Annotated in this window: 58 protein-coding genes (1 of these 58 running past the window's edge); 34 read left to right on the forward strand and 24 right to left on the reverse strand. The window is 62.6% G+C overall.

Annotation, left to right across the window (positions count from 1 at the left end):
* Positions 1-32: 32 nt before the first annotated feature.
* Positions 33-905: a mechanosensitive ion channel family protein gene (locus ACP15W_RS10315; protein ID WP_424932791.1), complete on the reverse strand. Its 873-nt coding sequence runs from the start codon at positions 903-905 to the stop codon at positions 33-35.
* Positions 906-1,061: 156 nt separating this feature from the next.
* Between ACP15W_RS10315 and chrA the strand changes: the two genes are divergently transcribed.
* The 4 genes from chrA (at position 1,062) to queG (ending at position 4,832) form a co-directional block, all read left to right on the forward strand.
* Entirely contained in the window at positions 1,062-2,270 is a 1,209-nt protein-coding gene (gene chrA, locus ACP15W_RS10320; RefSeq protein ID WP_424932792.1) for a chromate efflux transporter, read from the forward strand.
* Positions 2,271-2,325: 55 nt separating this feature from the next.
* Positions 2,326-3,003 carry a monofunctional biosynthetic peptidoglycan transglycosylase gene (gene mtgA, locus ACP15W_RS10325; RefSeq protein WP_424932793.1) on the forward strand — a complete coding sequence of 226 codons (678 nt, stop codon included), beginning with the start codon at positions 2,326-2,328 and terminating at the stop codon, positions 3,001-3,003.
* Between the two features lie 82 nt (positions 3,004-3,085).
* Complete coding sequence (locus ACP15W_RS10330) at positions 3,086-3,751, forward strand: glutathione S-transferase family protein (RefSeq protein WP_424932794.1); 666 nt, start codon at positions 3,086-3,088, stop codon at positions 3,749-3,751.
* Positions 3,741-4,832: a tRNA epoxyqueuosine(34) reductase QueG gene (queG, locus tag ACP15W_RS10335; protein ID WP_424932796.1), complete on the forward strand. Its 1,092-nt coding sequence runs from the start codon at positions 3,741-3,743 to the stop codon at positions 4,830-4,832. Before ACP15W_RS10330 ends, queG begins: the two co-directional genes overlap by 11 nt.
* Here queG and ACP15W_RS10340 read toward each other — a convergent pair.
* Positions 4,759-5,499 carry a tetratricopeptide repeat protein gene (locus ACP15W_RS10340; protein WP_424932797.1) on the reverse strand — a complete coding sequence of 247 codons (741 nt, stop codon included), beginning with the start codon at positions 5,497-5,499 and terminating at the stop codon, positions 4,759-4,761. The genes queG and ACP15W_RS10340 overlap by 74 nt on opposite strands.
* Before the next feature lie 49 nt (positions 5,500-5,548).
* Here ACP15W_RS10340 and ACP15W_RS10345 point away from each other — a divergent pair, with 49 nt between their 5' ends.
* From ACP15W_RS10345 to ACP15W_RS10355, 3 genes are all read left to right on the forward strand, one after another.
* Positions 5,549-6,412, forward strand: coding sequence for an SDR family oxidoreductase (locus ACP15W_RS10345; RefSeq protein WP_424932798.1), 864 nt, complete (start codon positions 5,549-5,551; stop codon positions 6,410-6,412).
* A 167-nt stretch (positions 6,413-6,579) separates the two neighbouring features.
* Positions 6,580-8,709, forward strand: coding sequence for a YjbH domain-containing protein (locus ACP15W_RS10350; protein WP_424932799.1), 2,130 nt, complete (start codon positions 6,580-6,582; stop codon positions 8,707-8,709).
* On the forward strand, positions 8,706-9,377 hold the full coding sequence (locus ACP15W_RS10355; RefSeq protein ID WP_424932800.1) for a YjbF family lipoprotein: 672 nt from the start codon (positions 8,706-8,708) through the stop codon (positions 9,375-9,377). Before ACP15W_RS10350 ends, ACP15W_RS10355 begins: the two co-directional genes overlap by 4 nt.
* A 488-nt stretch (positions 9,378-9,865) precedes the next feature.
* On the opposite strand, the gene ACP15W_RS10360 is transcribed toward ACP15W_RS10355, so the two are convergent.
* Both ACP15W_RS10360 and ACP15W_RS10365 read right to left on the reverse strand, forming a co-directional pair.
* Positions 9,866-10,081, reverse strand: a complete 216-nt coding sequence (locus ACP15W_RS10360) for a hypothetical protein (RefSeq protein WP_424932801.1) — start codon at positions 10,079-10,081, stop codon at positions 9,866-9,868.
* A gap of 144 nt (positions 10,082-10,225) precedes the next feature.
* Positions 10,226-10,858: a L,D-transpeptidase gene (locus ACP15W_RS10365; RefSeq protein ID WP_424932802.1), complete on the reverse strand. Its 633-nt coding sequence runs from the start codon at positions 10,856-10,858 to the stop codon at positions 10,226-10,228.
* Positions 10,859-11,005: 147 nt separating this feature from the next.
* On the opposite strand from ACP15W_RS10365, the gene ACP15W_RS10370 reads away from it, so the two are divergent.
* Positions 11,006-11,491, forward strand: a complete 486-nt coding sequence (locus ACP15W_RS10370) for a CAP domain-containing protein (protein ID WP_424932803.1) — start codon at positions 11,006-11,008, stop codon at positions 11,489-11,491.
* A 30-nt stretch (positions 11,492-11,521) separates the two neighbouring features.
* Here the strand turns inward: ACP15W_RS10370 and ACP15W_RS10375 are convergent, their stop codons facing one another.
* From ACP15W_RS10375 to ACP15W_RS10385, 3 genes are all read right to left on the reverse strand, one after another.
* Positions 11,522-12,103 (reverse strand): L,D-transpeptidase family protein, encoded by a 582-nt coding sequence (locus ACP15W_RS10375; protein WP_424932804.1) that lies wholly within the window; start codon positions 12,101-12,103, stop codon positions 11,522-11,524.
* Positions 12,104-12,288: 185 nt separating this feature from the next.
* On the reverse strand, positions 12,289-13,476 hold the full coding sequence (gene rlmN, locus ACP15W_RS10380) for a 23S rRNA (adenine(2503)-C(2))-methyltransferase RlmN (protein WP_424932805.1): 1,188 nt from the start codon (positions 13,474-13,476) through the stop codon (positions 12,289-12,291).
* A gap of 106 nt (positions 13,477-13,582) precedes the next feature.
* Positions 13,583-14,113, reverse strand: coding sequence for an invasion associated locus B family protein (locus ACP15W_RS10385; RefSeq protein WP_424932806.1), 531 nt, complete (start codon positions 14,111-14,113; stop codon positions 13,583-13,585).
* Between the two features lie 300 nt (positions 14,114-14,413).
* Here ACP15W_RS10385 and ACP15W_RS10390 point away from each other — a divergent pair, with 300 nt between their 5' ends.
* From ACP15W_RS10390 to leuC, 3 genes are all read left to right on the forward strand, one after another.
* Positions 14,414-15,421 (forward strand): asparaginase, encoded by a 1,008-nt coding sequence (locus ACP15W_RS10390; RefSeq protein WP_424932807.1) that lies wholly within the window; start codon positions 14,414-14,416, stop codon positions 15,419-15,421.
* 253 nt (positions 15,422-15,674) lie between these two features.
* Positions 15,675-15,881, forward strand: coding sequence for a hypothetical protein (locus ACP15W_RS10395; RefSeq protein ID WP_424932808.1), 207 nt, complete (start codon positions 15,675-15,677; stop codon positions 15,879-15,881).
* Between the two features lie 336 nt (positions 15,882-16,217).
* The gene (leuC, locus tag ACP15W_RS10400; protein WP_424932810.1) at positions 16,218-17,636 is read left to right on the forward strand and encodes a 3-isopropylmalate dehydratase large subunit; all 1,419 of its coding nucleotides are present in this window, start codon (positions 16,218-16,220) and stop codon (positions 17,634-17,636) included.
* 569 nt (positions 17,637-18,205) lie between these two features.
* Here the strand turns inward: leuC and ACP15W_RS10405 are convergent.
* Positions 18,206-19,132, reverse strand: coding sequence for a glutaminase (locus ACP15W_RS10405; RefSeq protein ID WP_424932811.1), 927 nt, complete (start codon positions 19,130-19,132; stop codon positions 18,206-18,208).
* Between the two features lie 87 nt (positions 19,133-19,219).
* On the reverse strand, positions 19,220-19,936 hold the full coding sequence (gene sfsA, locus ACP15W_RS10410; RefSeq protein WP_424932812.1) for a DNA/RNA nuclease SfsA: 717 nt from the start codon (positions 19,934-19,936) through the stop codon (positions 19,220-19,222).
* A 42-nt stretch (positions 19,937-19,978) separates the two neighbouring features.
* Between sfsA and ACP15W_RS10415 the strand changes: the two genes are divergently transcribed.
* Positions 19,979-20,719: a competence/damage-inducible protein A gene (locus ACP15W_RS10415; protein ID WP_424932813.1), complete on the forward strand. Its 741-nt coding sequence runs from the start codon at positions 19,979-19,981 to the stop codon at positions 20,717-20,719.
* Between the two features lie 6 nt (positions 20,720-20,725).
* On the opposite strand, the gene ACP15W_RS10420 is transcribed toward ACP15W_RS10415, so the two are convergent.
* From ACP15W_RS10420 to ACP15W_RS10430, 3 genes are all read right to left on the reverse strand, one after another.
* Positions 20,726-22,006, reverse strand: a complete 1,281-nt coding sequence (locus ACP15W_RS10420; protein ID WP_424932814.1) for a TRAP transporter large permease — start codon at positions 22,004-22,006, stop codon at positions 20,726-20,728.
* 10 nt (positions 22,007-22,016) lie between these two features.
* Positions 22,017-22,553 (reverse strand): TRAP transporter small permease, encoded by a 537-nt coding sequence (locus tag ACP15W_RS10425; RefSeq protein ID WP_424932815.1) that lies wholly within the window; start codon positions 22,551-22,553, stop codon positions 22,017-22,019.
* Positions 22,554-22,638: 85 nt separating this feature from the next.
* A complete protein-coding gene (locus ACP15W_RS10430) occupies positions 22,639-23,622 on the reverse strand; it encodes a TRAP transporter substrate-binding protein (protein ID WP_424932816.1) in 984 nt (327 codons plus the stop codon).
* A gap of 397 nt (positions 23,623-24,019) precedes the next feature.
* Here ACP15W_RS10430 and ACP15W_RS10435 point away from each other — a divergent pair, with 397 nt between their 5' ends.
* From ACP15W_RS10435 to ACP15W_RS10450, 4 genes are all read left to right on the forward strand, one after another.
* Complete coding sequence (locus tag ACP15W_RS10435; protein WP_424932817.1) at positions 24,020-25,849, forward strand: potassium/proton antiporter; 1,830 nt, start codon at positions 24,020-24,022, stop codon at positions 25,847-25,849.
* Positions 25,850-25,923: 74 nt separating this feature from the next.
* Positions 25,924-26,739, forward strand: coding sequence for an SDR family NAD(P)-dependent oxidoreductase (locus ACP15W_RS10440; protein WP_424932818.1), 816 nt, complete (start codon positions 25,924-25,926; stop codon positions 26,737-26,739).
* Between the two features lie 70 nt (positions 26,740-26,809).
* Positions 26,810-27,016 (forward strand): twin transmembrane helix small protein, encoded by a 207-nt coding sequence (locus ACP15W_RS10445; RefSeq protein WP_424932819.1) that lies wholly within the window; start codon positions 26,810-26,812, stop codon positions 27,014-27,016.
* Between the two features lie 4 nt (positions 27,017-27,020).
* Positions 27,021-27,593 carry a cob(I)yrinic acid a,c-diamide adenosyltransferase gene (locus tag ACP15W_RS10450; protein ID WP_424932820.1) on the forward strand — a complete coding sequence of 191 codons (573 nt, stop codon included), beginning with the start codon at positions 27,021-27,023 and terminating at the stop codon, positions 27,591-27,593.
* Between the two features lie 47 nt (positions 27,594-27,640).
* Here the strand turns inward: ACP15W_RS10450 and ACP15W_RS10455 are convergent, their stop codons facing one another.
* Both ACP15W_RS10455 and ACP15W_RS10460 read right to left on the reverse strand, forming a co-directional pair.
* Positions 27,641-28,309 (reverse strand): hypothetical protein, encoded by a 669-nt coding sequence (locus ACP15W_RS10455; RefSeq protein WP_424932821.1) that lies wholly within the window; start codon positions 28,307-28,309, stop codon positions 27,641-27,643.
* Between the two features lie 172 nt (positions 28,310-28,481).
* Positions 28,482-29,900: an alanine/glycine:cation symporter family protein gene (locus ACP15W_RS10460; protein ID WP_424932822.1), complete on the reverse strand. Its 1,419-nt coding sequence runs from the start codon at positions 29,898-29,900 to the stop codon at positions 28,482-28,484.
* Between the two features lie 156 nt (positions 29,901-30,056).
* On the opposite strand from ACP15W_RS10460, the gene ACP15W_RS10465 reads away from it, so the two are divergent.
* The 4 genes from ACP15W_RS10465 (at position 30,057) to ACP15W_RS10480 (ending at position 33,035) form a co-directional block, all read left to right on the forward strand.
* Positions 30,057-30,932 carry a 3-hydroxybutyryl-CoA dehydrogenase gene (locus ACP15W_RS10465; protein WP_424932823.1) on the forward strand — a complete coding sequence of 292 codons (876 nt, stop codon included), beginning with the start codon at positions 30,057-30,059 and terminating at the stop codon, positions 30,930-30,932.
* A gap of 237 nt (positions 30,933-31,169) precedes the next feature.
* A complete protein-coding gene (locus ACP15W_RS10470; protein WP_424932824.1) occupies positions 31,170-31,736 on the forward strand; it encodes a YceI family protein in 567 nt (188 codons plus the stop codon).
* Between the two features lie 122 nt (positions 31,737-31,858).
* On the forward strand, positions 31,859-32,437 hold the full coding sequence (locus ACP15W_RS10475) for a YceI family protein (protein ID WP_424932825.1): 579 nt from the start codon (positions 31,859-31,861) through the stop codon (positions 32,435-32,437).
* Between the two features lie 25 nt (positions 32,438-32,462).
* Positions 32,463-33,035: a cytochrome b gene (locus tag ACP15W_RS10480; RefSeq protein WP_424932826.1), complete on the forward strand. Its 573-nt coding sequence runs from the start codon at positions 32,463-32,465 to the stop codon at positions 33,033-33,035.
* Between the two features lie 58 nt (positions 33,036-33,093).
* Here ACP15W_RS10480 and ACP15W_RS10485 read toward each other — a convergent pair whose 3' ends face one another.
* The gene (locus tag ACP15W_RS10485; RefSeq protein ID WP_424932827.1) at positions 33,094-33,468 is read right to left on the reverse strand and encodes a DUF2852 domain-containing protein; all 375 of its coding nucleotides are present in this window, start codon (positions 33,466-33,468) and stop codon (positions 33,094-33,096) included.
* Between the two features lie 178 nt (positions 33,469-33,646).
* On the opposite strand from ACP15W_RS10485, the gene ACP15W_RS10490 reads away from it, so the two are divergent.
* Positions 33,647-34,678, forward strand: coding sequence for a YeiH family protein (locus ACP15W_RS10490; protein WP_424932828.1), 1,032 nt, complete (start codon positions 33,647-33,649; stop codon positions 34,676-34,678).
* Between the two features lie 25 nt (positions 34,679-34,703).
* On the opposite strand, the gene ACP15W_RS10495 is transcribed toward ACP15W_RS10490, so the two are convergent.
* The 5 genes from ACP15W_RS10495 to ACP15W_RS10515 are packed head-to-tail and all read right to left on the reverse strand — an operon-like array spanning position 34,704 to position 37,478.
* Positions 34,704-35,336 (reverse strand): TetR/AcrR family transcriptional regulator, encoded by a 633-nt coding sequence (locus ACP15W_RS10495; protein ID WP_424932829.1) that lies wholly within the window; start codon positions 35,334-35,336, stop codon positions 34,704-34,706.
* Positions 35,337-35,393: 57 nt separating this feature from the next.
* The gene (locus ACP15W_RS10500; protein ID WP_424932830.1) at positions 35,394-35,660 is read right to left on the reverse strand and encodes an HPr family phosphocarrier protein; all 267 of its coding nucleotides are present in this window, start codon (positions 35,658-35,660) and stop codon (positions 35,394-35,396) included.
* Between the two features lie 40 nt (positions 35,661-35,700).
* Positions 35,701-36,114: a PTS sugar transporter subunit IIA gene (locus tag ACP15W_RS10505; RefSeq protein WP_424932831.1), complete on the reverse strand. Its 414-nt coding sequence runs from the start codon at positions 36,112-36,114 to the stop codon at positions 35,701-35,703.
* Positions 36,111-37,025, reverse strand: a complete 915-nt coding sequence (gene rapZ, locus ACP15W_RS10510) for an RNase adapter RapZ (protein ID WP_424932832.1) — start codon at positions 37,023-37,025, stop codon at positions 36,111-36,113. Before rapZ ends, ACP15W_RS10505 begins: the two co-directional genes overlap by 4 nt.
* A 33-nt stretch (positions 37,026-37,058) precedes the next feature.
* Positions 37,059-37,478 (reverse strand): HPr kinase/phosphorylase, encoded by a 420-nt coding sequence (locus ACP15W_RS10515; protein ID WP_424932833.1) that lies wholly within the window; start codon positions 37,476-37,478, stop codon positions 37,059-37,061.
* Between the two features lie 291 nt (positions 37,479-37,769).
* Here ACP15W_RS10515 and ACP15W_RS10520 point away from each other — a divergent pair, with 291 nt between their 5' ends.
* On the forward strand, positions 37,770-39,374 hold the full coding sequence (locus ACP15W_RS10520) for a phosphoenolpyruvate carboxykinase (RefSeq protein ID WP_424932834.1): 1,605 nt from the start codon (positions 37,770-37,772) through the stop codon (positions 39,372-39,374).
* A gap of 62 nt (positions 39,375-39,436) precedes the next feature.
* Here ACP15W_RS10520 and ACP15W_RS10525 read toward each other — a convergent pair whose 3' ends face one another.
* The gene (locus ACP15W_RS10525; protein ID WP_424932835.1) at positions 39,437-40,216 is read right to left on the reverse strand and encodes a sulfite exporter TauE/SafE family protein; all 780 of its coding nucleotides are present in this window, start codon (positions 40,214-40,216) and stop codon (positions 39,437-39,439) included.
* A gap of 236 nt (positions 40,217-40,452) precedes the next feature.
* Here ACP15W_RS10525 and ACP15W_RS10530 point away from each other — a divergent pair, with 236 nt between their 5' ends.
* Positions 40,453-42,150 (forward strand): acyl-CoA dehydrogenase family protein, encoded by a 1,698-nt coding sequence (locus tag ACP15W_RS10530; protein WP_424932836.1) that lies wholly within the window; start codon positions 40,453-40,455, stop codon positions 42,148-42,150.
* Between the two features lie 9 nt (positions 42,151-42,159).
* Here ACP15W_RS10530 and ACP15W_RS10535 read toward each other — a convergent pair whose 3' ends face one another.
* Positions 42,160-43,143: a DUF808 domain-containing protein gene (locus ACP15W_RS10535; RefSeq protein ID WP_424932837.1), complete on the reverse strand. Its 984-nt coding sequence runs from the start codon at positions 43,141-43,143 to the stop codon at positions 42,160-42,162.
* 283 nt (positions 43,144-43,426) lie between these two features.
* Here ACP15W_RS10535 and ACP15W_RS10540 point away from each other — a divergent pair, with 283 nt between their 5' ends.
* Together ACP15W_RS10540 and ACP15W_RS10545 are read left to right on the forward strand one after the other, a co-directional pair.
* Positions 43,427-43,852, forward strand: coding sequence for an organic hydroperoxide resistance protein (locus tag ACP15W_RS10540; protein ID WP_424932838.1), 426 nt, complete (start codon positions 43,427-43,429; stop codon positions 43,850-43,852).
* A 532-nt stretch (positions 43,853-44,384) separates the two neighbouring features.
* Positions 44,385-46,361: a putative bifunctional diguanylate cyclase/phosphodiesterase gene (locus tag ACP15W_RS10545; protein WP_424932839.1), complete on the forward strand. Its 1,977-nt coding sequence runs from the start codon at positions 44,385-44,387 to the stop codon at positions 46,359-46,361.
* A 24-nt stretch (positions 46,362-46,385) separates the two neighbouring features.
* Here the strand turns inward: ACP15W_RS10545 and ahcY are convergent, their stop codons facing one another.
* A complete protein-coding gene (gene ahcY, locus ACP15W_RS10550) occupies positions 46,386-47,777 on the reverse strand; it encodes an adenosylhomocysteinase (RefSeq protein ID WP_424932840.1) in 1,392 nt (463 codons plus the stop codon).
* A 128-nt stretch (positions 47,778-47,905) separates the two neighbouring features.
* Between ahcY and ACP15W_RS10555 the strand changes: the two genes are divergently transcribed.
* From ACP15W_RS10555 to tsaA, 6 genes are all read left to right on the forward strand, one after another.
* A complete protein-coding gene (locus tag ACP15W_RS10555) occupies positions 47,906-48,868 on the forward strand; it encodes a glycosyltransferase family 8 protein (protein ID WP_424932841.1) in 963 nt (320 codons plus the stop codon).
* Positions 48,869-48,896: 28 nt separating this feature from the next.
* Positions 48,897-49,499: an HD domain-containing protein gene (locus ACP15W_RS10560; protein ID WP_424932842.1), complete on the forward strand. Its 603-nt coding sequence runs from the start codon at positions 48,897-48,899 to the stop codon at positions 49,497-49,499.
* Between the two features lie 178 nt (positions 49,500-49,677).
* A complete protein-coding gene (trxA, locus tag ACP15W_RS10565) occupies positions 49,678-50,583 on the forward strand; it encodes a thioredoxin (protein WP_424932843.1) in 906 nt (301 codons plus the stop codon).
* An 18-nt stretch (positions 50,584-50,601) separates the two neighbouring features.
* Positions 50,602-51,258: an LON peptidase substrate-binding domain-containing protein gene (locus ACP15W_RS10570; RefSeq protein WP_424932844.1), complete on the forward strand. Its 657-nt coding sequence runs from the start codon at positions 50,602-50,604 to the stop codon at positions 51,256-51,258.
* Positions 51,255-51,485 (forward strand): Trm112 family protein, encoded by a 231-nt coding sequence (locus ACP15W_RS10575; protein WP_424932845.1) that lies wholly within the window; start codon positions 51,255-51,257, stop codon positions 51,483-51,485. Before ACP15W_RS10570 ends, ACP15W_RS10575 begins: the two co-directional genes overlap by 4 nt.
* Positions 51,486-51,490: 5 nt before the next feature.
* Positions 51,491-51,949 carry a tRNA (N6-threonylcarbamoyladenosine(37)-N6)-methyltransferase TrmO gene (tsaA, locus tag ACP15W_RS10580; protein ID WP_424932846.1) on the forward strand — a complete coding sequence of 153 codons (459 nt, stop codon included), beginning with the start codon at positions 51,491-51,493 and terminating at the stop codon, positions 51,947-51,949.
* A 13-nt stretch (positions 51,950-51,962) separates the two neighbouring features.
* On the opposite strand, the gene ACP15W_RS10585 is transcribed toward tsaA, so the two are convergent.
* Positions 51,963-52,553, reverse strand: coding sequence for a TlpA family protein disulfide reductase (locus ACP15W_RS10585; protein ID WP_424932847.1), 591 nt, complete (start codon positions 52,551-52,553; stop codon positions 51,963-51,965).
* A gap of 32 nt (positions 52,554-52,585) precedes the next feature.
* Between ACP15W_RS10585 and argH the strand changes: the two genes are divergently transcribed.
* From argH to lysA, 3 genes are all read left to right on the forward strand, one after another.
* Entirely contained in the window at positions 52,586-53,980 is a 1,395-nt protein-coding gene (gene argH / locus ACP15W_RS10590) for an argininosuccinate lyase (protein WP_424932848.1), read from the forward strand.
* 160 nt (positions 53,981-54,140) lie between these two features.
* The gene (locus ACP15W_RS10595) at positions 54,141-54,692 is read left to right on the forward strand and encodes a molybdopterin-dependent oxidoreductase (RefSeq protein ID WP_424932849.1); all 552 of its coding nucleotides are present in this window, start codon (positions 54,141-54,143) and stop codon (positions 54,690-54,692) included.
* A gap of 252 nt (positions 54,693-54,944) precedes the next feature.
* On the forward strand, positions 54,945-55,008 hold the start of the coding sequence (gene lysA, locus ACP15W_RS10600; RefSeq protein WP_424932850.1) for a diaminopimelate decarboxylase. The gene runs 1,211 nt beyond the window's last position; only the first 64 of its 1,275 coding nucleotides appear in the window; the start codon lies at positions 54,945-54,947; the stop codon falls past the right edge of the window.

Here is a 55,008-nt window from a genome sequence, read left to right on the forward strand (position 1 = left end):
CCAATTGCCGGGTCTGCGAAAGACGGGCCTCGTCAGCCATCATGCTGCTGCATATGCAGCGGTTCCTTGAAGGTGAGCGTACGATACGGGAAGGGGATCTCTATTCCGGCCTCATCCAGCGCCGTCTTGATCGCGGACACGACAATGTCTCGCGAGCGATGCTCCTCGATAGGTGTGGAGCCGGTCCACCATCGCACCACAAAATCGATGGATGACGCGTTGAACTCGCGCGCGAACACCTCGACTGATTGGGATGCATCGACGCTTTCGAGGCCATTCACTGCACGAAGGATCACGTCTCGGGCGGCATCGACATCTTCGCCATAGGCAACCCCGACGACCAGATCTATTCTGCGCAGCGGCTGATCCGTGAGTATCCGGATCGGATTCCCGAAGAGGTAGGCATTCGGGACCAGAACCAGTTCTCCGGAGCGCTTTCTTATATGCGAGTCGCGGATCGTGATGCGCTCCACCTTGCCCGAAACATCCGCGCATTCGATATCGTCACCGATACGCATCGGCTCGCGCACAAGTATGAGAATGCCGGCCAGGAAGTTCTCGAATATGTCCTTGAATGCGAACCCGACAGCAATCGAGCCCAGACCGAGTCCTGCCAAGGCCTTGGTCGGCGTCAGGTTCGGGAACAGCACCGTGGCACATATCACGAGACCACCAACCCAGATCGCCGTCCGGACAAGCGATTGAATTGCGCTCTGAAGCGACTCGCGCATCTTGGTGCGTCGAAACGCCCGTGAAAGGCTCCAACCGGCGAGCATGGCCACGAGCATTGTCAGAATCAGCACAAACAGCGCTGCAATGATGTTCGGGAACACCGCGATCAGGGATCGCACGAAGCTTTCAACCTGCCCTATCAAGATCCGGACCGGTTCGATGTCTTCCAACACGTTCCACCGCCTTTGCCCGGCGCAACCCCGCACCGTTCAGCCAATCCAACGCATTGCGCGCTCAACTGGTTCCCAACACGTTTTGGGGTTCGGAGGTGCGCCCGGTTCCACTATTGCTCCCCTCATTCGTTGGCATGAAGGGGGCAATTGCCGGATATGACCGTCAGACATGTTGTTCAGAGCTCCACCGTCGAGACCCTGCTGATTTTCCTGCGGCTGGGCCTCACCTCGTTCGGCGGCCCGATCGCGCATCTGGGCTACTTTCGCACCGAGTTCGTCGAGCGCCGCCGCTGGATGACCGAGGCGGCCTATGCCGATCTCGTCGCACTCTGCCAGTTTCTTCCCGGCCCCGCCTCCAGCCAGACCGGTTTCGCCATTGGCCTCATGCGGGGCGGCTGGACCGGCGCCATGGCGGCCTGGATCGGCTTCACCCTGCCGTCCGCACTCGCAATGGTGCTCTTCGCCTATGGGGCCGCCGGGCTCGACAGCGGGATCGGCGCGGGCGTGATCGCAGGGCTGAAGGTGCTGGCCGTGGCAATCGTCGCGCATGCAGTTCTCGGAATGGGCCAAAGCCTTTGCAGGGGGCGCGCACGCATCTCCATCATGCTCGCGGCGATGGTCCTGCTGGCCCTCTGGCCCTCCGCCGTTGCGCAGATCCTTGTCATCGTGATGGGCGGCCTCCTGGGCCTTCTGATCCTCAGGGATACCAACGAGCCGTCGCACGCCACGAACCGCCCACAAACTCCGCGCGGTCACCCTGTTCTGATCTTTGTCGCCTTGGGACTCCTTGCCCTGACACCGGTGCTTGCGAGCCTCGGGATCGGCGGTCACGCGGTGGCCGTGTTCGATGCGTTCTACCGCGCCGGCGCGCTCGTCTTCGGCGGTGGCCATGTGGTTCTGCCACTGCTGGAAAGCGCGGTGGTGGACCCCGGGTGGGTCACGCCGGAGGATTTTCTCGCCGGTTACGGCGCGGCCCAGGCGGTTCCCGGCCCCCTTTTCACTTTCGCGGCCTACCTCGGTGCAGCGGACATGCAAGGCACTTCCGGCATCCTGACCGCGGCCATCGCCCTCGTGGCAATCTTCCTGCCCGGGTGCCTCCTGGTCGCCGGCACACTTCCGCTCTGGGATCGACTGAGGGCCTGGAAAGGGGCGCGCGCCGTGCTTGCCGGCGTCAACGCCGCCGTCGTCGGCATCCTGGCGCTGGCGCTCTACGACCCGGTCTTCACTGCCGGGATCCGCGACCCGCTCCATGTCACACTTGCCACCGCTGCCTTCCTCGCACTTCAGGTCTTTCGCAGCCCTGTCTGGGCCGTGGTGATCTCCATGGCACTCGCTGGCGGCTTGCGCGCGGCCCTGGGAATTTGACCACGCTTGCCCGGCCGCGCGTTTCACGGCAGAACGCGCTATGGTTGTGTCTGGCGTGAAACGGTTGCTGCGGCGAATCGGGCGATGGCTGCTCGGGGCCCTGCTCGTGCTTGCTGCGCTCGCGGTCTGCTCGGTGCTGCTCTACCGCTGGATCAATCCGCCCCTCACCTGGCTGATGGTCAGCGAATGGCGGCGCCTGGGCCAGATCGAACGCCAATGGGTTCCGCTCGAAACGATGTCGGCCCATGTGCCGCGCTCTGCAGCCGCCGCGGAGGATGCGAATTTCTGCCGCCACTGGGGCTTCGATCTCGACGGCATCCGTGCGGCGCTGGCCGACAGTTCTCGGCTCCGCGGCGGCTCCACGATCAGCCAGCAGACCGCGAAGAACGTTTTTCTCTGGCCGGACCGCACCTGGACCCGGAAAGGACTCGAGGCGGGCTTCACATTGCTCATCGAGACGCTGTGGTCGAAGGAACGGATCATGGAGGTCTATCTCAACGTGGCCGAATTCGACGAAGGCGTCTTCGGCGTGCAGGCCGCAGCGCAGGAATACTGGGGGCTCGACGCTGCCGAACTCGGCCCGCTCCGTTCGGGTAGGCTGATGGCCGTGCTTCCGAACCCCAAGGACCGCTCACCGGTTTCGGGCGACCCCTGGGTCAATGCCCGGGGCGCGCGGATCCAGAATGGCGCGGCCACAATTCGGGTCGATGGCCGCGCCGCATGCTTTTCCTGATCCAATCGCACCGCTGCGGGTTGAAAAGCGCGCAAGCAGATTTGATAACAAAGCACCGAGGGAAAAGAGAAAAGACAGTCACATGCGCCGCCTTTACCATCTGCCGCTCTCACCGTTCTGCCGCAAGGTCCGCTTGGTGCTGGCCGAAAAGAAGATCGAAGTGGAACTGGTGATGGAAAAGCCGTGGGAACAGCGGATGGATTTCCTCCGCATGAACCCCGCCGGCCAGGTGCCGGTGCTCAAGATGGACGGCCTGACACTCTGCGACTCGACCGCGATCGTGGAGTATCTCGAGGAGCGCTACCCCGAATCCGCGCTGCTGCCGCGCAACCCGGCCGAACGGGCCGAGGCGCGCCGCCTCGCCGCCTGGTTCGACTGCAAGTTCCACAACGAAGTCACCGCCAACCTGCTCTACGAACGGGTGAACAAGAAACTCGCCCGCACCGGATACCCCGAGGGCACAAAGATCCGGGCCGGGCGGCAGAACATCAACTTCCACCTCGACTATATCGGCTGGCTCATCGAACACCGCCGCTGGCTCGCCGGAGATAGCCTCACAATCGCCGATTTCGCCGCCGCGGCGCATCTCTCCTGCCTCGACTACACCAGCGACATCGACTGGACCCGCAACACGGGGCTCCACGAATGGTACTCCAAGATCAAATCGCGCCCGGCCTTCCGCTCCATCCTTGCCGACCTGGTGCCGGGCTTCACCCCGCCCGTGCACTACGCGGACCTTGACTTCTGAGGCCCTCGCCCGGCGCCTCAAGGCGCGCGCCCGCACGGAGGGCTTCACCGCCGCAGGGCTGTGCAGGCCCGACGCAATCCCGGATGCGCCCAGGCGCCTGAGCGAATTTCTTGCAGCCGACTTCCACGGACAGATGAACTGGCTCGCGGAACGCAGCCACTGGCGGGAAGACCCGCGCGCCCTCTGGCCCGAGGCCCGCTCGATCCTGATGCTGGCCGAAGCCTACACTCCGGGTGAGAACCCCCTCACATTGCTGGACCAGCGCGAGATCGGCGCGATCAGCGCCTATGCCCGCGGGCGGGACTACCACGATCTGGTCAAGAAGCGCCTCAAGCGTCTGGGCCGCTGGCTCGTGTCCGAAACCGGTTGCGAGATCAAGGTCTTCGTCGACACCGCCCCGGTGATGGAGAAACCACTGGGCCAGGCAGCAGGCCTCGGATGGCAGGGAAAACACACCAATCTGCTGGGCCGTCATCTGGGCAACTGGTTCTTCCTCGGCGCGATCTTCACCACGCTCGACCTGCCTCCCGATCCGCCCGAGCGCGAGCATTGCGGTTCCTGCCGCGCCTGCCTCGACATCTGCCCGACCAACGCCTTTCCCGCGCCATTCCGGCTCGATGCCCGGCGCTGCATCTCCTACCTCACCATCGAGCATCACGGGCCCGTCGACGAGGAGTTGCGCCCGCTCATGGGCAACCGGATCTACGGATGTGACGACTGCCTCGCAATCTGTCCCTGGAACAAGTTCGCGCAGGAGGCCCGCGAAACCGGCTATCTCGGCCGTGCCGAGCAGATGCGCCCTAGGCTCGCCGACCTCGTCGCGCTGAATGATGCCGGATTTCGAGAGGTCTTTTCAGGCTCCCCGATCAAGCGGATCGGCCGCAACCGCTTCGTGCGCAATGTGCTCTACGCCATCGGGAATTCCGGCGACCCGGCGCTGGAAGCCGCGGCCCGCCCCCTGCTCGACGATCCCGATCCGGTTGTGGCGGATGCCGCCCGTTGGGCGATCAGCTGCCTCGCTCAAGCGCAGCCAGATTGCGCCGCGCCGGTGTCGCCAGCGCATGGTCGGGATAGAGCTTGATGAGCTTCAGCCAATAGTCCCGCGCGCTGGAAAGATCATCGAGATCGACCGATGCCGCCCCGGCCTCGAACAGACCCTCGGGCAGTTCCGGCGAGATCCGCAAAGCAGCCTGTGCGCTCCAGAGCGCCTCCACATGCATCTCGTCATGTCGCAGGGTCGCCGCCCTGAGCGCATGGGCACCCGCATCACGCGGCCGCTCCGCGATGAGCTGATTGAGCGCGTCCGTCGCACCAGCCCAGTCACCGGCGGCGGCCATAACCCGTGCCTTGAGGCGCAGCCGCTGCGGGTCCGTCGGGGAAAGCTGGCTCGCCCTGTCGAGGGAGGCAAGCGCGAGCCCCGGCTGTCCCGCATCAAGCCAGAGACCGGCCGAATCCTCGAAGAGCACGACCCGCAGGTCCCGTGGCATGGCGCGGCTCGGGTTTTCCGCCACGCTCGACAGCAGACGGGCCGCGGTCGCCGTCGCGCCGAGAGCCTCCAGCGCAGCCGCCTCGCAGATCTTGGCCGGAACCCCGCCACCGGACCGCGCCCATTGCCCCGCCTCTTCGCGCGCAAGCTGCGGATCGGATGCGATGGCAGCCTCACATTCCGCGGTCGATCCTATATCCGCCAATGCAGGCGCCGGAGCCGGCAGCAGGAGCCAGAAAAGCGTCAGACCCTTTCGCAACACGTCGGACATCTCCTAAAAGGATAGCGGTCAGGCAACACGAGGATACCCCATGGAATCGCCCACCCTGCTGACCGTTGGACATGGCTACGCGGCAGCCGCCCTTGCTGCAAGCCTCGGTCCCGCGTGGCGCAGGATCGGCACCGTCCGAAGCGATCAAAAATCCGTGGTGCTGCGCGCAAGCGGTGTCGAACCCGTGATCTGGGATGATGCCGAAGCCGTGGACGCAGCAATCCACGCGGCGACACACATCCTCGTCTCCATCCCACCCGGCGAGGAGGGCGACCCGGCCCTGCTTCGCCACCACGCAGCTTTGAAGTCCGCCCCCCGGCTCGAATGGGTGGGCTACCTCTCCACTACCGGGGTCTACGGAGACCGGCAGGGCGGCTGGGTGGACGAAACCTCGGATCTCGCGCCGGTCAACGCCCGCAGCGCGCGCCGCGTCAATGCCGAGCGCGCCTGGATCGCGACCGGCCTGCCGGTTCATATCTTCCGCCTCGCCGGCATTTATGGCCCCGGCCGCAGCGCCCTCGAACGGCTCCGCGCCGGTCGCGCCCAGCGCATCATCAAGCCGGGCCAGTATTTCAGCCGGATCCACCGTGAAGACATCACGCAAGTGTTGCGCGCCTCGCTCGCGCATCCCGCACCGGGCCGCGCCTACAATCTCGCTGATGATGAACCCGCACCGCCACAGGATGTCATCGCCTATGCCGCCGACCTTCTCGGCCTGCCCTGCCCGCCGGACATTGCCTTCGAGGACGCGGATCTCTCCCCTATGGCACGTTCCTTCTATGCCGAGAGCAAGCGGGTCTCGAATGCCCGCATCAAGGAAGAACTCGGTGTTGCCCTGCATTTCCCCGATTATCGGGCCGGGCTGGCCGGGATCCTCGCTGCGGAGGAAAATGGCACGGGTTGAGGGCAGCAGCGCCACATGACCATTGAAATTGCCGCATTTCTGCAATGCACACTGGAAATCACCGCCAAACTTCGCCATGCATCGGCGAACTAGGATGAAAAGGCGCAGAATGCGCGCCGCGGGGTAGGCAGGAGATGGGCGAGAGGTTTCCTTGGGCGGCATATGCCATGGCCGGGTTTGCCACCACGGCAGGCATCGCGACGGCAGTTCCCACGCAAGCGCAGGCACCCGAGCCGCGCCCGAGCCTCAATCTCTATGGCGAAAGCGGCCTCATCGACATGCCGAGCGCGCAGTCGCAGCCTGACGGCCAGCTCAGCGCAAGCTATTCCCAGTTCGGCGACACCACCCGGCGCAACTTCACCTTCCAGATCCTGCCCCGCCTCTCGGGCACGTTGCGGTATTCCACCGTCCATGACTGGGGCCGCCCGGACGAACCCGACTACGACCTCTTTGACCGAAGCTTCGATATCCGGTTCCAACTCCTAAAGGAGCGCGACTGGCAACCGGCTCTTGCCGTGGGCTTGCGGGATTTCCTCGGAACCGGCGTCTACTCCGGCGAATATGTGGTCGCAACGAAGACCATCGCGCAGGATTTCACCCTCACCGCCGGGCTCGGCTGGGGGCGGCTCGCCGGCGACAACACGTTCAAGAACCCGTTCTGCTCCGCCATCGATTCCATGTGCGAGCGTGAGAACGATTTCGATCAGGGCGGAAAGCTCTCCACCGACACCTGGTTCCGTGGCGAAGACATGGGCTTCTTCGGCGGCATCGAATGGCGCACGCCCATCGAGAACTTCACCCTGAAAGCCGAGTATTCCTCCGACGCCTACGAGCGCGAAGAGGACCGTGTCGGCTTCGACCGGAAATCGCCGCTGAACTTCGGTGCCGAATACCGCATGTGGGATGCCGTGACCTTCGGCGGCTACTACATGTATGGCTCTACTGTCGGCTTCAATATCGCCATCTCCGGCAACCCCTACGACCCGCCAACCCCGCAGAACCTCGGCGCAGGCCCCGTGCCGATCGTCGAGCGCCCGATGGAAAACCGCAACAACACCGGCTGGGTCAACGATGCCGATGCCCGCAACCGCCTGACCGAAGGTGTGTCGAAGGCGCTCAACGGCGAAGGTCTCACCCTCGACCAGATCCGCTTCCACCCGCGTGAGGTCGATGTCGTCATCGTCAACCGCCGGATCAACGCGGCGCCCAAGGCCATCGGCCGGACGGCGGCAATCCTCGCCGCTGCCATGCCCTACTCGGTCGAGACCTTCCGCATCACGACGCTGGAAGAAGGTCTGCCCACCACCACCGTCTCGGTGAACCGGACCGATCTCGAGAATCAGGCCAACCGCCCCAATGCCGGTCTTCAGAGCTGGCAGACCACGGATCTCGCAGGCGCGCTGCCTTCGCTCGGCGGCCAGGTCTGGAGCCGGGATGTCTACCCGCTCTATGACTGGGCGCTGATACCGGTGCCGACGCTCCAGCTCTTCGCCGGGGAAGACGGCTTCCGGCCGCAGCTCACCGGCGAGTTCCGCGGCAGCGTCTCGGTCACGCCGCACCTGTCCTTCTCGACCCGGATCCGCCAGCCGATCCTCGGCGCCTTCGACGATCCCGGCCCGGAAGAGGAAGAGCGTTCGCTCCCGCCGGTGCGCCGCGAATCCGCCCGCTACTACGCCGGCTACAATCCCAAGCTGATGCGCCTGACCGGCGACTACATGTTCAAGCTCAATCGCAACACCTATGCGCGCGGCTCCGCCGGGTTCCTGGAACGGCAATATGCCGGCTTCAGCGGCGAGGTGCTCTGGAAACCGGTCGAGCAGGACTGGGGTCTCGGCCTCGAGCTGAACCACGTCTGGCAACGCGACTACGACGATTTCATCGGCTTCGACTATTACGACTATGATGTCACCACCGGTCATGCCTCGCTCTACTGGGACACCGGCTACAAGGGCATCGAGGCCCAGATCGACGCGGGCCGTTATCTCGCCAAGGACTGGGGCGCGACCTTCTCGCTCACCCGCTACTTCCCGAACGGCTGGTCGGTCGGCGCCTTCGCCACCTTCACCGATGTGACCGACGACGAGTTTGGCGAGGGCAGCTTCGACAAGGGCATCACCCTGACGATCCCGCTCCGGTGGGCCACGCCGTTCGAAACCCGCCAGACGATCGACGGCAGCCTGCGTTCCCTGTCGAGCGACGGCGGCGCGCGGCTCAATATCGCCAACCGCCTCTACCCGATCATCCGCGAACAGGATGCGGCGCGCCTGGAGCGCAACTGGGGAGCATTCTGGGAATGATGAAAGGCCTCGCGATCGCCTGCGTCTTCGCCCTTGCCGCCTGCGGCAGCGGACGCAACCTCGTCATGGAACGCGCGCTCGAAGACCTCACCGAGGACATCCTTGGTGGCGATGCCGCCGATGACGCACCCGCCCGTGCACTCGGCCGCGCCGAGATCGAGGCGGCGAACCGGCCGGCGATTCTGGCCCGCCTGGTGGGGGACAGTTCCGTCACCGTGCTCTACCAGGCCACGGCCAATGGCCCCTACGACAGCTATATCTCCGAACTCGGCCAGACCCTCGTCCTGCACGGCCATCTTGTCACCGGCACGCGCGGCCTGGGCTACGACCTCCTTTCGGTCGCCACGTCCCGCAACGACCCCGTGGTGCGCCCCACACCGCTCTCGAACTGGCCGCAGACGGTGAACCGGACCTACGAGTTTCCCGCCTTCTCCGCGCAGGGTCGGATGGAGACCTATCGCTGCATCTTCGAGCTGGGCGATGCGTCCGAGGCAGTCATCCTCGGGCGCAGGCATACGGGCATCGAAGTGAGCGAAACCTGCTCCGGCCCCGACGGCACGTTCGAGAACCTGCACCTGGTCGATCCCGGCTCCGGCCTGATCTGGCGCAGCCTGCAATGGACCGGGCCCGACGTGGCCCTCATCGACCTGCAGATCGTCGCCCGCTAGAGCAAAGGCGGCTCGGGCTCTCGCACACTCCCGAAAACGACCTGTCGCGCGGGACGACACCCTGCAGGCCCGGATCTGTCTTGGATGGTGATTCCGTTCGCAAAGCCCCCGTTCCGGCATTGGAGCACCTTTCCGGTCAGCCAAGACCGATATGCAGACCCGCGATTCGTTCTGAGCAACTGACGCGCAAATCCGGCGCGCCCTTTCTCGCCGGGCGCCCGTTGGCTTGGATTCGCCGCCTGGCAGAAAACCCGACCGTTTCCAAAATGCGAACAAGCCCGGACCGGTCCCGCTCTCAAGGGCCAAAGAGAAAGGGCAGCGCCGCCTGGCACTGCCCTTTCCGAAACTCGTGCAGTCAAGATTTGGAGTCTCATGAACTCCAGCTTGAACTCGCTATGTGCGTTTTGCGCTCCGCAGACCAGGCAAAACCCCGGAAATCACGATGCGCGAGACGTCCAACACCCGCGGCAAATGCCGCGGACCGGAAATTATTCCGTGTCGTCGTCGTCGTCGTCGTCGTCGGAGATGGCGTATGCGATTGCAGCCAGACCGATGACCGGAATGATCCAGGCAGCGTTGGAGCCACCCATCGGCTCGGGCTCAGCAACAACAACGGGCTCTTCCGGTGCTTCGAACACCAGGTTACCGGCAAATGCCTGGCCGGCAAGCAGGAGCGCCGTCGCAGTGGTCACGATGAACTTCATATTGTCCTCCAAAGAGTGCGGGTCTGCGAAACTCCTAACCCACCCGGACCAGCGATCGGGCGAGCTAATGTCCGGAGAGTAACCAAGATTCGAGAGGGTTTTCAATCACCGATGGAGGCCAAACCTATCAAAAGGCGCATGTTGTCAAATGAGCAACACCGGTGTCCCGACCTGTGCACGTTCGTAGACCACGACGATGTGTTCGTTGAAGAGTCCGATGCAACCATTCGACGACTGGCGACCGATCTTCCTGATATCGTTGGTTCCGTGGATACGATAGGCCGGCCAGCTCAGGTTGAGCGCGCGAATGCCGAGCGGGTTCTCCGGCCCGGGCCCGACATATTTCGGCAGATCGGGGTTGCGTTTGAGCATGTTCTGCGTCGGTCGCCATTCGGGTTCCGGCCGCTTGAGAGTGATTTCCGTCCGTCCACGACGGGTGAGCTGATCGGTGAGCGGAACCGACGTCGGGAAAACCCGGTAAAATCCATCCGCCCCCCAGTAGTGCAATACCCGATCATTGGTATCGCAGAGGATCGCGTCTTTGTTGAGATTATCGAAATAATCCTCCCAGTTTCGCATCCGCAGGCCGGAGATCCGGCGCAGCAGCCGCGGCTGGTCCTGCGAGTCCGGCACATAGGACGTCAGCGCGTCCTCTTCCGTTGCCGCAAGGGCAGGGCCGACCGCGCATCCGGCGGCAGCGCCCAGCGCGAGACGGGTGAAGTTGCGTCGTGAAATCGGAGTGTTCATGTCCTTGCCCATGGCTGTCCTGCCTCGCATAAATTGAGCCTCGCGATATTATGCAACCGTCATGCGTTTTTCAAATCACGGTTCCCGGCCCACTGCCACATGTGAACGGAATGTCTTTGAACCATTTGTCGGGAAACGTTAAATGGTCCCCGATCTTCAGTTTCAATTGGATGGGCCATGATCCACGCGCTTAAAGTTTTCGCCGCTCTGGTCTTGCTGCTCGCCGGCTGCGAGTCCACGGGCGGGTCCAGCGGGGCAGGCCAGATCAGCCCCGGCGACGCGAGCGCGATTCGCCTGCGCCACCTCGATGCCGTCAATGCCGTTCGCGCACAGGAAAACCTCGTGCCCCTGCAACTCTCCGCCGAACTGAATGCCGCGGCCGAGACCCAGGCGCGCGACATGGCCGTTCAGGGCCGGGCGTGGCATTTCGGCTCCGATCTCACGAGCCCGCGCGAACGCGCCTTCCGGGCCGGCTATCGCGGCGAGATCGTGGGCGAAAACATTTCCGAAGGCTCCGACACCGATCTCGAAGTGCTTCAGAGCTGGCTCGGTTTCGCGGATACGCGGGCGGTGATGGTGGCCCCGGATGCCCGGGGCCTCGGCCTTGGCTGGTATCGCGACCAGACCGGCAAGGACTGGTGGGTGCAGGTCGTCGGGGAATAGCCCCGGCGACAAGGCCCCCATCGGGGCGCGTCAGGCCAGGATCGTCACCGGGATACCGGTGGGGGTCATCGACCAGATTTCCTCGATTTCCTTGTCCGAAACCGCGATGCAGCCGGCGGTCCAGTCCTTGCGGCGCATGTCCTCGCGCCGCCGCGGGCCACCGTGGATGAAGATGTCGCCGCCCGGATCGACACCCATCGCGAGCGCACGTGCCACATCCTGCGCATTCGGGTAGCTGATCCCGAGGCTCAGATGGAAATCGCTGCGCGGGTTCCGGCGATTGATGAAATACCGCCCCTCCGGTGTGCGCCCGTCGCCCGACTGGCTCTTGTGCCCCTGCGGCGCGAAGCCGAGATGCACCTTGTAGCGCTTAAGCGTCCGCTCGCCGGACATCAGCGCCATCACCCGGTTGCGCTTGGAAATGACGATATGATTGACGCGCGGTTGCGGTGTCTGGGTGAAGACCCTCGCCTGCCCCGCAGTCGCCCCGCTTGCGAGAAATCCCGCCGTCAGCGCGAGCGCGCTCCGCCGTGTCCAAAGCGACCGTGCTTCGGAGGTCTCGTCCCTGGCCGGGCTCTTTGTGCCTTCGTTGAACCAAGTCTGATTGGTCATGTGCCTGCTCTGTTTTTTCGGTTCACCCCCGTTTCGAGGGTCGTCTTTTTTCGCGTTACTATGGTTGATATACGCCTAATTTTTCCGGTGACCGAGCAAATTTATCACACTTCACTGCAATCCCGACCAGGCGTTGGCAGTGTCGCAACAATCAACCGTAAGATGCATCCCGCCCAAAAAGAGAATCAGAGCGGTGCCGCAGCCCTCGTGCTCGCGACGGTGCCGGTCTTCTGGCGCCGGGCGCGTTCGGTCGCGGATTTGAGCTGGCCGCAGGCAGCCATGATGTCCTCGCCGCGCGGTGTGCGCACCGGTGAGGCATAGCCTGCGCGGTTGACGATATCGGCAAAGGCGGTGATCCGCTCCGGGTCCGAACGCTCGTAGGGTGCTCCCGGCCAGGGATTGAAGGGGATCAGGTTGATCTTCGCCGGAATGCCCGCGATCAGCTTCACCAGCCGCCGGGCATCGGCATCGGAATCGTTCACATCCTTCAGCATGACGTATTCAAATGTGATTCGTTCCGAGTTCGACAGCCGGGGATAGTCCCGGCAGGCCTCGAGCAGTTCCGCGATCTTGTGCTTGCGGTTGATCGGCACCAGCTTGTCGCGCACCTCGTCGGTGGTCGCGTGGAAGGAAATCGCCAGCAGGCAGCCGATTTCCGCGCCCACCCGCGCGATCTCGGGCACCACGCCGGAGGTCGAGAGTGTTACCCGCCGCCGCGAAATGGCCAGCCCGTTGCCGTCCATGGCGATCAGCATTGCATCGCGCACATTGTCCGTATTGTAGAGCGGCTCGCCCATGCCCATCAGCACGATGTTGGTGATCGACCGCTTCTCGTCCGGGCCGCGGCCCCATTCCCCGAGATCGTCGCGTGCCGCCATGATCTGCCCGACGATCTCGCTCGCGGTCAGGTTGCGTACGAGCTTCTGGGTGCCGGTGTGGCAGAAGGAACAGGTCAGCGTGCAGCCAACCTGGCTGGAAATGCACAGCGTCCCCCGGTCGTTGTCGGGAATGTAGACCATCTCGATCTCATGGCCGCCGGCGATGCGGAGCAGATACTTGCGGGTGCCGTCGGTCGAGATCTGCCGCGTCACGACCTCCGGCCGGCCAATGGTGAAGCTCTCCGCGAGTTGCGCGCGATAGCCCTTGGCCAGATTTGTCATCTCGCCGAAATCGCGCACGCCCCAGAAATAGAGCCAGCTCCAGATCTGCCCCACCCGCATCTTCGCCTGCTTTTCCGGCGTGCCCATGGCGATGAGCGCATCCCGAAGCTGATCGCGGCTCATGCCGACGATATCGGGAAGTCCCTCCTGATCCGCCTTTCGCGGCAAGGTCAGGACATCCTGGGTGATCGGAGCGGAAGCAGGCAGGGTCATATCGGCCAAAGAGTCTGAGAAACGCAAAAAGGGGCGGTCATGCCGCCCTTCCCTGCTCTACATAGCAGCTTTCGCTGATTCTGCCAGAGGGGCCGATGCCCCCGGCTCAGTTGCAGCGCGACTGCGCGTCCGAAATCGCCGCCGTGAAGCCCATCAGCGAGAATTCGTCAATCGTGGTCGTGCCCCGCGTCGAAACACCGGTCAGCACCGCCGTCGCACCGCCGCGCATCGCCTCGACCGCATTCGCATCGTCCGACGCATCGGTCCAGGCCCATTCGCCGGCCTCGCCCGTTCCCGGCGTCATGTTATACTCCGTCGACCCCACCCGAAGCTTCACGGGCTTGCTCGGATCGAAGGGGTATCCGCCGGTGAAGCTCACCTCATTGGACACGCTGTCGGACGGCCGATAGGAAACGTAGAGTTGAATCGCCCCACGCCGGACCTCGACGCTCTGCCCATTGCGACGCGCATCCGAATTGGAGGGCTGAGACGCGATGTAGCATTCCTTCGGGTTCTCGGCGACGAAAACGTTCCAGTCGGTATGGCTCGCCACGTGTTCCGGTCCCTGCGCCATGGCAGTCCCGGCGCTCGCGAACGCGATCAGCAATGCTGTCGGAATCCACGGCTTTTGCATCATCTGCAAGGTACTCCTGCTCGTTCACCTTCGCTCGTTCAGCCGGGCCGCGTATTGTGTCGATATGGACCCGGGTCAAGCTTTTTCGGCCTATTCGCGCGCACTTTAGCCCACGTAGCCACCCTTTTGCCAGTCCCAAGGCGCCTATGGAACGCCACCGTGAACTCTTCTCGCAGAGGGAAGCGGGCATCAGTCGCCACATCCTCAACCCACCAACCCGTTGCCTGTGTTTCCGGTCATGGTGTGGGCTTCGTATGCCCGCCGTTTCTGCTACGAGAATGCTAACAACTGGTGGAGAACACGATGAGCAATGCCGCTATTCTGGTGCAGGTCTGGCGTGGCAGCCATCTCGAAAGCGCCCATCGCGGTCATGGCGTGGTCTGCGACGCCCGTGGCACGATCCGCGCAGCCTGGGGCGATCCGGCCGCGATCATCTATCCGCGCTCCTCATGCAAGATGCTCCAGGCCCTGCCGCTGCTCGAAAGCGGTGCGGGCCGCGAGCTCTCCTCCGAACGTCTCGCGCTTGCTTGCGCCTCGCATCAGGGCGCGCAGATCCATGTGGAGCGGGTCGCGCGGTGGCTCGCCGACCTCGACCTCTCGGAAAGCGATCTGCGCTGTGGCGCCCAGGTGCCCGACGACAAGACGGAACGGCACCGCCTCCGCGACAGCAACGATGCACCCACCCAGCTCCACAACAATTGCTCCGGCAAGCACACCGGCTTCCTGATGCTGGCCCGGCATCTTCGCGCCAGCCCGGACTATGTCGACCCCGCACACAAGGTTCAGCGGGATGTCCGCACCGCCTTCGAGGAAATGACCGGCCTCGAAAGCCCCGGCTACGGCATCGATGGCTGCGCCGCGCCCAATTTTCTCACCACCGTGCACGGGCTCGCCCATGCCATGGCGCGGATGGCAGACCCGAGCGGGCTCGGAGCCGTGCGCGAAGCCGCCGTTCGCCGTCTCAACGCGGCAATGCTGGGCCACCCCCTGCTCGTTGCCGGTGAACGACGGGCCTGCACCGAACTGATGGAGGCCTCCGGCCGCACGGCAATCGCCAAGACCGGTGCCGAAGGCGTCTTCACCGCGATTCTGCCCCGGCAGGGCCTCGGGGTCGCTCTCAAGGTCGAGGACGGCCACAGGCGGGCGTCGGAATGCGCGATCGCCGCCATACTGGCCCGTTTGGGCGTCCTCTCCCCCCAGGACCCCGCCGTCGCACGCCGGCTTACCCCTCCCGTCACGAACCGAATCGGCAGCACCGTGGGCCGGATCGCCCCCGAACCCGCCTTCTGGTCGGACGGGACGCCCCTCTGACCGCATCTATGTCGCAACTGCGAAGAAACTGCCCTACCGGCGGCGTCTTGCCTGCGTTCTGCCAATAAAACATGCAAACGCCCGATTCGGAGCGAATTGGTGTGGTTTCGCACTGCGTGACGCCGCGGGCTTAAAGTATCCTCAAACTGTCAAGGCATTTTAGTCGAACGCGACACCGACTTCCGTCGCAGTTTTTCTTGCGTAACCGGTCACAGCGCAATTTCGGCGCCTTCAGAGAGTAAGGGCACTAGGAATGATTGAACTTGTCTTCATTGCCTGCCTCGCCGCCAACAGCGGGGCTTGTGGCGAAAAGCAGATCCTCCAACTTCCGGACATTGGCCTGATGGGCTGCATGACCACGGCGCAGGCGCGGCTCGCGCAATGGACCGAAAGTCATCCCGGCTACCGCATCGAGCGCTGGAGCTGCGGCTGGTCCAACCCGAACGAACGCGAAGCCTGAACTTAAGGCTCCGCACCGCGCCCCACCGAAGCGGTCGACCGGCCCCGGCTGGCCCCGCCATCTTCTGCCGCCAGACCGGCGCGGGGTCCTGCGCGATCCGGCCTGCGGCCCCACCTAACTTCCCTCCCGGAAAACATCGCGAACGCTTGAATCAGAGCCCGCCTTGCTCGGCGCGGCCTTTGGGGATAGATACGCTCCGATGAAACGGATGTTCGACATGGATGACCACGCGCGCCTGCCCTGGCGGTTCCACGGGCGGTATCTGCGCCTAACATCCTGGGGTTGAACACCCCCGCCATCGTTCATCCGTTAACTAGCGACATGCGGGAGGAAGACATGTCCGCAGCCAACAACACCGCCAGAACACTCTACGACAAGATCTGGGATGCCCACCTGGTCCACGAGGCCGAGGATGGCACCAGTCTTCTCTATATCGACCGCCACCTCGTTCACGAGGTCACCAGCCCCCAGGCTTTCGAGGGGCTGCGCATGGCTGGCCGCAAGGTGCGCGCACCGGGCAAGACCGTGGCCGTGCCCGACCACAACGTGCCGACCGATCCGAGCCGCCTCAACGGCATCAAGAACGAGGAAAGCCGCATCCAGGTCGAGGCGCTTCAGAGGAACGCCGAGGAAGCGGGCATCACCTATTACGGCGTCGATGACGTCCGCCAGGGCATCGTCCACATCATCGGCCCCGAGCAGGGCTGGACCCAGCCTGGCATGACCATCGTGTGCGGCGACAGCCACACCGCGACCCACGGCGCCTTCGGGGCGCTCGCGCATGGCATCGGCACCTCCGAGGTCGAGCATGTGCTCGCCACCCAGACGCTGATCCAGAAGAAGTCCAAGAACATGCTGGTGAAGGTCAACGGCTCCCTGCCGCCGGGCGTCACCGCGAAGGACATCACCCTCTCGATCATCGGCAAGACCGGCACCGCGGGCGGCACCGGCTACGTGATCGAATACGCCGGCGAGGCGATTCGCGAGCTGTCCATGGAGGGCCGCATGACGGTCTGCAACATGGCCATCGAAGGCGGTGCGCGCGCAGGGCTCATCGCCCCCGACGAGAAGACCTTCGAATACGTGCGCGGCCGGGCCCATGCGCCGAAGGGCGGCAACTGGGAAATGGCCGTCGCCTACTGGAAGACGCTCTTCTCCGATGAAGGCGCGCATTACGACAAGATCGTCGAGCTCGAAGCTTCCGAGATCGCACCTGTCGTCACCTGGGGCACCAGCCCCGAGGACGTGCTGCCGATCACCGGCACCGTGCCCGCGCCGGAAGACTTCCAGGGCGGCAAGGTCGACGCCGCGCGCCGGTCGCTGGAATACATGGGTCTCACGCCCGGCACGAAGCTCTCGGACATTGAGATCAACACCGTCTTCATCGGCTCCTGCACCAATGGCCGCATCGAGGATCTCCGCGAAGTCGCGAAGGTCATGGAAGGCCGCAAGGTCAAGGAAGGCCTGCGCGCGATGATCGTTCCCGGATCGGGCCTCGTGCGCGCCCAGGCTGAGGAAGAGGGCATCGCCGACAAGCTGATCGAGGCGGGCTTCGAATGGCGCATGGCAGGCTGTTCCATGTGCCTTGCCATGAACCCTGACCAGCTCGCGCCCGGCGAGCGCTGCGCCTCCACCTCGAACCGCAATTTCGAGGGCCGTCAGGGCCGCGGCGGACGCACCCACTTGCTCTCGCCTGCGATGGCCGCCGCCGCTGCCGTCACCGGCAGGCTCACGGACGTGCGCGAGCTCGTGTAAATCCCAATGGTCCGGCAACACTGCCGGGCTGCGCCTGCCTGCCCCCCGGCAGGCGCATTTGCGCCCGCCCAGGCAGGCTTCGCCCTCATTTCTCGATGCCCCGCGCCGCCGCCAATCTTCCACCCGCATCTTCAAGCATCCACGCACCCGCGCAACCACATCGCGAAACAGCAGATCCTTCCCGGCGCGGATCTTGCGGATGCGCACGGCATAGGGCGCCTTTACCGCCTCTGGCAGGGCTTCGCTGGCCGCCTCCAGCACCTGCGCGTGCCGCTTCACCTCCCCATTCTGCTCGATATCGGGGTTGGCAGGGTCGGCCTTGATCGCCAGTTCCAGTGCGGCGTTGGTCGCGGCATGTTCGATGAGGTCGAGGGTCCACCCTCCATGCTTTCCCCTCATCAGCACGTAGAACATGCTGCCGAAACCCATGAGCTCCCCGGTCAATCAGCATCAACAATCGTCAAGAGACTACCGAAGGAATCGTTAACCGGGGAAACGGTCGATATGGCAAAATAGCCATACGGTTTCCATATCGAATCCATACGGATTCCATACGCCGGAATCCGGGCTCAGCCGAACACCGACCAGCCGGTGAACCGGGCGATCCGCTCGGCCGCATAGGTCCCCATCTGCGAGTTGCCGTAGCCGTTAAGTCCCGGAGACCAAAGGGCAATCGAGGCCCGTTTCGGCGCAATGAGGAGAATTCCGCCCCCCACCCCGCTCTTGCCCGGAAGCCCGACCCGGAAGGCGAAATCGCCCGATCCGTCATAATGACCGCAGGTCATCATCAGCGAACAGATCCGCCGCGCCCGCTCGGGCAGCAACATCCGTGCAGAAACAGGGAGTTGCGCGATCGAACGACCCGCGCGAGCCAGTTGCAGCGTGGTCATTTCGATGGCGCATTGGTGGAAATAGGTGCCCAGGGTCATCTCGGGCGGATTCTTCAGATTTCCGAACGATGCCAGGTAGTTGGCCAATGCCGCATTGCGAAAGCCCGTGCGCTTCTCCGATGCAGCAACCTTCTCGTCGATCTGAATATCCTCGTCCTCCGCCGCATCGCGCAGAAAGATCAGGATCTCCGAAAGCGCCTCTCGCGGCGTCCGCCCCGCGAGCAGTTCGTCGGTCGTCACGATGGCGCCTGCATTGATGAACGGGTTACGTGGCCGCCCCTTTTCCTGCTCCAGAAGCAGGATCGAGTCGAAGCGATCTCCCGAGGGCTCCCGCCCGACCCGCACCCAGACGGATTCTCCCTGCCGACCCAATACGCTGGCGAGGGTGAAGACCTTGGAAACGCTCTGAATCGAGAAACGTTGGTCGGTCGCGCCCGCGTTGAGCTCCGTCCCATCCGCCAGCACCATCGACACCGCAAACTGCGCCGGATCGACCTTGGCAAGCTCGGGAATATAGTCCGCGACCTTGCCCCAATCCTCGCGCGCGACGATCTCCGCCGCCAGCTTCTCGAGGAATGCCCCAAGCCTAACCTTGTCGATGACCATGTTCCGCGGTCCCGCGCCAATCCTGCCCCGATTTGGCTATAGCGGAGAACAAGCCGCTAAAGAAACCTAGAAAGATCCCGGAACCGGCTAACCCCCGATCGGGTCCTGAACCGGAACCGGCCCGGCGAGCCGAATTTCGGCCGTCGTTATCGCGCATTGATAGGCGATTGCCTCGACACCGGCCGCCCGCGCCTCCGCGAAGGCGCGGGCGTACGCCGGATCCAGATCCTCGGCGAGGCGGAACCGGCCGCAATCCGTGCGCTGAACAACGAACAACATCACCGCACGCCGACCGGACTGCGCCACGAGGGCCAACTCGCGAAGATGCTTTGCCCCACGCGTCGTCACGCAATCTGGAAATTCCGCCCAGTCACCCTCGCGGCGAAGATGGACATTCTTGACCTCGATATAAGTGTCCGCCTGCCCCTCGCCAGTCGCCAGAAAATCGACACGGCTGCCTGTGCCGTATTTCACCTCGGGCCGGTAATTCTCGTATCCCGCAATCTCGGCAATACGCCCCTCAGCCAGGGCTTCGCCCACCAGCCGGTTCGGCAGACTCGTGTCGATCCCCGCAAGGTGCCCTTCCTCGAGCTCCACCAGGCGCCAACTGAAAGGAAGTTTGCGCTTGGGATTGTTCGACGGCTCCAGCCAGACCTTCATTCCGGGGGAATTGAGCCCGAGCATGGCGCCAGGATTTGCACAGTGGGCCGTGACTTCGCGCCCGTCTTCCAGCAGGATATCCGCGAGAAAGCGTTTGTAACGACGCAAGAGCGTGCCTTGGATCAGGGGTGTCTCGAATTTCATCGGGCGCGACCCTGACCGATGAAGATGAGGAGGACAAGCCCGATGCCGAACCCGACCGCAGCAATGCTGGTAATCGGAGACGAAATACTGTCCGGCCGCACCCGGGACAGCAACATGCCCTATCTCGCGGGTGAACTGGCGAAGAAGGGGATCGATCTGCGCGAGGCACGCGTCGTGCCCGATATTGCCGGCGAGATCATTGCGGCCGTGAAGCAGCTCCGCGCCCGCTATACCCATGTCTTCACGTCGGGCGGCATCGGGCCGACCCATGATGACATTACCGCCGATTGCGTTGCTGCGGCATTCAACGTGGGGATTGGCGTTCGCGATGATGCCCGCGCAATACTTGCAACGAACTATGCCAATCCGGAGGTCGATCTGAACCCGCAGCGGCTCAGAATGGCCCGCATCCCCGATGGCGCACGGCTGATCGACAATCCCGTCTCGAAGGCGCCGGGCTTCACGCTCGGCAACGTGCATGTGATGGCGGGTGTGCCAGCAGTGTTCCAAGCGATGGTCGATGGGCTTTTGCCCAGACTCGTCGGAGGAAAGCCACTCATCAGCCGGAGCGTGCAGATCAACATGGCCGAGGGCCTTCTTGCAGGACCGCTGGGTGAAATCGCCGGGGCGCATCCGTCCGTGACGATCGGTTGCTACCCGTTCAACCGAAATGGTGTCTACGGCGCCAATGTCGTGCTGCGTGCGGAAGAGTCTGGGGCGCTGGATGCTGCCGAGAGCGCCTTGAAGGAACTGGTCGGAGGCAGTGTCGCTCCGACCAGCTAGGCGGCGTCAGCCAAGCAAGTTCGGCAGGGTAAGCGAGATCGCGGGCACGAAGGTGATCAGCATCAGTGCCACGAAGATCGCAATGTAGAAGGGCCAGATCGTTCGAACGGCCTTTTCCATCGGGAGCTTGCCCACCGCGCAACCCACGAAGAGACAGGATCCGACGGGCGGGGTGCAGAGCCCCAGCCCGAGATTGACCAGCATGATGATGCCGAACTGAAGCGGATCCATGCCGAGGCTGCTGGCAACCGGCAGGAAGATCGGCGTGCAGATCAGGATCAGCGCTGCCATGTCCATGATCATGCCCAGCACAAGCAGAGCCGCGTTGATCATCAGCAGGATCATGATGGGATTGTCGGTAATCCCGGTAAGCAAGGTTACCGTCTTGTCGGGCACGCGGTAGAAGGTGAGCATGTAGGCGAAGGCGCCCGCGCAGGCGATCAGGATCATCACCATCGAGGTGGTGCGAACCGACTGTCGCACAGCGATCTTGAAGTTCTCCCAGGTGATGCTGCGATAGACGATCAGCGTTACCAGGAAGGCATAGATCGTGCCGAAAGCACCCGATTCCGTTACGGTAAAGACGCCCGACAGCACTCCGCCGACGATGATCACGGCAGTGAAGAGACCGGGCAGAGCGCCGATGAATGCGATGCCCAAGGCCTTGAAGCCGGGGAAACGTTCCGATCTGTAGCCGCGACGAACGGCCACGATATATGCTGCCGCCGCCAGGCAGAGACACATCAGGATACCGGGCAGGACGCCGGCTAGGAAAAGCTTGGAGATGGAAATGCCACCCCCTGCCGCGATGGCAAAGATGATCATGTTGTGGCTTGGCGGTATCACGATACCGGCGATCGAAGAGGTCACCGTGACGTTCACCGCGTAGTCAGCATCATAGCCCTTCTCCTTCATCACCGGCACGAGGATCGAACCAAGCGCCGAGATATCCGCAACGGCAGATCCGGAAATGCCGCCGAACAGCATGGAGGAGAAGACATTGACGATACCGAGCCCGCCTCGCACGGCACCCACCGCAGCCGAGGCGAACCGCACAAGCCTCATGGCGATGCCGCCATGGAACATCAGTTCGCCCGCGAAGATGAAGAACGGGATTGCCATCAACGAGAAGACATTGATGCCGGAAATGATCCGCTGAAAGCCGATCATCAGCGGCAGGCCTTCGTAAAAGAAGGCCGCGATGGCGGCGATGCCGAGCGCAAAGGCGACAGGCAGGCCGATGACCACGCAAAACGCGAACAGGCCGAGCAGTACGAAGAGACCCATGAAGTGCGCCCTATTCTATCGAATCGCTGCGGAGATCGTATCCGAGCGCGAGCCGCACCAGGTGGCCCAGAGTGAAAAGCATGATGAGACCGCCGCTGATCGTGAGCGGTAGGGATCTGAGACCTTCGGGAAGGTCGATAAGCGGGATCATGGATCCCCATTTGAACATCGTGAGCTGGGCACCGTACCAGAGCATGAGCGCTCCGAAACCGGCCATCATCACATCGGTGATGACAACGAGGATCAATCTGACCCGCACGGATGCGGTGGTGCGCATCATCGTCACCGAAAGATGCCAGTGTTCATGGGTGCCGACCGCTGCGCCGAGGAAGGCGATGGTCATGACCAGCAACAGCGCAACCTGTTCGACCCAGGTGGGTGTTGCATTGAGGACGTAGCGGCCAAAGACCAGCCATCCGAAGATCACGGTCAGGACGACGAGCGATATGCCCGTCACGACCCGGCAGATCGCCGCGATGGCATCCAGAACCGTATCCATCCGCCGGACGATTTCCGGGTAGGCCCGGTGTGACTCGCGCTCTGTCATGGAATTCTCCCGAAAGAGGCGCGCCGGGCGTGAAGCCAGGCGCGCCAAGGGTCAGGCCGGGGGGATGGGCCTGATACCCGATGTCTTATTCGGTCGCCTGGATCGCTTCGACGAGCGGGCGGATGTCGGGGTTGGCCTCGAGATAGGCCTCGTAGACCGGCGTCATCGCTTCTTGGAACGGCGCCTTGTCGGCGATCTCGTTCGTGGTCGCGCCAGCGGATTCGACCTTTTCGCGGCTGGCTGCTTCGCGCTCGGCCCAGAGGTCGCGCTGAAGTTCGGCCGCTTCCTGCGCCGCTTCAGAAACCGCAACCTTCATCTCGTCCGACAGCCCGTTATAGGCATCGGTGTTGACGCAGATGCACTCCGGAATGATCAGGTGCTGGCTCAGCGAATAGTAGCCCGCCACCTCGTAATGGCCGGTGGATTCGTAGGACGGCCAGTTGTTCTCTGCCCCGTCCACGACGCCGGTCTTGAGCGCCTGATAGACTTCCGCGAAGGCCATGGGCGAAGGGTTCCCGCCGAGTTCGGCGATCATGCCAGAATAGAGGTCATTGTTCATGACCCGCACCTTCATGCCCTCGACATCGGCCGGGGTCTCGATCGGCTTCTCGGTGTTGTAGAAGGAACGCGCGCCTGCATCGAACCAGGCCAGGGGCGTGATGCCCTTGGCGGCCATGCCATCCGCAATCATCTGCCCCGGCTCGCCATCGAGAACCCGGAACATGTGCGAGACGTCCTTGAAGAGGAACGGCAGCGAAACGACGTTGGCCTCAGGTGCAATCGGGCCGATCGGGCCGAGGTTGAATTGGCCGACCTCGATACCGCCCAGACGCACCTGCTCGATGGCATCCGGCTGGCTGCCCAGCGTGCCGCCGTGGAACATCTGCAGGGTAACTTCACCGTCGGTCTTTTCCTCAAGCAGCCGGGCGAAAGCGTCCATACCGGCAGTGTTGGGATAGCCTTCGGGGTGGATGTTCCAGCCCCGCCAGTCCGCGGCCAGCGCCGCGCCACCGATCACGGATGACAGCGCTACAGCTCCAATCACCCTGGCAGCAAAATTCGTGTTCATGTTTTCCTCCCGTTGGAAATGAGTAAGTCCTTGCCAACCCATCGCGCGAAAAGCAGGCGACCTTCCGGGCACGCCCGCTCGCAATCGACAGCAGCATTCTATGGGGTGCCATTCAACCCTGTTTCTCGGGCCTTCATTCACCTTCACATTCGTTCCGCGCAATAGATTACTAGTATCCCAGTCTTGTCAAGTACCTTGTCCTGACAACGGTTAAGAAACCCTCTCGGCCGGAATCCGCGTATCCGGGGCCGAGAAGATGCGGATTTTTCCAGACTTTTTCGTGATCCGCCGCCGTCAGACTTGCCCTGCGAGGACGGGGCCACCATGATCCACGAGAACAAAATGAAATCTGCCGGACGGGCGCCCATGCCCCGGCTGGTCCCAGCTGGTCGCTCGAATGACAGGAATCGTACTGGTCAACACCGCGCTGTTCATCGGAGCGGCGCTCGTCCTTATCGGAATCTTTTCCAGCCTGATAGCGACGCGTTTCGGTGTTCCCCTGTTGCTGGTCTTCCTCGTGGTCGGCATGCTGGCCGGGCAGGACGGCCCCGGTGGCATCGTCTACAACGACTATCAGTCCACATATCTCATCGGCTCGCTGGCGCTATCCGTGATCCTCTTCGACGGAGGTTTGCGCACCCGATTGTCGGTCTTTCGGGGTGTGCTCGCCCCGTCCCTGATACTCGCAACGGTCGGTGTGGTGATCACGGCCTCGGTGGCGGGCCTCGCGGCGTGGAGTGTGCTTGACCTGACCCCGCTCGAGGGGCTGCTCCTGGGATCGATCGTCGCCTCGACAGACGCCGCCGCGGTTTTCTTCCTTCTGCGAACGGGCGGGTTGCGGCTTCAGAGTCGCGTGGGATCGACGCTCGAGATCGAAAGCGGAACCAACGATCCGATTGCGGTCTTCCTCGTCTTCATAATTACCGAGATCGCGCTTTCGCCCAGCGGCGCTCCGAGCTTCGAAATGTTGCTGCGGCTGGCTGAACAGGCGAGCCTCGGGGCTTTGATGGGGCTTGCCTTCGGTTTTTCGGCCGTCTGGATCCTGAACAACCTGTCCATGGCGGGCGGGTTGCACCCTCTCTTCGTCGTCGCCAGCGCGATCCTGATCTCCGCCTTCACCGGGCTCCTCGGCGGGAGCGGGCTGCTCGCGGTTTACCTGGCGGGGCTCGTGATGGGCAACAAGCCGACGCGCGCCTATCCGTCGATCGTTGGGTTCCACGAAGCGATGACATGGCTCTGCCAGATCGTGATGTTCCTTGTCCTCGGTCTTCTCGTGACCCCTTCAACACTCTGGAACTACGCACTTCCGGGCATGTTCGTGGCCTTGGTGCTGACCTTCGTGGCCCGACCGCTGAGCGTCTGGCTCTGCCTCTCGCCGTTCGGATACGAGCGGAAGGACAAGCTTTTCATCTCTTGGGTTGGTCTGCGCGGAGCGGTATCCATCTTCCTGGCAGCCATCCCGACGCTTGCGGGCATCGAACAGGCCGAAGCGTTCTTCAATGTCGCCTTCTTCGTCGTTCTTTTCTCTCTGCTGTTGCAAGGTTCCACACTGACGACGGCGGCGCGCAAGCTCGGGCTCGCGCTCAAGTCCACGATGCCGAACCTCAGCCGGGTGGAACTGGATATTCCGGGCCAGGTCGAACAGGAACTTGCCGGATACCCAGTGACACCGGACACGATCATTCTCGGCCTGTCGCGGGTACCGCCGTGGGCCCGTCCACTCATGGTGGTGCGCGACGGACAAATCCTCGATTTGACGGAGGCCGGGCGCCTTCGGGCGGGAGACTACGCGTATTTCCTGGTGGAACGGAAGCGGCTGACACGGCTCGACAGTCTCTTCCGGGCAAGCCCGGACGTATCCCGTCGCCTCACCCAACTCACCGGGGAACTTCCGATCGTGCCCGATGCCAAGATTGCTGATGTCGCGGCATTCTACGATCTTGAGTTCGACAGCGCCCGATCAGACACGCGCGTCGGTGACTGGATGCGCGAGCACCTGAAAGAAACTGTCGAACTCGATTCTTCCATACGCATCGAAGGAGCCACCCTTTCCGTGAGACGCATGGAAAGCGGTCAAATATCCCGCATCGGCCTGCAACTGGACGCTCTTACCGGAGTGGAACCCGACGAAAAACTGCTTCAACGCATCGAGGAAGAGGTCGATGAATTGTCTCAGATCCGGCGTTGGCTGAAACGGCTGCGACCCTGGCGAAAGGCTGCACGTTGAGTGTATCCCCCCGTAACGACAGGAGATCGGCGCCCGGCGCTAGCGCGCATGCGCCGGGAAACGGGCGTAGCGTCTTGCTGACCGGTTGTTCCTCCGGCATCGGTCGGGATGCGGCAATCAAACTTTCGGAACGCGGCTGGCGGGTCTTCGCGACTTGTCGGAAGGCTGCGGATTGCACCTCGTTCGAAGCGAATGGGATCGAGAGTTTCCCGCTCGACCACGCCGACACCGAAAGTATTGCCACCGGCGTGCGAGAAGCGCTCGGTCGCACGGACGGAAATCTGGATGCACTGGTCGTGAACGGGGCTCATGCCCTGCCCTGCGCGACCGAAGACGTGCCGCGAGATGCACTCCGTGAGATATTCGAAGTCAACCTCTTCGGCCCCTTCGACCTCATCAACCGTGTAATTCCAGCCATGCGTGCCCAGGGTCATGGCAGGATCGTCAATGTATCGAGTGTGCTCGGCATTGTCGCGGCGACCTTCCGCGGTCCCTATTCCGGGACAAAATTCGCAATGGAAGGTATGACCGACAGCCTCCGGCGCGAACTGACCGGCACAGGCATCCACCTGAGCCTCCTGCAACCCGGGCCGATTACCACCCGCATCCGACAGAACGCAGTGCCGCATTTCGAGCGCTGGATCGACTGGGAAACATCGGCCTTGCGCGATGACTACGAGACCAAGCTCATTCCCCGCCTCTACGCGCAGAAGGAGAAACCGGACCGGTTCGAATTGCCGCCGAGTTCCTGCACGTCGAAGATCATTCACGCTCTGGAATCGCCCAGGCCCCGGGCGCGCTACCGCGTGACCACCCCGACCTATCTCGCCGAGGCACTGCGCCGCCTCCTCCCCACGCGGATCGCCGACCGTATCGTGGCCGGCTGGTAGAGCGGCCGGCCCTTGCATCACCGCCGAATTCCGCTACTTCAATCCGGGCAGAAGCCGCAGGAACGATGTCATGGCAAACGATCCCCTCTTCATTATGGCTGCAATCGCCTGCCTCGCGGTGCTTGCCGTGCTGGTATTCGGGGTCGCGACATTCGGGCGCGGTGGCGATTTCAACCGCCGCAACGCGAACAAGATCATGCGCCTGAGACTCCTGCTCCAGTTCATTGCGGTGGTGCTGATCGTGCTCTTCGTCTATCTCTCCGGCCGGGGAGGATAGACGCATGGTAGTCCTGAACAAGATCTACACCCGCACGGGCGACAAGGGCGAAACCGCGCTTGGCGATGGCAGCCGGGTGCCGAAATTCTCCTTGCGGGTCGCTGCCTACGGCACGACAGATGAGTTGAATGCCGCACTCGGCCTTGCCCGGCTCCATGCGGAGGGCGACGAGGACGCGGCTCTTGCCCGAATTCAGAACGATCTATTCGACATCGGCGCTGATCTCTGCACGCCCGATATCGAGAACGACGACAAGGCGGAGTATCCCCGCCTTCGCATGGTGCCAGCGCAAACCGATCGTCTCGAGGCAGAAATCGACGCCATGAATGCGCATCTCAAGCCGCTTCGCAGCTTCATCCTTCCCGGGGGCAGCCCGCTGGCCGCTCATCTCCATGCATGCCGTACGATCTGCCGCCGCGCCGAGCGGATGGTGGTTGAGCTTTCAGGGGTGGAGGCGGTCAATCCAGACGCGGTGCGCTACCTGAACCGTCTCTCGGACTGGTTCTTTGTCGCAGCGCGGATGGCCAATGATGGCGGCGAGGCCGATGTGCTATGGGTGCCAGGCGCAAATCGCTGATTGCAAGCCATCGCATCGCGGTCTTGTTCCCGCGACGTAACCACGGATCAGGGCTGTCCGGTATCGGGCTTCTGCAACCGGGCATCAAAGATAATGGTGTAGGCGTCCGCGGCACTCTCCTTCATACAGCTGAGCTGTAGATAGAAACTCGCGTTGTCGTTGACGTCTAGATCGAACTGGTTCCGCCCGGGTATGAGCGAAACCAGACCAAGATAGGCCTGCTGCCCGTCGTAGAAATGCGCGTAGCAATCCTCGATCTTCTCAGAGATCTCGACCGCGATCCGTCGATTGACAAGCTCGCCGGTATCGAGCTGGAACCAGTCCGAATTCTGTCCGTCATGAAATCCACCTGCCAGATCCCCGACCCGAACGAGCGTCGCCCCCTCGATCGTGTCGTTCGCAGGCTCGGGATCTGCTGGCATCACGCCGTCGGGCAGGCCGGTCGCGGTGTCGCGGCGCGTGGGCCCGAGGTCGGCGAGACCGCCGCGGGTGGCAACGGCTGCACGCTCGAACAGCTCTTCGGTGGCTTCAGGTGCGACAAGCGGAGCCGTGAAACTGGTGGCCCCGGCCAGAAAGACCGTGAAACCAACCGATGCACTCTGCATTTCGACGGGACCAATGGCGATTTTCGCGGCACCACCGGCTGCGCTCTCGCGCAGTATGAGCCAGATTCCCGCGGCTGCCAGGGCACCGCCCGCAGCCATGAACGCCAACATTCCGAAGCCTCCGCCGAGGCGACCTCCCAGATCGCAATGCGATCAACATGGAGTGCGGGGGGTAAACAGGCGGTTATGGAATCCCAGTATCTGCGATCTGACTGTCAAATCAGGCAAATAATATCATCTTGAGCCCGGCCCCGACCGAATTGCCAGGGCCGGTGCCGTTCTCTTAGTCGCGACTCCAGATCGTATGATCGATCCCGTCGCCAAGTTCGGGGTAGTCGGCCGCATGGAACATGGGTTCTTTGCCCTCGGCCCGCTGGGAAAGGTAGTCCTTGGTGAGCTTCGCGATCGTCCCCGACATGGTGACGATGGCTATCAGGTTGATCGTGGCCATCATGCCCATGGAGGCATCAGCCGTGTTGAACACCGTTGCGACCGCCTGCATGGCGCCCCAGACCACCATGATCAGCACAAGCACGCGCAGCGCGGTAAAACCCTGCGTGTTGCCCATCCCGAGAAACACCATCGCGTTCTCGGAATAGGAATAATTGCCGATGATTGAGGTAAAGGCGAAGAAGAAGATCGCGATCGCAATGAAGTACCGTCCTGCAGTACCGATATGCTCCGCGAGCGCCGCTTGGGTTAGGTCCGTTCCCTGCACGCCTGCGGTCGGGTCGAGCGCACCGGACAGGATGATCATCAGCGCCGTTGCGGTACAGATCAGAAGTGTGTCGATGAACACGCCCAAGGCTTGCACGAAACCCTGGCTCGAAGGATGATGCGGAACCGGAACTGCGACCGCAGCGATATTGGGCGCAGAGCCCATCCCGGCTTCGTTGGAGAAGAGACCGCGCTTCACACCATTGAGCAGCGCTGCCATCACACCCCCGGTAACGCCACCGACAGCCTCGGTCAGACCGAATGCCGATCCGACAATCTGCCAGAGCGCACCCGGAACCGCCGTGATGTTGATGACGATGATGACGATCGCGAGCAGCAGATAGGCCGCAGCCATGAAGGGCACAACGATCTCGGCAACCTGTGCAATCTTCTTGATACCGCCGAAGATCACCACGCCCGTCAGGGCTGCAAGCGCGAGACCGACGACGAGGGGCGGAATGCCGAAAGCGCCTTCCACGGCCGTCGCGATCGAGTTCGCCTGCACCGCATTGAAGACAAGGCCGAACGAAATGATAAGGCACACGGAGAACACCGCGCCCAGCCACGGCATGTTCATCCCCTTGGAGATATAGAACGCCGGACCGCCTCGATAATGACCATGCGCGCCACGGGTCTTGTAGAGCTGCGCAAGTGAACTTTCTGCGTAGGCCGTCGCCATCCCCACAAGGGCGACCATCCACATCCAGAAGATTGCACCCGGCCCCCCGAGCGAAAGCGCGACCGCAACTCCCGCGAGATTGCCGGTACCCACGCGCGAGGCCAGCGAGACCGTCAGTGCCTGGAAAGGCGAGATACCGGCCTCGTCGGTCTCCGGCGACTTCATCACGGTTCGGATCATTTCACCGAAATGCCTGAACTGGATGAAACCCAGCGATACGGTGAAGTAGACCCCCACCGCGAGCAATCCGTAGATCAGGATATAGCCCCAGAAAATCGTGTTGAGAAACCCAACTATTGCATCCATTCGACACTCCCTCGAAACAACACACCCACGCTAGGGATGGTTAACGTGCCTGTCTATGCCGGGGGTGGATTTCGCAGGTGCAAATGCAATGCGGTTGCTTTGGACGGGGACGGGCCATATGTTTCGCATAGAGCGGCGGAGTAGGGGCGAGTTTCCATGGAAATCAAAGAGGTTGGCATCATCGGTGCTGGGCAGATGGGCAACGGAATCGCCCACGTTTTCGCAGTTGCGGGATACGACGTTCGACTGACCGATATTTCCGAAGAGGCGCTGGAACGTGCCCGCGGAGTGATCGAAAAGAACCTCGATCGCCAGGTTTCGCGCGGAAAGGTCTCGGCAGAGGATCGTGATGCGGCACTTGGCCGGCTGACGATGGGCACTGATCTCGCGCCTATCGGAGCCTGCGATCTCGTCATCGAGTCCGCAACGGAGAACGAGGCGATCAAGAGGAAGATCTTCGAGAGTCTCGCGCCGCATCTCGCGGACAAGACCATTCTCACCTCGAACACATCTTCGATCTCCATCACCCGCCTCGCCGCCGGAACCGACCGACCCGAACGCTTCATGGGATTCCACTTCATGAATCCTGTGCCGGTCATGAAACTGGTCGAGCTCATCCGCGGGATCGCCACCGACGCTGAGACCTACGAAACCCTCCATGGCGTTGTCGGCAAACTCGGCAAATCCGCCGCCAGTTCGGAGGACTACCCGGCCTTCATCGTGAACCGAATTCTGGTCCCGATGATCAACGAGGCGGTCTACGCGCTCTATGAAGGTGTGGGATCGGTCTCCTCGATCGATGTCTCGATGAAGCTCGGCGCGAACCATCCCATGGGACCGCTGGAACTGGCTGATTTCATCGGTCTCGACACCTGCCTCGCGATCATGAACGTGTTGCACGAGGGACTGGCGGATACGAAATACCGCCCCTGCCCGCTTCTGGTGAAATACGTCGAGGCCGGTTGGCACGGTCGGAAATCCAAGCGCGGATTCTACGACTATCGCGGCGACGAGCCCGTCCCCACCCGCTGAGCCACATCCACTCCGGCATGAGAACCATGCTGGAGATTTATCCAAATTGATGAATTGCACCTCAGCCGTCCGGACCGCGAGTTTCGGGCGGTCCTGACCGGTTTTGCCCCTTCGCCTGTCGAGGCGTAGCCTTGGCCGGACGGCCCCGACCTCGAATTTCCTGCAACTGATTTTGAACCGCACCAGACAGCACGGCGACTATGATAACAGTTGAAGCCGTGATGGAAGGTCCGACCCATGCGTTGGTGCAGCCTGTTTCTCGCCCTTTTCCTGCCAGCGACGGCGCTGGCCGAACAGTGGCAGATCGACCCCGAAACCCGTGTCTCGGTCGATGTTGCCTGGCGCAACACCGTGGTAACGGTCGATTTTCCGGCCATAAGCGGTGAAGTCATTTTTGATGAGCGCCACCCCGAACGCGCACGCGCCGTCATACATGTCGCCACTGGCAGCGCCTCGACGGGGCTTGGGCCGGTCGATGCACTGGTCAGGAGCCGGGATTACCTTGCCGCGGCCAGACATCCCACGATCACCTTTCACCTCGAGACGCTGAAACCCATTTCCCGAAGTGCTGCCGAAATTTCGGGTCGTATCACCATGCGGGGGCATACGCGCCCCGCAGAGTTCGATGCGCGGGTGATCCGTTATGGCCCCGCTGCCGACAATCCCGATCGCTTCGTGGCGGGCTTCGACGTGACGGGTGAGATCGATCGCACGGCCTTCGGCTCGACCGGCGGACTGCCTGACGTGCCGGCCATGCTTCCGGTCCGGGTCCGATTGGTGATGTCATCGCGCGGGCCAGCTTGAGCACCGGCCTTCCAAATCAATAAATCGGAAACAATATGTTCCCAATACACTATCTGGTTTTCGAAAGGGAAACATAGGATATGGGGCACAGACAATCCGATCAACCTTGTCAGGAGATCAAAATGACCCTTCGCTCGGCGCTCCTTGGCGCAGCAATCGTCCTCACGCCGCTCCCTGCCCTCGCACAGGAATGGGAAGTAGACCCCTCCCACTCGAACATCCTGTTCTCGGTCGAACATTTCGGCTTCGCAGACATCAAGGGTGTCTTCCGCGAATTCGAGGCGGATGTCACTTTCGACCCCGAGGACCTCGGAGCGACCGAAGCCTCCGTCACCATCGACGCCGCCAGTATCGACACGTTCTGGGAAGCGCGCGACGAGCACATCAAGAGCGGCGACATGTTTGACGTCGAAAACTTCCCGGAAATCACCTTTGTCTCCACCGACGTCACCGTGACCGGCGACGCAACGGCTGAGCTGACCGGTGACCTGACGCTCCACGGAGAAACGCACCCGGTCACATTCGAGGCCGTCCTCAACAAGATCGACGCAAACCCGTTCGATTCGGAAAAACGCAACGCCGGCTTCACGATCACCGGAGTGGTGGACCGCAGCCTGTTCGGCGTTGACTATGCAGCACCGATGGTCGCGACGGAAATTCCCGTGACGATCAATGTCGAGCTGATCGGCCCGGCAGAATAAGCGCCGCGAAACAGGAGGGCGGGCCATGCAGACCATGAACACACATGAAAGCTGGGGCTGGATCGCCCGCCTTTTGCACTGGGCGATCGCAGGCGTGATCCTGTTCCAGTTGGGCTGGGGCATCTATATGAGCGAGTTCGTCTCGGATGTGTTCCGGCAGTTCGAGCTTGTCCAAGTCCACAAGAGCTGGGGGTTCATCGCCTTCGCACTGGCCTCGGTGCGCCTTGTCTGGCGCATCGCGAACCGCAAAACGCCCGAAATGCCTGCGGGAACGCCGGCCTGGCAGGAATGGGTGTCATCGATCACCCACAAGCTGCTCTATCTGCTGATGTTTGCCTTGCCGCTCTCGGGCTGGATCATGTCATCCGCTTCACCGAACCAGGAAATGCTGAAGATCGAGAACATGGTCTTCGACTGGTTCGCCATGCCCGACCCGTTCGTGCCCGGCGTCAAGAGCGTGGCGGAGGCAGCTGCGGAGTTTCACCAGATCGCGGCCTACACCCTGATCGGCCTTCTGCTCCTTCATGTGGGCGCAGCGCTGAAGCACCTCGTGATCGAGCGCGACACTATCTTCCAGCGCATGACCTGGGGTCGCTGAAAGAGATCGCCGCCCGCGCAAGATGCGGGCGGTCGTCCTTCCGGGAAGAGCCTGGAATTCAGGCAACCACTTCCCCGTCCTTTGCCTTTCGGCTCGCCATGAACTGGTCGAATTCGGCGCGATCCTTGGCGGAGCGCAACTCTTCGAGAAACTGCACGAAGGCGTCACGCTCTTCCTCAAGCCGTTTCAGCGTTTCCTCGCGATAAGCATCGAAGGCGCTGTTGCCGGTTCCGGAATAGGCCCGGCTGTGGTGGCGGCGATTTTTCCAGGAATGGCATCCCATGCGTTTGCTCCCGATCATGTAGAAGAGAAGTGCGAGGCCGACCGGCCAGAAGAAAATAAAGCCGATCACCATTGCGGCGATCCAGGCGGCCTTGCCTCTTTCGTCGAGCCAGTCGCGCCCTTGAGCAAGCCAGCGGGCGATCGTTTCCATCAGTCTGTCCTTTCCATGTAAATGTTATTTACATTAACATAGATTGGCGGGCGCTTGCCAGCTTTCAATAGGCTCCGGCAGATTTTTTGCAGCAACGGAGAACCCGGCGACTTGCGATGTCACCGCCTCCATGACAAACCTTCCCGCCTGCCCGAAGTCCCCGAAGCGGAGACGCACCATGTCCGAAGCGCCCGCCGATCTTCTCTCCCGCCTGCGGATTCAATGCGCCGATCTTGCTCCGGGCATCTTGGTATCCGCAGTCATTGCCCTCGCTGCACGGTTCCTCTCGGAACACTATGGCGCACCGACGATGCTCATGGCCTTGCTGCTTGGTATCGCTTTTCATTTTTTGGCCGAGGAAGGACGCTGCGTGCAGGGGATCGATTTCACGGCCCGTTGGGTTCTGCGCTTCGGTGTCGCGCTTCTCGGTGCGCGGATCAGCCTCGACCTGCTTCTGGGCCTTGGAATTGAACTGATCGCCCTGATCATTTCCGGCGTCGTCGCCACGATCCTCATCGGCCTGGGCGGCGCCCGCCTTCTCGGCCTGCGCCTGGGGTTCGGGATGTTGACCGGCGGCTCGGTGGCAATCTGCGGCGCGTCGGCGGCCCTCGCGATTTCCGCCGCCCTGCCAGACCGGGCAAAGAGCGAACAGACCCTGATCTTCACCGTGCTGTCCGTCACCGTGCTCGGCACGTTCGCGATGATCTTCTACCCGATTCTCGCCGAGGTATTCGGCCTCGATTCCCTCGCCACCGGCCTGTTCCTCGGCGGCACCATCCATGATGTCGCCCAGGTTGTCGGTGCAGGTTTCAGCGTCTCGGAGGACACCGGCGAAGTCGCGACTCTCGTCAAGCTCATCCGCGTCGCGATGCTTGCACCCGTGGTTCTCGCCCTTTCCATCGTCGCTCGCGGCCGTTTCACCGACGAAGGAGATAGCAGCGCGAAACGCCCGCCTCTGATACCGGGCTTCGTCGCGGCATTCATCATCCTTGCGGGTCTGAACTCCGCCGGGCTCATACCCCAGGCACTTTCGACCGGAATGACCGACCTCTCCGGTTGGGCGCTCGTCATGGCGATAGCAGCGGTCGGAATGAAAACCTCGCTCAAGAGCATCGGTGGTGTCGGCGGAACTGCAATGGCTCTGATTGCCGGGGAAAGCCTCTTTCTCGCTACGTGGGTTCTGACGGGGATCTGGCTTCTCGACGCCTGAAACTCCGTTCGGCCCCATGATCGGCTCAGGGAATGAGACCAAGCCCCCGGAGATAGATTGCCGTACCGCTTTCGAGCATCTCGTCGGCCGAATAGGGCGCGCGTGCGCCCGGTGCCCCACGGGTGAATAGCTCGACGACCCCGTGACTCATGGCCCAGATGTGATTGGCGATCATACCCGCAGGAGGCCGTTTCTCCGGCGGCAGATGCTCGGAGAGGCGCGCCGCGGCGTCACGTAGGATCCCCAGCGCACGGTCGCACTCGCGCGCCAGATCCGGATTGCCCGCGATCGACACGCCGCTTTCGAACATCGCCATGTAGTAACCGGGATTCTCGCGGGCAAAATCGAGATAGGATTGCCCCATTGTGCCGAAAGCCGAAAGAAGCGAGGGTCGCCCATCGTTGAACGAGGCCTCCAGCCGGTCCGCGAACATGCCGAACCCCTGTAGCGCAATCGCCTCGATCAACTCATCACGTCCACGAAAATGCCGATAGGGCGCCGCCGCGCTCACACCCGCCTGCCGCGCCGCTTCCGCCAGCGTGAAACCGAGTGGCCCCTTTGCCTCGATCAGTCCGAGGGCCGCCTCAATCAGCGCCGCGCGCAGATTGCCGTGGTGGTAGGATTTTCGCCGTCCCTTGGGGCTCTGGCTGTCAGTCATGCCTCGACCTATCCGCGCAAGGGAGAGCTCACAACCCGCGCCTGTTGCCCGCTGCGATCAGGACTTCTCTCCGAACCGGTTCGCGACCAGCGACTTCAGCGCGTCGGCAACCTCTTCGGCCTCCGCGCCGGATGTCTCTACCTCGACATGCGTGCCGTAGGATGCCGCAAGCATCATGAGGCCCATGATCGAATCGCCGGAAACCTCCATTCCGTCCCGGCGAACCATCACGCGCGCGTCGAATCTCTCCACCGTCTCGACGAATTTCGCAGATGCCCGCGCGTGCAACCCTTTGTCATTGACGATATCGAGTCTGAACTGCATTCGGTCACCTCGCGGGCAGCTTTCACCCGCAAGCAGCGCGTCAGAGCACCAGGGGCGAATTGTCCGTTCCAAATCCGTCAAGGCTGTTGATGTATTTTCGCCCCGCGGTCAAGGCACAAGCCACCGCATCGTCGAGTTCGAGGTTCCGCGCCTTCGCCAGTTTGATGAGAAGCGGCATGTTCACACCATAAAGCACACGATGGCTCTTTCGTTTGCAGGCCGACACCGCGAGGTTCGATGGCGTACCCCCGAACATGTCGGTCACCACCACCACCCCGTCACCGGTATCGACGGCACTTACCGCTTCGTCGATCTCACTCTGCTTGGTGCGTGCGGTATCATCGGGTCCGATCGCGACAGCGACGGTTCCCGGATGCCTGCCAACCACATGTTCCATCGCCGCCAGGTATTCCTTGGCAAGCCCACCATGAGCGACGATAACGATCCCAATCACGCCGGATTCACTCCAATCCCTGGCGCCGCGGGCGTCACACGCTCCAGGTCTCTATGTCTTGTAGACACTTGCCACCCCTCGCGCGCAAGCGTTTTCGCAAGTGTCTCGACCAATGTAACCGAGCGATGTCGACCGCCCGTACAGCCGAGGCCGAGACTGAAGTAACTTTTGCCTTCCATACGGTAGGCTGGCAAGAGAAACCGAAGAAGGTCCAGCAGCTTCTCGTAGAAAGGGTTAAAACTCGGGTCCGCCTTGACGAAGTTCTGCACCGCCTCGCAGCGCCCATCCTGAGGTCGAAGCTCGGGATCCCAATGCGGATTTCGCAGAAAGCGAACGTCGATCACCATGTCGATCCCGCGGGGGGTTCCCCTCTTGTAGGAAAAGGATTCGAGCCCCACCACCAGCTCCCCGGTCTTGGCACCGGAACCGAAAAGACGCCCCATTTCGGCCCGGAGATCATGCGGAGTGAGGCCACTCGTATCGATCAGGACATCCGCCCGTGACTTCAGCGGGGCGAGTAACCCTATCTCACGTTCGATTCCCACACGGGGCGACTCGCTTGGGCTCAGCGGATGTCTTCTGCGTGTTTCGTTGTAGCGTCTGATGAGGGTGCTGGCATCGCACTCGAGATAGGTCAGGACGGATTTCACGTCCGCCTCACGCTCCACCCGTTCGATCGTGTCCATCAGCCGGTCGACGGCGAAGTCCCGGTTGCGCGGATCAATTCCCACGACAACGGGCCGACCCAGCGGCGGACCCGCGAAGAGCCGGGGCATGAGAGAGATCGGCATGTTGTCGATCGCCTCAAACCCGAGATCCTCAAGCGCACCGATAGCCGTCGAACGGCCGGAACCTGCCGGTCCCGTAACCACCACGATTTCATTCTTCCGACCGGGATCGCTTCCGGACAAATTACACCTGCCCTTTGCGCAGTACTTCTGACGTCAAGTAGCCACCTTTCTGCCCTCTTGGAGCAAGATTGCCAGAATTGCATCCATATTTGGAACGTCCCGTCCGGAAATCAACTCAAGTTCACATCCCATGATGGTGATGCAGCGGTCCTGTGGCAGTCGTGCCTCAGGCCGCGTATCGAGATCGACCGCCAGGACGATCCGCGCCGAGGACACCGGGTCCACCTGGAGCAACCCGACGCCACGCGCTTCGATCAGACCGGCGATCTGGCCAGGCGCGGTTGCCATGAGCACGCCGTCCGCACGAGCCTCCAGAATGACACGGTCATCCGAGACAAGCCGCGCACCGAGCGCCATGAGACGCAGCGCAAGGCCGGACTTTCCCGCCCCGGACTTCCCCAGAACGAGCAGACCGCGCCCCTCCATGGACACTGCACTGGCATGCAGGATCACGCCTCGCCCTCCCCCTCTCGAAAAGCACCCCACGACATTTATGCAGGACACCCTTTCATTTTTCTTGGCCGTGAACGCAAACGAAAGCCAAAATCAACACAATCCAACACATTAACGACGTTTTTTTGGGGTCCGGCGCGATTTGGCTGTTTGCAGCGAAGCAAACTCACTGCGTCCATGTTATAGATCCTTCACGATAACACCATCTCGCAGGTGCGAGACGTGGGGCCGCAAACGAGGGGGGAACCTGTCTGTGGCGCACGCAGAACAAAGTCAGGAGTTGGGAGACACATGGCAACCACGACGGTCAATCCGGACATGACGCTGGAGGCGCAAGGCTTCACCGGAGTTGCGAAGGTTCACTACAATCTCCTCGAACCCGCGATCATCCAGGAATCGATCAAGCGCGGCGAGGGTGAGCTTGGTCAAGGCGGGACAATCCTGGTCAGCACGGGCAAGCATACCGGCCGCTCACCGCAGGACAAGTTCGTTGTGCGCGAAGCTTCCGTCGAAGACACGATCTGGTGGGAAAACAACAAGCCGATGGCGGCCGACAAGTTCGCCATCCTGAAGGCTGACATGCTCGAACATATCAAGGGCAACGAGCTTTTCGTCCAGGATCTCTACGCCGGCGCCGACGCGGATCATCGCCTGAACGTGCGGATGGTCACCGAGCTTGCCTGGCACAATCTCTTCATCCGCCACCTGCTGCGCCGGCCCGACGCATCCGAACTCGCGACCTTCCTGCCCGAGTTCACCGTGCTCAACTGCCCGAGCTTCAAGGCCGATCCCGAACGCCACGGCTGCCGCACCGAAACCGTGATCGCCATCTCGTTCGAGCAGAAGCTCGTTCTGATCGGTGGCTCGGAATATGCCGGCGAGAACAAGAAGTCCGTCTTCTCGATCATGAACTACCTCATGCCCGACCAGGACGTGATGCCGATGCACTGCTCGGCCAACCACGCACCTGGCAACCCGGATGACGTGGCGGTCTTCTTCGGCCTGTCCGGCACCGGCAAGACCACGCTTTCCGCCGATCCCAACCGTGTTCTGATCGGCGACGACGAGCATGGATGGTCCGAGACCGGAACCTTCAATTTCGAAGGCGGCTGCTATGCCAAAACCATCAATCTCTCGGCCGAAGCCGAGCCGGAGATCTATGGCACCACCACCCGTTTCGGCACGGTGATCGAGAACATGGTGTATGACGAATACACCAAGGAGCTCGACTTCGAGGATGACAGCCTCACCGCGAACATGCGCTGCGCGTACCCGCTGGAAGCCATCTCGAACGCTTCCGAGACGGCGCGCGGCGGCATCCCGAAGAACATCATCATGCTGACCTGCGACGCGTTCGGGGTTCTTCCGCCGATTGCGAAGCTGACACCCGGTCAAGCGATGTATCACTTCCTGTCGGGCTTCACTTCCAAGGTGGCCGGCACCGAGCGCGGCGTCACCGAACCTCAGCCGACCTTCTCGACCTGCTTCGGCGCTCCCTTCATGCCCCGCCGCCCGGAAGCCTACGGCGCGATGCTGCGGGACAAGATCGCCAAACACGGCGCAACCTGCTGGCTGGTCAACACCGGCTGGTCGGGCGGTGCCTATGGCGAAGGCAAGCGGATGCCGATCAAGGCGACCCGCGCATTGCTCACCGCGGCCCTCGACGGCTCCCTGGCGAACGCACAGTTCCGCGTGGATCCGAATTTCGGCTTTGAAGTGCCCGTCTCGGCCCATGACGTCGATGCGGCGCTGCTCAACCCGCGCAGCACCTGGGCCGATCCGGCAGCCTACGACGCCCAGGCCGCGAAGCTCGTGGCGATGTTCTCCGAGAACTTCGCACAGTATGAGCCCTTCGTCGGCGATGACGTGATGGCGGCTGCGATCAAGGCCGCCTGATCCGAACAGGAACAAGACCGGAAACCACCCGTCCTTCTAGACGGGTGGCTTTCATGCCGAAGCTACCCGAAGGCCGCTCGGCGCAGCAGGTTGAGCCCCGCCGCCACCAGCACCCAGAGCGTTACCTTCCGGAAGACCGCCTGGTCGAGCCGGTCCTGCACCTTGTAGCCCAGGAACATCGCCGCCATCGTCGGCAGGATGAGCCAGAACGATACAGGCAGCGTCACGTTGTTGAGCACGCCGGACTTACTGTGGGCCAGCGTCAGGATGACTGACCCAACTCCGTAGACCAGCGCCTGCACGCGCACCATTTCGGCCTTGGGGATGTGTCGCGCGATGAGATACATCACTACCGGCGGGCCCCAGACGCCCGAAATACCGCCGAAGAAACCCGCCACGAGACCCACACCGGTTTCCACCCGCTCCAGGTGGTGATCCGGCAATCTCGGTTGCCAGCCAAAGGACTGCGACAGGCCGAAGAGAGTGATGGTGATCCCGAGCAATGCAAAAAAGAATGCATCCGGAAGTGCCACGACGAGCTGTGCAGATACCGCGATCATGATGCACGTGAAGAGCACGAGCCGCCAATAGCGCCTGAGACTCGTCATCGCGGCGTCCAGGCCATTGCGTAGCGCCTGAAGGACGTTGGAAACCAGCGTTGGCAGTATCAGCAGCGCGAGGGCCGTCTCATATGGCAGAAAGGATGCCATTGCGCTCAGGGCAACGAGCGGCAAGGCGAAGCCGACCACGCCTTTGGTAAACCCACCCGCCCCAAGCGAAAAGGCCGCTCCGATGAGCGCCGTCACCCCGAAAGCCTCTAGAAATCCGTCAAGACCGAGCATGGCTCCCCCGTTCGGGCCATGGTCTCGGCCCACCGGGTGTCGTCCCTACAGCGCAACCAGAACTTTGGCGAGCCGGAAACGATAAGCTAATAATCTTACTCAATGTGCGACCATCGTATTGCATTCTTGCGCAAGAATTGACATTGAGGCATGAAAGACTAGCCTCAGCGCAACTGCAAAATACGATTCGGCGGTGCAGCACATGCGTCATCGCCCAACCGAAAGGCATCGTGTAAATGAACCAGGCTGCCCGAACCCTGCCGACCGAAGCGCCGCTCATGGCGGATCTCCTGCCGAGATGCGAGGAGGCCGCGGAGGCCGCCGCCGCCCTGCTCTCCGTGGCGCAAAGCAAGCTCGGCAACCGGCTGTCCTCCGAAGATGGTCGGATCTCCAACAAGGCGCTTGAAGCCGACCAGTCCGCGGCGCACGCGCTCGCCTGGATCGCGACCTATGTCGAAAGCCTCAAGGAAATGCTCGGCTGGGCGAAGAAGCTCGATGCGGAAGACAAGCTGGGCGAAATGGAGAGCCTGATCCTCCAGATCGCGTTCGGCGAGTATCTCTGGCAGCTCTACGGCGGCATCCCGATGTCCCAGGGCGAGATCGCCCGCCCCCAGGCCGTCGGTCTTACCCAGGAAGACCAGAAGATCCTCATGCAGCCTGCGGTTGTCGCGCTCACGGAAGGTGGCAACACCGACGCCGCGCGCAAGCGACTGGTTGATCTGATGATCCAGCAGGACGGGGCCGCCAGCTTCGGCGCCACCGGTCTTGACGAAGAATACGAGATGATCCGGGACCAGTTCCGCCGCTTTGCGGACGACAAGGTGGTGCCTTATGCCCACGAATGGCACCTCAAGGATGACCTGATCCCGATGGAAGTGCTCGAGGAGATGGGCGAACTCGGCGTCTTCGGCCTTACCATTCCCGAGGAATACGGCGGCTTCGGAATGTCCAAGACCTCCATGTGCGTGGTCTCGGAAGAGCTTTCGCGCGGTTATATCGGCGTGGGCTCGCTGGGCACCCGCTCGGAGATCGCGGCCGAACTGATCCTCTGCGGCGGCACCGAGGAGCAGAAGCACGAGTGGCTGCCCAAGATCGCCTCGGCCGAGATCCTCCCTACGGCAGTCTTCACCGAGCCCAATACCGGTTCCGACCTCGGCAGCCTGCGCACCCGCGCCAGGAAGGAAGGCGAGGATTACGTCGTCACCGGCAACAAGACATGGATCACCCATGCCGCCCGCGCCGATGTGATGACCCTTCTCGTCCGCACCGACCCCACGACCGACAACTACTCCGGCCTCTCGATGTTCCTCGCACCAAAGCCGCGCGGAACCGACGAGACCCCCTTCCCGGCCGAGGGCATGACCGGGGGCGAGATCGAGGTGCTGGGCTATCGTGGCATGAAGGAATACGAGCTCGGCTTCGACGGCTTCAAGGTGCCGGCCGCGAACCTGCTTGGCGGCGTCGAGGGCCAGGGCTTCAAGCAGCTCATGCAGACCTTCGAAAGCGCCCGCATCCAGACGGCTGCTCGTGCGATCGGCGTGGCCCAGTCCGCCATGGAGCTCGGAATGCGCTATGCGCAGGAGCGCAAGCAGTTCGGCAAGGCGCTCATCAATTTCCCTCGCGTCTATTCCAAGCTTGCCATGATGGCGGTGGAGATCATGGTTGCACGCCAGCTGACCTACTTCTCGGCCCGCGAGAAGGACGAGGACCGTCGCTGCGATCTCGAGGCAGGCATGGCGAAGCTCCTCGGCGCACGTATCGCCTGGGCTTGCGCTGACAATGCGCTCCAGATCCACGGCGGCAACGGTTTCGCGCTGGAATACCCGGTGAGCCGCGTGCTCTGCGACGCCCGCATCCTCAACATCTTCGAGGGTGCCGCGGAAATCCAGGCACAGGTCATTGCCCGCCGCCTGCTCGAAACCCGCAAGAAGTAGGGCGCACCGTCAGGCCCGCTTGCGGAACATCCCCGCAAGCGGTGCGATTACCTTCGAGACGATGGGGATCAGCACGAAGCCAAGCGCAAGGCCAACGATCCCGGCACCCGTTGCACCGACAAGCCAGCCGATGAAACCGCCGATTGCACCGGGCACCGCGTGGCCGACGACCTCGGCCAGATGATGCACGAAATGGGCAGGGCCACCAAAACCGAAGACCTCCAGTCCGTGCAGGATGATCCCGCCACCGACCCAGATCATCGCGGCGGTGCCCACGACGGCCAGAGCCTTCAGAAAACCCGGCATTCCCCGGACAAGCCCGCGCCCGATTGCCCGCGTAAGCCGAGCGAAGATGCCATCGCCTTCACGCTGCGCCATGGCGAGACCAACGTCATCTGCCTTTACGATCACCGCAACGCCGCCATAGACGATGAAGGTGATGAAGATACCCACAAGCGCCAGCGAAAACGCGCGAACCATGAAACCCGCATCCGGCATTTCGGCCAGCGCAATGGCCATGATCTCGGCAGAAAGGATGAAATCGGTGCGAATCGCGCTCGAGACCTTCTGATCTTCGAGGCTCGCGGCATCGGTCGTGGCGTTCGCCACCTTTTCCTCATGGGCGTGGGCGTCATGAGGAAAAAACGTCTCAAAGACCTTCTCGGCCCCCTCATAAGCCAGGTAGCACCCGCCGAGCATCAGGAGCGGCGTGATGATCCAGGGCGCGACCACCGCAAGCAGAAGCGCAACAGGCAGAAGAAACAGGAGCTTGTTGCGCAGGGAGCCGCGCGCGATCTTTGCCACGATCGGCAGTTCCCGCTCGGCCGCGAAACCGGTGACATAGCGCGGCGTGACGGCTGCATCGTCGATCACCACGCCCGCCGATTTCGTCCCCGCCTTCGCCGCATGACCGATCACATCGTCGATCGAGGCTGCAGCGACCTTCGCAAGCCCGGCCACGTCATCGAGCAACGCAATCAATCCGACACTCATGGGCTGGTTCCTTCCGCCTGTTGCCGCATCATGGATGCGAGTCTGCTCCGAGTCGGGAACCTTATAGCGTCAGGCCCCGGCCAGGACGCAAGGCTTGGGTGAAACTTGCCCCCCGATCACCAGTTGGAAACGCAGCTTGGCGCTTGGAGTTCCATGGCACCGGGGGTGAACCGCGCGCAATCGAACCTATGTGATGAGAACGCGCGTCGGGAATGGCGCGCAGGGCGCAGCCCCGCGAAGTGTCAGGGCAGCCCCGTCAGTATAAGGAAAGAGGAGCGAGACCATGCCTGTAGACGTAAAATACAAGACCAGCGCCAAAGCCACCGGCGGCCGCGACGGCCGCTCCGGAACGCTCGACGGCGCGGTGGACGTGAAACTCGCGACACCGAAGGAAATGGGCGGTTCGGGCGATGGCGTGAATCCCGAGCAGCTTTTCGCGACCGGCTATGCAGCCTGCTTTCTCGGCGCAATGAAGGCCGTGGCCGCCCAGCAGAAGGACGTTTCGGTTCCCGCAGAGACCACCGTCACCGCGCATGTGGGGATCGGCCCGCGCTCGGAAGGCGGATTCGGCCTGACGATCGACCTGGAAATCGAGCTTCCGGGGCTGGAAAAGGACCGGGCACAGAAGCTCGTCGATGATGCCCACCAGGTCTGCCCCTATTCGAATGCCACCCGGAACAACATCGACGTGGGGCTTTCTCTCGTCTGATTGACGTCACGCGCTCGCCTGTTCGGGGCGCCGGATACGCGTCGGGGGAGTTCTCCCCTCAAAGAACTCCCCCGACGACTTCGTGCGGACCATACCCCCAAGTTGGCAGTTCTACCGGAAGGCACGCGACCTCAGACGGACCCCACACCCGTGAGATCGCACCGCTCGTTCCTGGTTGAAAACTGCCCGTCCGCACATCCCTTCAGTCCGAAGACCGTTGGGGCAAACTCTTGCATCCGTGCTTGTCGGGAAGTCGATGGTGTATAAAGGGGGCTGTTCTGCCCAAGCCATCGATGGGTGCCACTATGCCAGAAAACGCGGAACAGTCAACGAACATCTCCGTCGCAATTTGTTAAACTGCAATACAATGCAAACACAACTTGTTAACTACACATATTAACATAGTATAAATTTTGCACAATAGCGTATGTAAATAAAATTGGGGTAAGTATAACGCCTCTCTGAACGAATTGTTTGTCTGCGTGCTCTATCACACCCCATGGCATACATGTTTGCGCGGACGACTCTATCGATGGAACGACGGATTCCAATCTGGCACCGGCTCTTTGCGAGCCTGCGGGCACATCCCAGCCCGCAGGACGTCGCGAGCGTCGCCGCGGATTCCCGGATCTCGGCCCTGATTACCTCCGCCAATGCCATACTCTTTGCTGCCGCCGGCTGGTCCAGCCTCGAACAGGGGTTCCTGATTTCCTGGCTCGTCCTGTGCCTCATGACGAATGTCTACATCGCCTACCGATCCGGAAGCGCAAAACCGAGCAGCAAGCCGCAGGTATCTCTCAGGACAGCACGGCTTCTGAGAATCTTCTCCTTCGTGATGGCGCTGCCCTGGTCGATTCTCGCTGTCGCAGTGATGGGCTTCGGCACGCCTTTCGATCAGATCATGGGCCTCGTGATCTGCTCGGGCACGATGGCCGGGGCGACCTTCATCCTTCATCGCGCCACGGCCGCCTGCTCGACCTTCCTGCTGACGATCATGGGACCGCTTCTGGCAACCTGCCTGATTGTCGATCCCTACCACTACTGGCCACTGGTTCTCGCATCCACGATCTACACCTATGCCCTGTTCAGAGCCGCCGGAAAGGCTGCGGAGGTAGCGCGGCAACGAGATCAGTCGGTCAATGACAGCAAGCGCACGGTCGTCGAGCTTGAGACCGCCTACGAAACGATTTCGAAGCTCGCCTTCTATGACATCAATACTGACCTCTTCAATCGCAAGGGTTTCGCGCAGGCGCTTGATGAAACCATGGCGGCCGTCGGGCAGCAGCTTCCGGGGATCACCCTGCTCATGCTCGACCTGGATCGTTTCAAGAACATCAACGATACGCTCGGCCACCATGCCGGGGATCGGCTCCTTGCCGTGGTGGCCGAGCGTCTCAGCGTAGAAATCGACAGTCGGGACACGCTTGCCCGGCTGGGTGGAGACGAATTCGCGATCATCGTGAGATCCACCTGCGATCCTGATGAGCTGACCAGGCTGGCACTGCGACTGGTTACGGCGGTCAATCGTCCTGCCCTGATCGGAAAGCACGAGGTCTATCCCGGCACCTCGATCGGTGGCGCGCGCTACCCCTTCGATGCGAGGGATAGCCACGAACTGTTGATGTATGCCGACATCTCGCTGAACCGCGCCAAGGAATCCGGCCGGGGCTGTTTTGTCCTCTTCGACGAATCGATCCAGCTGGAGATCGAGCGGCGGAACTGGATCGAAACCGAGCTTAGAGCCGCAATGGACAGGGATCAGCTGCACATGGTCTACCAGCCGAAGGTGGACCTCGCGAGCGGCCAGATCGTGGGGGCGGAGGCCTTGGTGCGGTGGACACACCCGACCGACGGGCCCATGGACCCCGCCGAATTCCTCTCCATCGCCGCGGAGCGCGGGCTGATCGCAGGCATGACACGCAGCATTGCAGCCCGTATCGCGGCCGATCTTGAGGATTGGCAACGTCGGGGCATCACGTTTGGAAAGATCGCGATGAACCTTCACCCGCTCGATCTCAGGTCGCCCAACGAACTGCTGGGTTGCATCGACATCTTCGCGTCGGAGCATATCAGCCCCGACGATCTGATTCTCGAGATTACCGAAGGGGCCATCGTCGGTCGCGGAACGGATGGCACCCCGATGCTGCTCGATATGCTCAACGAGCGTGGCTTCGAGCTGTCACTCGATGATTTTGGTACCGGATTCGCTTCGCTTTCCTACCTGCTCAAGATGCCGGTGCGCGAAATCAAGGTCGACAGGGGCTTCATCCGGGGAATGCTGGTGAGCCAGGCGGATCGCGCCGTGATCGCCGCAGCGGTCGAGATCGCGAATGTCATGGATCTGCATGTGGTCGCGGAAGGCGTCGAGACCGGCGAGCAAGCCGCGGCCCTGCGCGCGCTCGGCGTACATTCGGGCCAAGGCTACCACTGGTCCGGTCCGCTCGAAAAAACGGACCTCGAAGCCCTCATCCGCCAGAGCCCGCCAAGCGAGGCGCGCGCCGGCGGTTGACCGAAGCCACCGGCGCCGCCGTGATCAGTAGCGGTAGTGCTCGGGCTTGAACGGGCCTTCGGATTTCACGCCGATATAGGCTGCCTGTTCGTCCGAAAGCTTGGAGAGCTTCACGCCGATCTTCTCGAGATGCAGCCGCGCGACCTTCTCGTCGAGATGCTTCGGCAGGACATAGACCTTGTTCTCGTATTGATCGCCCTTGGTGAAGAGCTCGATCTGCGCCAGGGTCTGGTTGGTGAAGCTCGCCGACATGACGAAGGACGGGTGGCCAGTGGCGTTGCCGAGGTTCAGCAGACGCCCCTCGGAGAGCAGGATCATCCGGGTGCCGTCCCCGAAGGTGATCATGTCCACCTGGTCCTTGATGTTCGTCCACTTGTGGTTCTTGAGCGCGGCCACCTGGATCTCGTTGTCGAAGTGACCGATGTTTCCGACGATCGCCATGTCCTTCATGCTGCGCATGTGGTCGATGGTGATCACGTCCTTGTTGCCGGTGGTGGTGATGAAGATGTCCGCCTTCGGGGCGGCGTCTTCCATCGTCACGACCTCGAAACCGTCCATCGCCGCCTGCAGCGCGCAGATCGGATCGACCTCCGTTACCTGCACGCGCGCACCGGCACCGCGAAGCGAGGCGGCTGACCCCTTGCCGACATCGCCATAGCCCAGCACAACCGCGGTCTTGCCTGCCATCATCGTGTCGGTCGCACGGCGGATGCCGTCGACGAGCGATTCCTTGCAGCCATACTTATTGTCGAATTTCGACTTGGTCACGCTGTCGTTCACGTTGATGGCCGGGAAGGGCAGCAGACCCTTTTCCATCAGGTGATAGAGACGATGCACACCGGTAGTCGTCTCCTCCGACACACCGCGAATCTTGCTGCGCTGCTCGGTGAACCAGCCCGGGCTCTCCGCCATGCGCTTCTTGATCTGGGCGAAGAAGTAGATCTCCTCCTCGGAGCCCGGATTCTCGATCAGATCCGTCTCGCCTTCCTCCACCCGCGCACCGGTGAGGATATACATCGTCGCATCCCCGCCATCGTCGAGGATCATGTTGGCGCCATCGGGGAACTGGAAGATCTTGTCCGTGTAGGACCAGTATTCCTCGAGGGTCTCGCCCTTGACTGCGAAAACCGGAATGCCGGAGGCGGCAATCGCGGCCGCCGCGTGATCCTGGGTGGAGAAGATGTTGCAGGACGCCCAGCGAATGTCCGCGCCAAGTGCCTTCAGCGTCTCGATCAGCACGGCCGTCTGGATCGTCATGTGCAGCGATCCGGCGATGCGTGCGCCCTTCAGAGGCCTCATTTCCCCGAATTCCGCGCGGAGCGCCATCAGCCCCGGCATCTCCGTTTCTGCAATATCGAGCTCCTTGCGGCCGAAATCGGCCAGAGAGATATCCTTGACGATGTAGTCCTGGCTCATGAAACGCTCCGTTTCCCGATTTCCGTTCTTCTCCCGTGGGCAAGTAGCAGCCCCCGCCTACCTCGACAACCGCCGCCCGGTTCATTAGCAGGTGAGAGGGATGCCAATGCCCCGGGATCCGACCGATCATGACCCCAAGCCTGTCAGCCTCCGGCCCCGCACAGCACAACAAGGCTGTCGTCTTCGCCTGTGATTCGAACTACGCCCCGTTCGCGCTCTTTGCCGCCGAACAGATCGCCCGCCTTCACCCGGATCGCGATTTCGACATCTGCCTCTGCGCCATGGGAGAGGACCTCACCCCCGTCGAAAGTCTCGCGCGCCACGGGTTCCGCTACTGCCGGATCGGTGCCGAGGGCATGTTCACCGGCCTCAATCTCGATGCCCGCCGCACGGAGGCCGCCTATCTCCGGCTTGCCCTGCCGGGCACTTTCGCAGCGGACTATCGGCGTCTCCTCTATCTTGATTCGGACGTGTTCGTGGAGCGCGGCGGCTTCTCCCGCCTGATGGACCTCGACCTCGGCGGCAAGGCCGTCGCCGCCGTGCGCGACAACACTCAATGGCGCACGCCGAACCGCCGGCCCGAACAGTTTCGCAGGCTCGGCCTGCCAACGGCGCGCTATTTCAACAGCGGCCTGCTGCTGATTGACGTCGCGGGCTTCAACGCGGGCGGCGTCCTGCAGCGCTGCCTCGATTTTGCCCAGGCACATGATGGCCGGATGATCGGCCACGACCAGAACCTCCTCAACTGCGTCCTGCAGGGCGACTGGGCCGAACTGCACCCGGTCTGGAACTGGCAGTATACCCGCGCCACCATGCTCTTCGAAGCACTGGAGGGAGCGCGAATCATCCATTTCATCGGCGCGAAAAAGCCTTGGAAACACGCAAGCGGCGCGCTGCCGCTGAAGTTCCGCCGCGCCTATCGCGCTTTCTTTGCCGCGCATTTTCCGGATGCGCCGCAGATCGGCCCCGACGGGCTGCGACCGCATCAGAACCGGGCCTACCTCAGAAGCCTCCTCTACCGGCATGTCGTCGCGGCGGGCAGCTTCACGAAATACCTGGACCGGTTCGAAGACGAATGGTCGGTCCTCTAGACGCGGAATTTGGACAGGAGTGGCGGAAATGGGAAAGGCACGGGCCTGGCAACGGATGCTTTCGGGGCGCAGGCTGGATCTCCTCGAACCGTCGCCGCTTGATATCGAGATCGAGGACATTGCGCACGGGCTTGCCTTCGTGGCGCGCTGGAACGGCCAGACCTTGGGCGAATACCCCTATTCGGTCGCCGAGCATTCGCTTCTCGTCGAACGGATCTTTTCGGCTCTCAACCCGAGAGCCACGGCCTGCTGGAAACTGGCCGCCCTTCTTCATGACGCACCCGAATACGTCATCGGGGACATGATCTCTCCGGTGAAATCGGCCATCGGCGCGAACTATGCCACGCTCGACGCGAGGCTTTCCGCGGCCGTCCACCTGCGCTTTGGCCTGCCCGCGACCCTTCCGAGAAACGTGAAATCCCAGATCAAGCAGGCCGACAAGACCTCCGCCTGGCTCGAGGCCACCCGGATCGCCGGGTTTTCCGAAGGCGAGGCCGACCGCCTCTTCGGCGTGCCGAAGGCCGCAAGCGAAGAGGTCCTGACGTTGCAACTCCGGCCACCATCGGAAGCAAAACGCGACTTTCTGGCGCGCCACGAGGCCCTTCTTGCCGAATTCGAGGCGAGCAGATGAGGCAATCACCTGCCCCCGGCGTCCGGCAAGGTTCGCAATTTCCCCTCCTCCAACTGCCGTTCTCGGGTCCGATTCACGCATTGCGCTTGACGCCCTACCGGCGCTACACCACCTAAAATCGCGGGAATAGCTGACCGGCGCAGGCATCTGCCGATATCGGACGCGAAAAGGGAGCCCCATGGAACTGAATCTCAAAGCCCCAAAAAACGCCGATCTGATCAAGGACGGTTCGGAAGCAACCTTCATGTCCGATGTGATCGAGGCTTCACGCGAAGTCCCGGTGATCGTCGATTTCTGGGCAACCTGGTGCGGCCCCTGCAAGACGCTCGGCCCCGTCCTCGAACAGGCGGTCCTCGAGGCCAAAGGCAAGGTCAAGCTCGTGAAGGTCGATGTGGACCAGAACCAGCGCATCGCGGCCCAGCTTCAGGTACAGTCGATCCCGGCGGTCTTCGCTTTCGTGAACGGTCAGCCCGTTGATGGTTTCATGGGCGCGCAGCAGCCCTCGCAGATCAAGGCTTTCATCGACAGGCTGATTGACGCAAGCGGCGGAAACGCCGGGCTCGAAGAGGCCATTGCCGCCGCCGAGGAAATGCTGGCCGAGGGCGCAATCGTCGATGCTGTGCAGACCTTCGCCGCCATTCTCGGCGAGGATCAGGGCAATGTTGCCGCTCTTTCCGGGCTGGCGCGGTCCTACATCGCGGCAGGCGACCTCCAGAAAGCCCGCGAGGTGCTCGACCTCGCACCGGCCGACAAGGCCAATGATCCGGCCATCACCGGCGTCAGGGCACAGATCGAACTCGCCGAGGCCAGCGCCGGTGCCGCGAACGAAGAGGACGCCCTGCGTCAGGCACTCGAGGCCGACCCGAACGACCACCAGGCCCGGTTCGACCTCGCCCTGGCGCTTGTCGCGAAGTCGGATCACGAGGGAGCCATCGACGCGCTTCTCGAACTCTTCCGCCGCGACCGCGAATGGAATGATGCCGCCGCCAAGGAACAGCTCTTCAAGATCTTCGATTCGCTGGGTCCGAAGAGCGAAGTCGGCCAGAAGGGCCGTCGGCGTCTTTCCTCCATGATCTTCGCCTGACCCGGTCGGGGCAGGATCATGGTCCAGAAATTCAGCCTTGCCGACCTGCCGGAGACCATTCCGGTATTTCCGCTGCCCGGCGCGTTGCTTCTGCCGCGTGCCCGGCTCCCGCTCAACATCTTCGAGCCGCGCTACCTCGCCATGCTCGAGGACACCTTCAAGACTCAGCACCGCCTGATCGGCATGGTCCAGCCCGTGCCGGGCCCGGAAGATCGGGAGCAGGATCGCCTGCACCAGATCGGCTGCGCCGGCCGCGTCACGGCGATGCAGGAAACCGAGGACGGCCGCTACCTCGTCACGCTTCAGGGAATCAGCCGCTTCCGGATACTTCAACAGGAGGACGGGTTCTCGCCCTATCTCCGCGCCCGCGTGTCCTGGTCGCCCTTCGAGCGCGATCTCGGTCGCGAGGAAGTGGACGAGAGCTTCGACCGCACGGCCTTTCTCAAGGTGCTCGCCCGTTATTTCGACACCGCGCAGCTTTCCTCCGACTGGGACAGCATGAAGGAGGCCGACGAGGAACTGCTCGTCAACTCGCTCTCCATCCTCTGCCCCTTCGATCCGGAGGAAAAGCAGGCACTGCTCGAAGCCCCGACCCTGACCAACCGCCGCGAGACGCTGGTCACACTCATGGAGTTCGCCCTCTGCGGCGGCAATGATGAAGGCACGGTGCAATGACGCCTGAGGAGCCCGCCAACACCACGATCGAGGAAAAACCGGACAGCCGGCCGGCCCAGATTGACCGCAAACTGCTGGAAGTCCTGGTCTGTCCGGTGACGCGCGGACCGCTGACCTTCGACCCGAAGCGCAACGAACTGGTCTCGAAGGCAGCCAACCTCGCCTATCCCATTCACAACGGCATTCCGGTCATGCTGGTGGATGAAGCCCGGAAGCTCGAGGACTGAAGCGGTTGAGCGGGCGCGACGAGATCCGCCCCGGCGAACTGGCCGTAGCGCTGCCGGGCGGCGAGGACGCCACCCTCCATTTCATCGGCCGCATCCGTACGCCATGGGCCCGCCGCGAGGACTGCCCGCGCCAGGGCAGTCCGGACGGCCCGGAGTGCCGTATCGAAGTCTTCGCGCCCTGGGTTCCGGCTCTTCTCGGCATTGAGAAGCACGAGCGGCTCGACATCCTCTACTGGCTCGATGATGCCCGCCGCGATCTTGTCCTCCAGTCGCCCCGCAGAAACGGCGAACCGAGGGGAACCTTCGCGCTTCGCTCCCCGGTGCGGCCCAATCCGATCGGTCTCTCACGCGTGGATCTGGTGCGGGTCGAGGGCCCCGCGCTTATCGTTCGCGGCCTCGATTGCCGCGACGGCACGCCACTGGTAGATGTGAAACCCAACCGCTGCCACCATTCCCCCGCCTGAAGCAGGGAAGGCCTCAGCTCGTCGGCAGATCCGTGAGATATCCGATGATCGCCCGCGCGCTCTCGCTGGTCCAGTCCGCCCCGCCCATGAGCCGACCGATCTCCATGCCTTCGCGATTGACCAGGACCGTGACCGGCAGACCCGGCACCCGCATCTCGCCCGCGAGCTTGCTCTTGGGGTCGAGATAGGTCGTCAGCGCCACGATCCCGACCTCGTCGTTGAACTCGTGGATAGCCTGCGGCGCGTTGCGCCCGGTCGCGATGGCGATCACTTCGAAATCCGGCCCCGAAAGCTCCGCCTCGAGCTGGTCGAGCGAAGGCTTCTCGGTGCGGCAGGGCGCGCACCACGTGGCCCAGAAGTTCACCAGTCGCACCCGACCGTTCCAGTCAGTGATCACATGGCTCTCGCCGTCGAAATCGGTGAACTCGGCCGCGCCCACCGCCACCGGCTCCTCATGGATCACCAGTTTGCGCATGTCGCCCGCCCGCAGTGCCGAAATCTCGTCCCGCTGCTCGGAGGTGAGCGTCTGGGCAAGGCCGGGGTTTGCGAAGACGGCCAGTGCGGTATAGAGCAAGGCGCTAGCGAAGACAGACAGGCGCTTCATCCGATATTCCCGATATTCCGACGGCGGATCCAATGACCCAGACCAAGACATCCAATGCCATGTGGGGCGGCCGTTTCGCTGCCGGACCCGACGCCATCATGGAAGCGATCAACGCATCGATCGATTTCGACAAGCGTCTGGCGGCCCAGGACATCGAGGCAAGCCGCGCCCATGCCGCCATGCTGGCAGCCCAGGGCATCATCACTGATAGCGACGCCACCGCGATCCGGGAAGGGCTTCTCACGGTGTTGTCAGAGATCGAGAGCGGATCCTTCCCGTTTTCCAAGGCCCTGGAAGACATTCACATGAACGTCGAGGCCCGCCTCAAGGAACTGATTGGCGAACCCGCGGGCCGGCTCCACACCGCGCGCTCGCGCAACGACCAGGTCGCGACGGACTTCCGCCTCTGGACACGCGGCCAGTGCGATGCCGCGATCACCGGGCTCGAGGCCCTCATCGGTGCGCTGCTCGCCCAAGCCGAAGCGGGCAAGGACATGGTGATGCCGGGCTTCACCCACCTCCAGACCGCCCAGCCGGTCACATGGGGCCACCACATGATGGCCTATGTGGAGATGTTCGCCCGCGACCGCTCTCGCTTCTCGGATGCCCGCAACCGCATGAACGAAAGCCCGCTGGGAGCGGCCGCCCTGGCCGGCACCTCCTTTCCCATCGATCGCGAGGCAACCGCCAAGGCCCTCGGCTTCGACCGCCCGATGGCCAACAGCCTCGATGCGGTCTCGGACCGGGATTTTGCGCTGGAGTTTCTCTCCGCCGCCAGCCTCTGCGCCACGCACCTTTCGCGCTTTGCCGAGGAGCTGGTGATCTGGTCCTCGGCCCAGTTCCGCTTCGTCACCCTGTCGGACCGCTTCTCCACCGGCTCCTCGATCATGCCGCAGAAGAAGAACCCCGATGCCGCCGAGCTGATCCGCGCCAAGGTCGGCCGAATCAACGGCTCGCTCGTCAGCCTGCTTACGGTGATGAAAGGCCTGCCGCTCGCCTATTCCAAGGACATGCAGGAAGACAAGGAGCAGGTCTTCGATGCCGCCGACAGCCTGATGCTCGCCCTTGCCGCCATGACCGGCATGGTGGGCGACATGGCTCCCAACCCGACCGCGCTTCGGGCCGCCGCCGGCTCGGGCTTCTCGACCGCGACCGATCTCGCCGACTGGCTGGTGCGCACACTGGGGCTACCCTTCCGCGAAGCGCACCACGTCACCGGCGCGCTGGTGAAAAAGGCCGAGGACAAGGGCTGCGATCTGCCCGATCTGACGCTTGAGGAGATGCAATCCGCCCATGAAGGCATAAACGCAGAAGTTTACGAAGTGTTAGGGGTAGACAACTCTGTGGCGAGCAGGGCAAGCTATGGCGGCACTGCGCCGGTTCAGGTCGAGGCTCAGATCAACCGCTGGAAAGAGATCCTGAAGTGACCGGTTCGCGCGGATTCCGCCTCTGCCTGTGCCTGGTGTTCGTCGCGCTGGCATCCTGCGGAATCAAGGGCGATCCCGTTCCACCTCAGGAAGCGGCAGAGGAGACTGGCTCGTAGGCAGGCGCCGGTGCCAAACGGTTCCTGTGAGAAAAGGCCACCCCATGCTCACCCGCCTCAAGCGCCCCCTCCTGCCTCTTGCTGCTGCCCTCACCCTCGCGGCCCTCGCGCCCGCTCATGCCGAGGGCCCGACACTGCTGACCGTGACGGGCTCCATCGAGAACACCAACCGCGGCCCGATCGATCCGGATTACGACAAGCTCTTCGCCTTCAATGATGCCTCCTTCGACAAGGCGATGGAATTCGACACCAGCGCGCTCGCGAGCCTGCCGCAGCAGACGATCCGCGCCGACTTCCCCAAGGACGGGGATGTGGTCGAGTTCACCGGCCCTCTTCTCACGGATGTGCTCGATGCCGCCGGCGCTTCCGGCCAGACCGTGAAGGTCAGCGCGATCGACGGCTATGCCATCGAGGTGCCGCTCGAGGAACTCACGGAAAAAGGCGCGATGATTGCGCTCATGCGCGACGGCAAGGCCCTCGGCATCGGAGATTTTGGCCCGACACAGGTGGTCTTTCCACGCGCCGAACGCGAAGACCTCAGCGAAATGTCCGACGACTGGTGGATCTATCAGGTCTACAACATCGTCGTGGAATAGGGTTTGACCTTTTTTCCCGCCTGCGGGGCGGTCGGGCAAGGCACCATGGTCGACGTGCCATAAGTATAGGATCTCGCCCGCCCGTGGGAGCGGGTCCGGTGCGATCCGAGTCTGACGCCTGAAGCAAGAACCGCCCCAGTTTCCAGATTGCAGTTCAGCCGCGTGCCGTTTTGGTTTAGGGGAGCCGGGATCCCTTTTGTCGAGAGTTGCCTGCCGATGTCGCTCCCCGTCCCGAAGCCCGCCGCCTGAACCATGGACCATTTTCTCTATCGCAACGGCATCCTCCATGCCGAGGACGTGCCCCTGCCCGAAATTG

The organism is Amaricoccus macauensis, assembly GCF_049800915.1.
GTDB classification, from domain to species: Bacteria; Pseudomonadota; Alphaproteobacteria; order Rhodobacterales; family Rhodobacteraceae; genus Amaricoccus; species Amaricoccus macauensis_A.

Excerpts from the sequence above, each read along its gene's own strand:
- chrA (WP_424932792.1), top strand. The coding sequence starts at position 1,062 with ATGACCGTCAGACATGTTGTTCAGAGCTCCACCGTCGAGACCCTGCTG.
- ACP15W_RS10330 (WP_424932794.1), top strand. The coding sequence starts at position 3,086 with ATGCGCCGCCTTTACCATCTGCCGCTCTCACCGTTCTGCCGCAAGGTC.
- ACP15W_RS10345 (WP_424932798.1), top strand. The coding sequence starts at position 5,549 with ATGGAATCGCCCACCCTGCTGACCGTTGGACATGGCTACGCGGCAGCC.
- ACP15W_RS10350 (WP_424932799.1), top strand. The coding sequence starts at position 6,580 with ATGGCCGGGTTTGCCACCACGGCAGGCATCGCGACGGCAGTTCCCACG.
- ACP15W_RS10355 (WP_424932800.1), top strand. The coding sequence starts at position 8,706 with ATGATGAAAGGCCTCGCGATCGCCTGCGTCTTCGCCCTTGCCGCCTGC.
- ACP15W_RS10360 (WP_424932801.1), bottom strand. The coding sequence starts at position 10,081 with ATGAAGTTCATCGTGACCACTGCGACGGCGCTCCTGCTTGCCGGCCAG.
- ACP15W_RS10365 (WP_424932802.1), bottom strand. The coding sequence starts at position 10,858 with ATGCGAGGCAGGACAGCCATGGGCAAGGACATGAACACTCCGATTTCA.
- ACP15W_RS10370 (WP_424932803.1), top strand. The coding sequence starts at position 11,006 with ATGATCCACGCGCTTAAAGTTTTCGCCGCTCTGGTCTTGCTGCTCGCC.
- ACP15W_RS10375 (WP_424932804.1), bottom strand. The coding sequence starts at position 12,103 with ATGACCAATCAGACTTGGTTCAACGAAGGCACAAAGAGCCCGGCCAGG.
- rlmN (WP_424932805.1), bottom strand. The coding sequence starts at position 13,476 with ATGACCCTGCCTGCTTCCGCTCCGATCACCCAGGATGTCCTGACCTTG.
- ACP15W_RS10385 (WP_424932806.1), bottom strand. The coding sequence starts at position 14,113 with ATGATGCAAAAGCCGTGGATTCCGACAGCATTGCTGATCGCGTTCGCG.
- ACP15W_RS10390 (WP_424932807.1), top strand. The coding sequence starts at position 14,414 with ATGAGCAATGCCGCTATTCTGGTGCAGGTCTGGCGTGGCAGCCATCTC.
- ACP15W_RS10395 (WP_424932808.1), top strand. The coding sequence starts at position 15,675 with ATGATTGAACTTGTCTTCATTGCCTGCCTCGCCGCCAACAGCGGGGCT.
- leuC (WP_424932810.1), top strand. The coding sequence starts at position 16,218 with ATGTCCGCAGCCAACAACACCGCCAGAACACTCTACGACAAGATCTGG.
- ACP15W_RS10405 (WP_424932811.1), bottom strand. The coding sequence starts at position 19,132 with ATGGTCATCGACAAGGTTAGGCTTGGGGCATTCCTCGAGAAGCTGGCG.
- sfsA (WP_424932812.1), bottom strand. The coding sequence starts at position 19,936 with ATGAAATTCGAGACACCCCTGATCCAAGGCACGCTCTTGCGTCGTTAC.
- ACP15W_RS10415 (WP_424932813.1), top strand. The coding sequence starts at position 19,979 with ATGCCGAACCCGACCGCAGCAATGCTGGTAATCGGAGACGAAATACTG.
- ACP15W_RS10420 (WP_424932814.1), bottom strand. The coding sequence starts at position 22,006 with ATGGGTCTCTTCGTACTGCTCGGCCTGTTCGCGTTTTGCGTGGTCATC.
- ACP15W_RS10425 (WP_424932815.1), bottom strand. The coding sequence starts at position 22,553 with ATGACAGAGCGCGAGTCACACCGGGCCTACCCGGAAATCGTCCGGCGG.
- ACP15W_RS10430 (WP_424932816.1), bottom strand. The coding sequence starts at position 23,622 with ATGAACACGAATTTTGCTGCCAGGGTGATTGGAGCTGTAGCGCTGTCA.
- ACP15W_RS10435 (WP_424932817.1), top strand. The coding sequence starts at position 24,020 with ATGACAGGAATCGTACTGGTCAACACCGCGCTGTTCATCGGAGCGGCG.
- ACP15W_RS10445 (WP_424932819.1), top strand. The coding sequence starts at position 26,810 with ATGGCAAACGATCCCCTCTTCATTATGGCTGCAATCGCCTGCCTCGCG.
- ACP15W_RS10450 (WP_424932820.1), top strand. The coding sequence starts at position 27,021 with ATGGTAGTCCTGAACAAGATCTACACCCGCACGGGCGACAAGGGCGAA.
- ACP15W_RS10455 (WP_424932821.1), bottom strand. The coding sequence starts at position 28,309 with ATGTTGGCGTTCATGGCTGCGGGCGGTGCCCTGGCAGCCGCGGGAATC.
- ACP15W_RS10460 (WP_424932822.1), bottom strand. The coding sequence starts at position 29,900 with ATGGATGCAATAGTTGGGTTTCTCAACACGATTTTCTGGGGCTATATC.
- ACP15W_RS10465 (WP_424932823.1), top strand. The coding sequence starts at position 30,057 with ATGGAAATCAAAGAGGTTGGCATCATCGGTGCTGGGCAGATGGGCAAC.
- ACP15W_RS10470 (WP_424932824.1), top strand. The coding sequence starts at position 31,170 with ATGCGTTGGTGCAGCCTGTTTCTCGCCCTTTTCCTGCCAGCGACGGCG.
- ACP15W_RS10475 (WP_424932825.1), top strand. The coding sequence starts at position 31,859 with ATGACCCTTCGCTCGGCGCTCCTTGGCGCAGCAATCGTCCTCACGCCG.
- ACP15W_RS10480 (WP_424932826.1), top strand. The coding sequence starts at position 32,463 with ATGCAGACCATGAACACACATGAAAGCTGGGGCTGGATCGCCCGCCTT.
- ACP15W_RS10485 (WP_424932827.1), bottom strand. The coding sequence starts at position 33,468 with ATGGAAACGATCGCCCGCTGGCTTGCTCAAGGGCGCGACTGGCTCGAC.
- ACP15W_RS10490 (WP_424932828.1), top strand. The coding sequence starts at position 33,647 with ATGTCCGAAGCGCCCGCCGATCTTCTCTCCCGCCTGCGGATTCAATGC.
- ACP15W_RS10495 (WP_424932829.1), bottom strand. The coding sequence starts at position 35,336 with ATGACTGACAGCCAGAGCCCCAAGGGACGGCGAAAATCCTACCACCAC.
- ACP15W_RS10500 (WP_424932830.1), bottom strand. The coding sequence starts at position 35,660 with ATGCAGTTCAGACTCGATATCGTCAATGACAAAGGGTTGCACGCGCGG.
- ACP15W_RS10520 (WP_424932834.1), top strand. The coding sequence starts at position 37,770 with ATGGCAACCACGACGGTCAATCCGGACATGACGCTGGAGGCGCAAGGC.
- ACP15W_RS10525 (WP_424932835.1), bottom strand. The coding sequence starts at position 40,216 with ATGCTCGGTCTTGACGGATTTCTAGAGGCTTTCGGGGTGACGGCGCTC.
- ACP15W_RS10530 (WP_424932836.1), top strand. The coding sequence starts at position 40,453 with ATGAACCAGGCTGCCCGAACCCTGCCGACCGAAGCGCCGCTCATGGCG.
- ACP15W_RS10535 (WP_424932837.1), bottom strand. The coding sequence starts at position 43,143 with ATGAGTGTCGGATTGATTGCGTTGCTCGATGACGTGGCCGGGCTTGCG.
- ACP15W_RS10540 (WP_424932838.1), top strand. The coding sequence starts at position 43,427 with ATGCCTGTAGACGTAAAATACAAGACCAGCGCCAAAGCCACCGGCGGC.
- ACP15W_RS10545 (WP_424932839.1), top strand. The coding sequence starts at position 44,385 with ATGGAACGACGGATTCCAATCTGGCACCGGCTCTTTGCGAGCCTGCGG.
- ahcY (WP_424932840.1), bottom strand. The coding sequence starts at position 47,777 with ATGAGCCAGGACTACATCGTCAAGGATATCTCTCTGGCCGATTTCGGC.
- ACP15W_RS10555 (WP_424932841.1), top strand. The coding sequence starts at position 47,906 with ATGACCCCAAGCCTGTCAGCCTCCGGCCCCGCACAGCACAACAAGGCT.
- ACP15W_RS10560 (WP_424932842.1), top strand. The coding sequence starts at position 48,897 with ATGGGAAAGGCACGGGCCTGGCAACGGATGCTTTCGGGGCGCAGGCTG.
- trxA (WP_424932843.1), top strand. The coding sequence starts at position 49,678 with ATGGAACTGAATCTCAAAGCCCCAAAAAACGCCGATCTGATCAAGGAC.
- ACP15W_RS10570 (WP_424932844.1), top strand. The coding sequence starts at position 50,602 with ATGGTCCAGAAATTCAGCCTTGCCGACCTGCCGGAGACCATTCCGGTA.
- ACP15W_RS10575 (WP_424932845.1), top strand. The coding sequence starts at position 51,255 with ATGACGCCTGAGGAGCCCGCCAACACCACGATCGAGGAAAAACCGGAC.
- ACP15W_RS10585 (WP_424932847.1), bottom strand. The coding sequence starts at position 52,553 with ATGAAGCGCCTGTCTGTCTTCGCTAGCGCCTTGCTCTATACCGCACTG.
- argH (WP_424932848.1), top strand. The coding sequence starts at position 52,586 with ATGACCCAGACCAAGACATCCAATGCCATGTGGGGCGGCCGTTTCGCT.
- ACP15W_RS10595 (WP_424932849.1), top strand. The coding sequence starts at position 54,141 with ATGCTCACCCGCCTCAAGCGCCCCCTCCTGCCTCTTGCTGCTGCCCTC.